This is a genomic window from Streptomyces sp. NPDC005574, assembly GCF_040605435.1.
In the GTDB taxonomy this organism is placed as follows: domain Bacteria; phylum Actinomycetota; class Actinomycetes; order Streptomycetales; family Streptomycetaceae; genus Streptomyces.
This window is the reverse complement of the sequence record NZ_JBEXCW010000020.1, coordinates 1-54,671: the sequence shown is the minus strand read 5'-3', so window position 1 is coordinate 54,671 and position 54,671 is coordinate 1. Positions and strand designations below refer to the sequence as shown.

At 73.0% G+C, this 54,671-nt stretch carries 55 protein-coding genes and 3 pseudogenes (1 of these 58 running past the window's edge); 32 read left to right on the top strand and 26 right to left on the bottom strand.

The annotated features are described in order from the left end of the window. The 3 genes from ABZT03_RS16135 to ABZT03_RS16125 form a co-directional block, all read right to left on the bottom strand. A protein-coding gene (locus ABZT03_RS16135; RefSeq protein WP_356039272.1) for a Gfo/Idh/MocA family oxidoreductase crosses the window boundary here: on the bottom strand, positions 1–565 show its 5' portion. Its footprint begins 464 nt before the window's first position; the window shows 565 of its 1,029 coding nt (coding positions 1–565); its start codon is at positions 563–565; its stop codon lies beyond the left edge, outside the window. A 61-nt stretch (positions 566–626) separates the two neighbouring features. Further along, complete coding sequence (locus tag ABZT03_RS16130) at positions 627–1,724, bottom strand: chemotaxis protein (protein ID WP_356039269.1); 1,098 nt, start codon at positions 1,722–1,724, stop codon at positions 627–629. A 209-nt stretch (positions 1,725–1,933) separates the two neighbouring features. Continuing rightward, positions 1,934–2,377: a PaaI family thioesterase gene (locus ABZT03_RS16125; protein WP_356039267.1), complete on the bottom strand. Its 444-nt coding sequence runs from the start codon at positions 2,375–2,377 to the stop codon at positions 1,934–1,936. 67 nt (positions 2,378–2,444) lie between these two features. Between ABZT03_RS16125 and ABZT03_RS16120 the strand changes: the two genes are divergently transcribed. Continuing rightward, on the top strand, positions 2,445–2,870 hold the full coding sequence (locus ABZT03_RS16120) for a MarR family winged helix-turn-helix transcriptional regulator (RefSeq protein WP_356039264.1): 426 nt from the start codon (positions 2,445–2,447) through the stop codon (positions 2,868–2,870). 124 nt (positions 2,871–2,994) lie between these two features. Here ABZT03_RS16120 and ABZT03_RS16115 read toward each other — a convergent pair whose 3' ends face one another. Next, a complete protein-coding gene (locus tag ABZT03_RS16115) occupies positions 2,995–4,626 on the bottom strand; it encodes an alpha/beta hydrolase (protein ID WP_356039262.1) in 1,632 nt (543 codons plus the stop codon). A gap of 295 nt (positions 4,627–4,921) precedes the next feature. Between ABZT03_RS16115 and ABZT03_RS16110 the strand changes: the two genes are divergently transcribed. The 3 genes from ABZT03_RS16110 to ABZT03_RS16100 all read left to right on the top strand — a co-directional run bounded on the left by ABZT03_RS16110 (position 4,922) and on the right by ABZT03_RS16100 (position 8,244). Next, on the top strand, positions 4,922–5,797 hold the full coding sequence (locus ABZT03_RS16110) for a chaplin (RefSeq protein ID WP_356039259.1): 876 nt from the start codon (positions 4,922–4,924) through the stop codon (positions 5,795–5,797). Positions 5,798–6,320: 523 nt separating this feature from the next. Further along, a complete protein-coding gene (locus ABZT03_RS16105; RefSeq protein WP_356039256.1) occupies positions 6,321–7,175 on the top strand; it encodes a GNAT family N-acetyltransferase in 855 nt (284 codons plus the stop codon). 292 nt (positions 7,176–7,467) lie between these two features. Beyond that, on the top strand, positions 7,468–8,244 hold the full coding sequence (locus ABZT03_RS16100) for a GNAT family N-acetyltransferase (protein WP_356039253.1): 777 nt from the start codon (positions 7,468–7,470) through the stop codon (positions 8,242–8,244). A 36-nt stretch (positions 8,245–8,280) separates the two neighbouring features. Here ABZT03_RS16100 and ABZT03_RS16095 read toward each other — a convergent pair whose 3' ends face one another. Further along, complete coding sequence (locus tag ABZT03_RS16095) at positions 8,281–9,162, bottom strand: GNAT family N-acetyltransferase (protein WP_356039250.1); 882 nt, start codon at positions 9,160–9,162, stop codon at positions 8,281–8,283. A gap of 514 nt (positions 9,163–9,676) precedes the next feature. Between ABZT03_RS16095 and ABZT03_RS16090 the strand changes: the two genes are divergently transcribed. Next, entirely contained in the window at positions 9,677–11,116 is a 1,440-nt protein-coding gene (locus tag ABZT03_RS16090; protein ID WP_356039247.1) for a hydrolase, read from the top strand. Between the two features lie 14 nt (positions 11,117–11,130). On the opposite strand, the gene ABZT03_RS16085 is transcribed toward ABZT03_RS16090, so the two are convergent. The 4 genes from ABZT03_RS16085 to sigK form a co-directional block, all read right to left on the bottom strand. Next, on the bottom strand, positions 11,131–11,778 hold the full coding sequence (locus ABZT03_RS16085; RefSeq protein ID WP_356039245.1) for a GNAT family N-acetyltransferase: 648 nt from the start codon (positions 11,776–11,778) through the stop codon (positions 11,131–11,133). 114 nt (positions 11,779–11,892) lie between these two features. Beyond that, positions 11,893–12,333 (bottom strand): SPW repeat protein, encoded by a 441-nt coding sequence (locus ABZT03_RS16080; protein ID WP_356039242.1) that lies wholly within the window; start codon positions 12,331–12,333, stop codon positions 11,893–11,895. Positions 12,334–12,476: 143 nt separating this feature from the next. Further along, positions 12,477–13,229, bottom strand: coding sequence for an anti-sigma factor (locus tag ABZT03_RS16075; protein ID WP_356039240.1), 753 nt, complete (start codon positions 13,227–13,229; stop codon positions 12,477–12,479). Further along, on the bottom strand, positions 13,226–13,810 hold the full coding sequence (sigK, locus tag ABZT03_RS16070; RefSeq protein WP_356039237.1) for an ECF RNA polymerase sigma factor SigK: 585 nt from the start codon (positions 13,808–13,810) through the stop codon (positions 13,226–13,228). The genes ABZT03_RS16075 and sigK overlap by 4 nt, the downstream gene beginning before the upstream one ends. Positions 13,811–14,084: 274 nt before the next feature. On the opposite strand from sigK, the gene ABZT03_RS16065 reads away from it, so the two are divergent. Together ABZT03_RS16065 and ABZT03_RS16060 are read left to right on the top strand one after the other, a co-directional pair. After that, positions 14,085–15,281 (top strand): MerR family transcriptional regulator, encoded by a 1,197-nt coding sequence (locus ABZT03_RS16065; RefSeq protein WP_356039234.1) that lies wholly within the window; start codon positions 14,085–14,087, stop codon positions 15,279–15,281. Positions 15,282–15,562: 281 nt separating this feature from the next. Further along, positions 15,563–16,798 (top strand): NAD(P)/FAD-dependent oxidoreductase, encoded by a 1,236-nt coding sequence (locus ABZT03_RS16060; protein WP_356039431.1) that lies wholly within the window; start codon positions 15,563–15,565, stop codon positions 16,796–16,798. Between the two features lie 200 nt (positions 16,799–16,998). Here ABZT03_RS16060 and ABZT03_RS16055 read toward each other — a convergent pair whose 3' ends face one another. Both ABZT03_RS16055 and ABZT03_RS16050 read right to left on the bottom strand, forming a co-directional pair. Further along, positions 16,999–18,372 carry a deoxyribodipyrimidine photo-lyase gene (locus tag ABZT03_RS16055; protein WP_356039231.1) on the bottom strand — a complete coding sequence of 458 codons (1,374 nt, stop codon included), beginning with the start codon at positions 18,370–18,372 and terminating at the stop codon, positions 16,999–17,001. Positions 18,373–18,447: 75 nt separating this feature from the next. Next, positions 18,448–19,986: an SDR family oxidoreductase gene (locus ABZT03_RS16050; protein WP_356039228.1), complete on the bottom strand. Its 1,539-nt coding sequence runs from the start codon at positions 19,984–19,986 to the stop codon at positions 18,448–18,450. A 91-nt stretch (positions 19,987–20,077) separates the two neighbouring features. On the opposite strand from ABZT03_RS16050, the gene ABZT03_RS16045 reads away from it, so the two are divergent. The 7 genes and pseudogenes from ABZT03_RS16045 (at position 20,078) to ABZT03_RS16015 (ending at position 26,260) form a co-directional block, all read left to right on the top strand. Further along, on the top strand, positions 20,078–20,581 hold the full coding sequence (locus ABZT03_RS16045) for a MarR family winged helix-turn-helix transcriptional regulator (protein ID WP_356039226.1): 504 nt from the start codon (positions 20,078–20,080) through the stop codon (positions 20,579–20,581). 252 nt (positions 20,582–20,833) lie between these two features. Further along, positions 20,834–22,966 carry an MMPL family transporter gene (locus ABZT03_RS16040; protein WP_356039223.1) on the top strand — a complete coding sequence of 711 codons (2,133 nt, stop codon included), beginning with the start codon at positions 20,834–20,836 and terminating at the stop codon, positions 22,964–22,966. Positions 22,967–23,122: 156 nt separating this feature from the next. After that, positions 23,123–23,290: a hypothetical protein gene (locus ABZT03_RS16035; RefSeq protein WP_356039220.1), complete on the top strand. Its 168-nt coding sequence runs from the start codon at positions 23,123–23,125 to the stop codon at positions 23,288–23,290. A 439-nt stretch (positions 23,291–23,729) separates the two neighbouring features. After that, positions 23,730–23,813 carry a putative leader peptide gene (locus ABZT03_RS16030; protein WP_356039428.1) on the top strand — a complete coding sequence of 28 codons (84 nt, stop codon included), beginning with the start codon at positions 23,730–23,732 and terminating at the stop codon, positions 23,811–23,813. Between the two features lie 135 nt (positions 23,814–23,948). Then, positions 23,949–24,074, top strand: a pseudogene (locus ABZT03_RS16025) (monooxygenase); the annotation flags it as partial. 62 nt (positions 24,075–24,136) lie between these two features. Continuing rightward, entirely contained in the window at positions 24,137–24,691 is a 555-nt protein-coding gene (ssuE, locus tag ABZT03_RS16020; protein WP_356039217.1) for an NADPH-dependent FMN reductase, read from the top strand. A 423-nt stretch (positions 24,692–25,114) separates the two neighbouring features. After that, complete coding sequence (locus ABZT03_RS16015; protein WP_356039215.1) at positions 25,115–26,260, top strand: LLM class flavin-dependent oxidoreductase; 1,146 nt, start codon at positions 25,115–25,117, stop codon at positions 26,258–26,260. 35 nt (positions 26,261–26,295) lie between these two features. On the opposite strand, the gene ABZT03_RS16010 is transcribed toward ABZT03_RS16015, so the two are convergent. Then, positions 26,296–27,342, bottom strand: a complete 1,047-nt coding sequence (locus ABZT03_RS16010; protein ID WP_356039212.1) for an acyl-CoA dehydrogenase family protein — start codon at positions 27,340–27,342, stop codon at positions 26,296–26,298. Positions 27,343–27,443: 101 nt separating this feature from the next. Between ABZT03_RS16010 and ABZT03_RS16005 the strand changes: the two genes are divergently transcribed. The 6 genes and pseudogenes from ABZT03_RS16005 (at position 27,444) to ABZT03_RS15980 (ending at position 33,301) form a co-directional block, all read left to right on the top strand. Continuing rightward, a complete protein-coding gene (locus tag ABZT03_RS16005; protein WP_356039209.1) occupies positions 27,444–27,794 on the top strand; it encodes a YciI family protein in 351 nt (116 codons plus the stop codon). Continuing rightward, positions 27,794–28,979: pseudogene (locus tag ABZT03_RS16000) on the top strand (RNA polymerase sigma factor). The gene ABZT03_RS16005 and the pseudogene ABZT03_RS16000 overlap by 1 nt, the downstream one beginning before the upstream one ends. Before the next feature lie 7 nt (positions 28,980–28,986). Beyond that, positions 28,987–30,561: an aldehyde dehydrogenase family protein gene (locus tag ABZT03_RS15995; protein ID WP_356039207.1), complete on the top strand. Its 1,575-nt coding sequence runs from the start codon at positions 28,987–28,989 to the stop codon at positions 30,559–30,561. Between the two features lie 206 nt (positions 30,562–30,767). Beyond that, the gene (locus ABZT03_RS15990) at positions 30,768–31,658 is read left to right on the top strand and encodes a glycoside hydrolase family 19 protein (RefSeq protein WP_356039204.1); all 891 of its coding nucleotides are present in this window, start codon (positions 30,768–30,770) and stop codon (positions 31,656–31,658) included. Positions 31,659–31,809: 151 nt separating this feature from the next. Beyond that, positions 31,810–32,205, top strand: a complete 396-nt coding sequence (locus tag ABZT03_RS15985) for a VOC family protein (protein ID WP_356039202.1) — start codon at positions 31,810–31,812, stop codon at positions 32,203–32,205. 25 nt (positions 32,206–32,230) lie between these two features. Continuing rightward, complete coding sequence (locus ABZT03_RS15980) at positions 32,231–33,301, top strand: adenosine deaminase (RefSeq protein WP_356039200.1); 1,071 nt, start codon at positions 32,231–32,233, stop codon at positions 33,299–33,301. Here the strand turns inward: ABZT03_RS15980 and ABZT03_RS15975 are convergent. Then, positions 33,283–33,798: a DinB family protein gene (locus tag ABZT03_RS15975; RefSeq protein WP_356039198.1), complete on the bottom strand. Its 516-nt coding sequence runs from the start codon at positions 33,796–33,798 to the stop codon at positions 33,283–33,285. The genes ABZT03_RS15980 and ABZT03_RS15975 overlap by 19 nt on opposite strands. An 82-nt stretch (positions 33,799–33,880) precedes the next feature. Then, on the bottom strand, positions 33,881–34,795 hold the full coding sequence (locus ABZT03_RS15970; RefSeq protein ID WP_356039196.1) for a LysR substrate-binding domain-containing protein: 915 nt from the start codon (positions 34,793–34,795) through the stop codon (positions 33,881–33,883). 131 nt (positions 34,796–34,926) lie between these two features. Here ABZT03_RS15970 and mgrA point away from each other — a divergent pair, with 131 nt between their 5' ends. Beyond that, a complete protein-coding gene (gene mgrA / locus ABZT03_RS15965) occupies positions 34,927–35,916 on the top strand; it encodes an L-glyceraldehyde 3-phosphate reductase (protein ID WP_356039194.1) in 990 nt (329 codons plus the stop codon). A gap of 233 nt (positions 35,917–36,149) precedes the next feature. Here the strand turns inward: mgrA and ABZT03_RS15960 are convergent, their stop codons facing one another. Next, a complete protein-coding gene (locus ABZT03_RS15960) occupies positions 36,150–36,437 on the bottom strand; it encodes a DUF1905 domain-containing protein (RefSeq protein ID WP_356039192.1) in 288 nt (95 codons plus the stop codon). Positions 36,438–36,515: 78 nt separating this feature from the next. Beyond that, the gene (locus ABZT03_RS15955) at positions 36,516–36,902 is read right to left on the bottom strand and encodes a nuclear transport factor 2 family protein (protein ID WP_356039190.1); all 387 of its coding nucleotides are present in this window, start codon (positions 36,900–36,902) and stop codon (positions 36,516–36,518) included. A 372-nt stretch (positions 36,903–37,274) separates the two neighbouring features. Between ABZT03_RS15955 and ABZT03_RS15950 the strand changes: the two genes are divergently transcribed. Both ABZT03_RS15950 and ABZT03_RS15945 read left to right on the top strand, forming a co-directional pair. After that, positions 37,275–37,685, top strand: coding sequence for a hypothetical protein (locus ABZT03_RS15950; protein ID WP_356039188.1), 411 nt, complete (start codon positions 37,275–37,277; stop codon positions 37,683–37,685). A 208-nt stretch (positions 37,686–37,893) separates the two neighbouring features. Beyond that, positions 37,894–38,352, top strand: a complete 459-nt coding sequence (locus tag ABZT03_RS15945; RefSeq protein WP_356039186.1) for an ATP-binding protein — start codon at positions 37,894–37,896, stop codon at positions 38,350–38,352. A gap of 108 nt (positions 38,353–38,460) precedes the next feature. Here ABZT03_RS15945 and ABZT03_RS15940 read toward each other — a convergent pair whose 3' ends face one another. Beyond that, positions 38,461–39,360, bottom strand: coding sequence for an RNA polymerase sigma factor SigF (locus tag ABZT03_RS15940; protein WP_356039185.1), 900 nt, complete (start codon positions 39,358–39,360; stop codon positions 38,461–38,463). A 490-nt stretch (positions 39,361–39,850) separates the two neighbouring features. On the opposite strand from ABZT03_RS15940, the gene ABZT03_RS15935 reads away from it, so the two are divergent. Then, complete coding sequence (locus ABZT03_RS15935) at positions 39,851–40,252, top strand: helix-turn-helix transcriptional regulator (RefSeq protein WP_356039184.1); 402 nt, start codon at positions 39,851–39,853, stop codon at positions 40,250–40,252. A gap of 81 nt (positions 40,253–40,333) precedes the next feature. Here the strand turns inward: ABZT03_RS15935 and ABZT03_RS15930 are convergent, their stop codons facing one another. The 3 genes and pseudogenes from ABZT03_RS15930 to ABZT03_RS15920 form a co-directional block, all read right to left on the bottom strand. Further along, positions 40,334–40,936 carry an ATP-dependent Clp protease proteolytic subunit gene (locus ABZT03_RS15930; RefSeq protein WP_356039181.1) on the bottom strand — a complete coding sequence of 201 codons (603 nt, stop codon included), beginning with the start codon at positions 40,934–40,936 and terminating at the stop codon, positions 40,334–40,336. A 1-nt stretch (position 40,937) separates the two neighbouring features. Beyond that, entirely contained in the window at positions 40,938–41,591 is a 654-nt protein-coding gene (locus tag ABZT03_RS15925) for an ATP-dependent Clp protease proteolytic subunit (RefSeq protein ID WP_356039178.1), read from the bottom strand. Positions 41,592–41,719: 128 nt separating this feature from the next. Beyond that, positions 41,720–42,920 (bottom strand): annotated as a pseudogene (locus tag ABZT03_RS15920) (epoxide hydrolase family protein). 125 nt (positions 42,921–43,045) lie between these two features. Between ABZT03_RS15920 and ABZT03_RS15915 the strand changes: the two are divergent. Then, on the top strand, positions 43,046–43,528 hold the full coding sequence (locus ABZT03_RS15915; RefSeq protein ID WP_356039175.1) for a VOC family protein: 483 nt from the start codon (positions 43,046–43,048) through the stop codon (positions 43,526–43,528). 30 nt (positions 43,529–43,558) lie between these two features. Here ABZT03_RS15915 and ABZT03_RS15910 read toward each other — a convergent pair whose 3' ends face one another. Beyond that, positions 43,559–44,458, bottom strand: coding sequence for an aminoglycoside phosphotransferase family protein (locus ABZT03_RS15910; RefSeq protein WP_356039172.1), 900 nt, complete (start codon positions 44,456–44,458; stop codon positions 43,559–43,561). Between the two features lie 201 nt (positions 44,459–44,659). Between ABZT03_RS15910 and ABZT03_RS15905 the strand changes: the two genes are divergently transcribed. Beyond that, entirely contained in the window at positions 44,660–45,457 is a 798-nt protein-coding gene (locus tag ABZT03_RS15905) for a VOC family protein (RefSeq protein ID WP_356039169.1), read from the top strand. A 50-nt stretch (positions 45,458–45,507) separates the two neighbouring features. Then, the gene (locus ABZT03_RS15900; RefSeq protein WP_356039166.1) at positions 45,508–46,221 is read left to right on the top strand and encodes a ribonuclease H; all 714 of its coding nucleotides are present in this window, start codon (positions 45,508–45,510) and stop codon (positions 46,219–46,221) included. Positions 46,222–46,237: 16 nt separating this feature from the next. Here ABZT03_RS15900 and ABZT03_RS15895 read toward each other — a convergent pair whose 3' ends face one another. The 3 genes from ABZT03_RS15895 to ABZT03_RS15885 all read right to left on the bottom strand — a co-directional run bounded on the left by ABZT03_RS15895 (position 46,238) and on the right by ABZT03_RS15885 (position 48,117). Next, positions 46,238–46,690, bottom strand: a complete 453-nt coding sequence (locus tag ABZT03_RS15895) for an SRPBCC family protein (protein WP_356039163.1) — start codon at positions 46,688–46,690, stop codon at positions 46,238–46,240. A gap of 85 nt (positions 46,691–46,775) precedes the next feature. Next, entirely contained in the window at positions 46,776–47,600 is an 825-nt protein-coding gene (locus ABZT03_RS15890; RefSeq protein ID WP_356039160.1) for a tyrosinase family protein, read from the bottom strand. 130 nt (positions 47,601–47,730) lie between these two features. Then, positions 47,731–48,117 carry a tyrosinase cofactor gene (locus tag ABZT03_RS15885; protein ID WP_356039157.1) on the bottom strand — a complete coding sequence of 129 codons (387 nt, stop codon included), beginning with the start codon at positions 48,115–48,117 and terminating at the stop codon, positions 47,731–47,733. 346 nt (positions 48,118–48,463) lie between these two features. Between ABZT03_RS15885 and ABZT03_RS15880 the strand changes: the two genes are divergently transcribed. The 4 genes from ABZT03_RS15880 (at position 48,464) to ABZT03_RS15865 (ending at position 53,008) form a co-directional block, all read left to right on the top strand. Further along, positions 48,464–49,675: an FAD-dependent monooxygenase gene (locus ABZT03_RS15880; protein WP_356039154.1), complete on the top strand. Its 1,212-nt coding sequence runs from the start codon at positions 48,464–48,466 to the stop codon at positions 49,673–49,675. Positions 49,676–49,768: 93 nt separating this feature from the next. Next, on the top strand, positions 49,769–51,247 hold the full coding sequence (locus tag ABZT03_RS15875; protein ID WP_356039151.1) for an MFS transporter: 1,479 nt from the start codon (positions 49,769–49,771) through the stop codon (positions 51,245–51,247). Next, positions 51,244–51,960 (top strand): TetR family transcriptional regulator, encoded by a 717-nt coding sequence (locus ABZT03_RS15870; RefSeq protein ID WP_356039149.1) that lies wholly within the window; start codon positions 51,244–51,246, stop codon positions 51,958–51,960. Before ABZT03_RS15875 ends, ABZT03_RS15870 begins: the two co-directional genes overlap by 4 nt. A gap of 64 nt (positions 51,961–52,024) precedes the next feature. Next, complete coding sequence (locus ABZT03_RS15865; protein WP_356039146.1) at positions 52,025–53,008, top strand: aldo/keto reductase; 984 nt, start codon at positions 52,025–52,027, stop codon at positions 53,006–53,008. A 31-nt stretch (positions 53,009–53,039) separates the two neighbouring features. Here the strand turns inward: ABZT03_RS15865 and ABZT03_RS15860 are convergent, their stop codons facing one another. Together ABZT03_RS15860 and ABZT03_RS15855 are read right to left on the bottom strand one after the other, a co-directional pair. Next, positions 53,040–53,393 carry a hypothetical protein gene (locus ABZT03_RS15860; protein ID WP_356039143.1) on the bottom strand — a complete coding sequence of 118 codons (354 nt, stop codon included), beginning with the start codon at positions 53,391–53,393 and terminating at the stop codon, positions 53,040–53,042. Between the two features lie 120 nt (positions 53,394–53,513). Next, on the bottom strand, positions 53,514–53,939 hold the full coding sequence (locus tag ABZT03_RS15855; protein WP_356039141.1) for a hypothetical protein: 426 nt from the start codon (positions 53,937–53,939) through the stop codon (positions 53,514–53,516). 143 nt (positions 53,940–54,082) lie between these two features. Between ABZT03_RS15855 and ABZT03_RS15850 the strand changes: the two genes are divergently transcribed. Beyond that, the gene (locus ABZT03_RS15850; protein ID WP_356039138.1) at positions 54,083–54,583 is read left to right on the top strand and encodes a DUF6328 family protein; all 501 of its coding nucleotides are present in this window, start codon (positions 54,083–54,085) and stop codon (positions 54,581–54,583) included. The last annotated feature ends 88 nt before the right edge of the window (positions 54,584–54,671 follow it).

Here is a 54,671-nt window from a genome sequence, read left to right as displayed (position 1 = left end):
CCTGGCCCAGCAGCCAGCGCGCCGCGTCGATCTCGTGCGAGACGGAGCTGTCGATCAGCATCGCGGAGGTGAAGCCCGGGGGTGAGGAGACGTTGCGATGCGTGCAGTGCAGCATCAGCGGCTGCCCCAACCGGCCGCTGTCCAGCAGGGACTTGAGACGGCGGTACCCGGCGTCGTAGCGCCGCATGAAGCCGATCTGGGCCAGCCGCCGGCCGAGCCGGGCCTCCGCCTCCACCACCCGCAGCGCTCCTGTGGAGTCGGGCACCATGGGTTTCTCGCACAGCACCGGCAGCCCGCGGGTGAACGCCGCGAGCAGGGCCTCCTCGTGCGCGGGACCGGGGGAGGCGATGAGGACCGCCTCGACACCGGGGGCGTCGAGCGCGGCCTCGAACTCCGTGTGCACGGCCACCCCGGCCAGCCCGGCCACCGCTTCCTTCGCCCGCTCGGCGTCAGGGTCGGCCACGGCAGCCACCCTGGCTCCGCTCACCACCTGATCCAGGCGACGTATGTGGTCGGCTCCCATGTGTCCCGCACCCAGTACGGCCACGCCCAGCAGGTCACCCACGTGTGCACTCCCTCTCCGGCGATCGTTCCGGCGTAGCGTAGACCGGCGGAGAAGGGGACGGTCAGTAGCGCAGCACCCCCGCGATGCCACCAACCTCGCCGAGCATGCCGTCCGGTACGAAACGGATGTCCGCGCCGGTCTCCAGGCACTGTTCGACGATCTCGTCCACGATGTCCTCACGGGCGTCGAGGTCGCCGCTCAGAGCGGGAACGAGATGGTTGCCGCCGTCGTCGCGGACCGTCACCCGGTAGTTCTCCTCGACGGCCAGCATCCGGACGCGGCCCTCACGGGCGGTGCGCCAGAGCTCGTCCACTCCGGCCGCGTACGCCTTGCGCCCACGGGCCGACTCGAGTTCGCGCGCCACCGCGTCGGTGTTCCTGCGGGCCTCGGTGGCGACCATCGGCCCCACGGCCTGCCACACGGCCTCGTGGGAGGCGTGGGCGAGCCCGCCGTGCGGGACGTGCACCGCGTGCCGGGTGACGCCGCCGAACTCGTCGAGCGCCGACAGCGCGGCGGTCTCGCCGGTGACGTACGTCGGGCGCGGGCTGTGGCGCAGGACGGCGCCCAGCGCGAGGTCGGCCTCGCGCAGGAAGTGCCGGGTGTCCTCGTCGCGGAAGGTGCTCGGCAGGTCGCCGATCCGTTCCTGGCGCTCCGCGTCGAAGTTCTGCCGCTCCCTGAGCAGGGGGAAGCCGTCGGTGTCGTGCTCGGTGACCCGGTCCACGCCGCCGTTCCACAGGGTGACACGCTCCGCGGACACCGACAGCACCCAGAAGGGCCGCTCGGCGGCCTGGGCGGAGACGAGGTTGCGGGTGAGGAAAGTGTCCGAGAGCACCACACGTTCCGGCACGGTCCTGGCGAGGGACCACACCTGGTGCTCTCCCGGAGCGGCGAAGATCACCAGGCCGTCCTCGGAGTGCGCGAGGTCGACCTCGGCGAGGGCCGCGTCGAGTTGGCGGGTGACGTCCAGGCGCCGTTCCCGGGGGACCGCCGGATCGGACTCGAGTTGCTTCTTCGCCTCGGCCACCAGGTTGCGCAGCCGGACCGGGTCCTGGGCGTTGTCCGGCTCGCGTCGGTGGGTCGGCGTCAGGACGGACACCGCGGGATAGGGGCGCGGGCGGCGCAGCTCGGTGAGGGTCGCGTGACTGAGTGCGTGCTCCATAAGAGCACCATAGGACCGATTCACCGATCGGGCACTTGGGGCAATTGGGGCGGAGATCAAGGGCACTTGTTTGCCGATCTTACGGACCGGAGCGGGAGGTTCGTGGCAGGGGCCCGACGGAGGCGCTCCGGCCCCGTCTCGAAGCCGGTGCCGGTGCCGGTGGCTGTCTCGTCGCGGTTGCCGGTACCGGTCCGGGTGCCGGCGTCGGCTCAGGCGGCGGGGCCCGCCGCTTCCCCGGGTGCGGACACGGCGATCGAGCCCTGGGCCGCGGCGCACAGGGACCGGTTCCCCTCGTCGTCCACGGCGTACAGGTCGCAGCGGCAGACGACCCGGGTGCGGCCGGCCCGGACGACGCGGGCCTCGGCGCGCAGGAGCGTTCCCGTGGCGGGGCGCAGGTAGTCGATGGTGAAGCCGGCGGTGACCGGGCGGGCGCCGCCGGCGGATCCCGCGGCGAAGGTCAGCGCGTTGTCCGCGGCGTAGGCGAGGACCCCGCCGTGCACGTAGCCGTACTGCTGGAGCAACTCCTCGCGGATGTCGAGCTCCAGGGTCGCCGCGCCGTCTCCGAACGCCGTCAGGCGGGTGCCGAGGAGCGCGCTGAAGGGCTGAGCGGCGAGGGTCGCGCGGGCGAGCGCCAAGCCGGGTGTGTCGTTCACGTTCCCACCTCACTTCACTGGTGAAGTGAGACTGGCGCGGACAGGTCCGCTCTGTCAAGATCGGGCCATGTCCGAGCCCGACGAGCGCCTGTTCTTCCTGCTCCAGCGGGCTGCGCACCGGCTGCGCACCGCCGCGGACCGGCGCTGTCTGGCCGCCGCCGGGATCACCACGGCCCAACTCGGCGCCCTGTTCGCCGTGCACGACCGGCCCGGAACCACCCAGCAGGAACTCGCCCGCGCTCTCGGGCTGCGCGAGTCGGCGGTCACCGCGCTGGTCGGACGGCTCACCACGGCCGGTGTCCTCGCCAAGCGGGCCCATCCGCGGGAACACCGCGCCGTCGTACTGGAGTTGACGGAGGCCGGGGCAGCCGCCCTGGAGGCCGCCCGGCCCGAGATCGACCGCTTCAACGCGGAGGTGCGCGAGCTGCTCGGTCCGGACGGGTTCGCCGGCACGGCGGCCGCCATGGACCTGCTCGCGCGCTGGGAACCCTGAAGTACCGCGCTGGGAACCCTGAAGCGCCGCCCGCCGACGGGTCCGGGCCGTTCCCGACGTGCCCCGGCTTTCCCTGCGGCGGCCCGCGCGTCCCGGATCCGTCGTCATCCGTCGTCATCTGTCGTCATCTGTCGTCGTTCTCCTGCCCGCAGGAACTGCCGTCCGCCGGCAGGGAGCCGTAGAGCAGGAAGTCGTCGGCCTTGCGGTGCACGCAGGGGGAGGAGGCGTAACCGGTGTGGCCCTCGCTCCTGTTGTCGAGCACCACGGCCGCGTCGCCGAGTCGCCGTGCCGTCTCCACGGTCCAGCGGTACGGCGTCGCCGGGTCGCCGCGGGTCCCCACGAGAAGCATCTTCGGGCCGGGCAGGTCCTTCACCTCGGCGCGGATGAAGTCGGTGCCCCTGGGCCGGCCGTAGCACATGAGCACCTCGGTGAGCCGGTAGCGGCCGAACACCGGGGAGGCCTGCTCGTACGCGGCGCGCAGCCGGCCGAGGTTCCGGGTGATGCTGTCGGCGCTGGGACGGTCCGGGTCGTCCGCGCAGTTGATCGCCATCAGTGCCGCCGGAACGTTGTCGAGCGGGATGTCCTCGTCGTCGGCCAGCCCCCCGTCTCCGTCGCCGTTCCCGCCGTCACGGCCGGTGCGGGCGCCGCTGCCGTTGCGGGTGTCGTCGGTGGTGTGCGGGGCCGCGCCGCCGCCGGAGAACGCGAGGATGCGCTGCGTGTCACCGTCCTCGACGAGGTCGGCGAGCGCCCGCTCCAGCGCGGGCCACAGCTCGGCGCTGTAGAGAGCCTGGCTGAGGGAGCCCACCAGGTCCTGGCCGGTGAACTCCTGGCCGAAGTCCGTCGGTACGGGATCCTGGTCGAGGGAGTCGATCAGCCGTACGACCTGCTCGCGGCCCGTGCGCGCATCCTGGCCGAGCGGACAGGCGATGTCCTTCACACACCAGTCGACGAAGTCCTCCAGCGCCGTCTGCTGCCCCGCGGCGCCCACCAGTCCCTGCTCGGACAGCGGCTCGGTGAGCGTGTCGACGCCGTCCAGCACCATCCGGCCGGTCTTCTTCGGGAACCGGGCCGCGTACACGGCGCCGAGCCGCGTTCCGTAGGAGAAGCCGAGGTAGTTGAGCTTCCCGTCGCCCAGGGCCTGGCGTATCACGTCCAGGTCGCGTGCCGCGTCGACCGTGCCGATGTGCGGGAGCACCGGCCCCGAGTGCCTGACGCACTGGGCGGCCGCCTTCTCCAGTTTCCTCAGCACGGCCCGCGGATCGGTGTCGAGGTCCGCGCTGTCGTCCGTGGCGTCCGCTGCCTCCTGGGAGCCGTCGCCGCAGCTGACCGGTGAGGACCTGCCGACTCCGCGGGGGTCGAAGGTCACCACGTCGTAGCCCTTCGTCAGGTCCATGAACTCGTTCCCGCTGGAGGCGAGTTCCTTGACGCCCGCGCCGCCGGGCCCGCCGAAGTTCAGCACCACCGAACCTCTCGGTTTCCCGGTCGCCCGATAGCGGGCGAGCGCCAGGTCGAGGGTGCCCGCGCGGGGCTTCGCGTAGTCGACGGGGACGGTGATCCTGCCGCACTGGAGGTCGTCGGGCGTCTCCGCGCCCGCGCAGGCCGACCACTTCACCTTCTGGTCGTAGAACCGGGACAGGTCGGGTCCGGAGCCGTCGGCGACGGCCGTCGGCAGTCCCGCGCCGAGCAGCGTCAGCCCGATCGCACCGGTGAGCGCGCAGCGCCTGACCGAGGGCCGCGCCGACAGCTTGGCCTGCATCAGTGCCTCCAGAGGCGCCCGCCGTGGACCGGTGGACCGGCGCCCTCGATCACGATAGGCGGCCTCCGGGGGCGCCGCCTCTGGGCGAGCGTGATCGCACCGGGCGCCCTACACTGCGCCACCCCCTTCTCCTGACCTTCCGCTTCCTCCGGGCGTACAACGGCTTTGCCGTAGGTTCGAAAAGCATGCAGCTCGAAGGGGTGAAAGGCCGATAAGCCATAACTCGGATGGTTCTCCGACCGTTTCTTCCGGTGCGGGTGAGTGCCCGCGAACCAGTCTGGAAGGCAGGGAACCCATGAGACGGACCACTCGGAACGGTGTGATCGCCGTCGTCGCCGCCTCCGGCGCGATGGCGGTGGCGATGCCGGCGTCCGCCGCGTTCGCGGCGGACGGCGGAGCCGCGGCGGGCGGTGTCGCGGCCGGTTCACCCGGACTGGCCTCCGGCAACGCCGTACAGCTCCCGGTGCACGTCCCGGTCAACGTGTGCGGCAACACCGTCAACGTGGTGGGGCTCCTCAACCCCGCCATGGGCAACACATGCGCGAACGGAGGGGCGGCGGGTGACCGGTCCGCGGGCGGAAGCCACCGGGCCGGGAGAGGCGAGAGCCACCGCACCGGAGGGTCCGGGAACCACCGGGCCGAAGGGGCCGGGAGCCACCGGGCAGGAGGAGCCGGAGCCAGCCGCTCGGAGGCGGGCGGCGGGAACGGTCGGAGCGAGCGGCCCGGAGACGGAAACGGCCGCTCCGGGCAGTCCGGAAGCGGCTGGAGCGGAGCGCTGGGATCCGCCCTGGCCGAGGGCGGAACCGCCGACTCCCCGGGCGTGCTCGCGGGCAACGGCCTGGAGCTTCCCGTCCAGCTCCCGGTGAACCTCAGCGGCAACTCGGTGAGCGTGGTCGGCGTCGGCAATCCCGCCTTCGGCAACGAGTCGACGAACACCGCCGGGGACCGCCCCGACCACCCGGTGGCCCCGGGGGGCCCGACCACGACGCCGATCGCACCGCACCGGACCGTGCCGGCGCCGCGACCCGCGCCGCACGCCCCGGCCCCGTACACGGCGTCGCTCGCCCACACCGGGGCCGACCAGGCCGTACCCGCCGCAGTCGGGGGCGCCGCGCTGCTGCTGACCGGAGCGGTCCTGTACCGGCGCTTCCGGCCGGGCTCGGTGAGCTGAGGCCGAAGGGGCGGCCGGAGGCCGGAGGTCGGAGGCCGGAAGCCGATGCCGGAGGCCGGGCGCCGATGCCGGAGGCCGGAAGCCGATGCCGGAGGCCGGGCGCTGAAGCCGGAGGCCGGCAGTGCGCGGCCTGCCGCACGCAACACGCGGCACACACACCCGGCACGCAACACGCGGCACACAACACCCGGCAGGCAACACGCGCCGCCCCGCGCCGCACGCGGTGAACCCCACCGGAGTACTTCCGCCCCCGGACGATCCGGTGGGGCCGCTGCCGTGCCACCCGCCCCTGCCACCCGCTCCCCGCCCCTGCCACCCGTTCCCTCGGCCATGGCGGCCGTGCAGCACAGGCTTCGAACCGCGAGCCGCGAACCACGCCCGCCCTTCGCCGGCAGCCTGATCGCGCCGTGACAGGCCCGGGGGTGAGCGGCGAGGATGCTGCGGAGGCACCCGAACACCGCCTCGCTGCCCCCGGGCGGCCTCGACCAGCACTCACCTGCCCTCAACGAAACGGAGCGCACGGATGACCTCACCGGCCACGGAGAGTCTCGTCGTCACGCAGGCCGGCCCGGACGACTGGCCGGTCATCAGCGGATGGGCCGCGGCCGAGGGCTGGAACCCGGGGCTGTCCGACGGGCCGGCGTTCTTCGCGCAGGACCCCGAGGGATTCTTCCTCGGCCGGGTCGACGGCGAGCCCGTCTCTGCGATCTCGGTCGTCAACTACGGCCCCGAGTACGCCTTCCTCGGCTGCTACCTCGTCCGGCCCGACCGGCGGGGCCGCGGCCACGGACTCACCACGTGGAAGACCGCGCTGGCCCACGCGGGCGACCGTACGGTCGGACTCGACGGCGTGGTCGCGCAGCAGGACAACTACCGCCGCTCGGGCTTCGAACTCGCCCACCGCACGGCGCGGTACACCGGTGTTCCCCCGCGCTCCGAGCCCCCGGCGGACGTGCGTGCCGTGCGGCCGGCCGACCTGGCGGACCTCGTCGCCTACGACGCCGAGTGCTGCCCCGCCGACCGCCCGCGGTTCCTGGCCCACTGGTTGACCGGCGCCGGACACCGCGCCGTCGTACGTCACGGCGGTGGCCGCGTCACCGGGTACGGCGTGATCCGGCCCGGCCGCGACGCCCTGCGCATCGGTCCCTTGTTCGCCGACACCCCACAGGACGCGCGCGCCCTCTTCTCCGCCCTGACCGCCGAAACGGCGGGCCGGGAGATCGCCGTCGACGTCCCCGGAACGAACGCGGCGGCCGTCGCCCTCGCCCGACAGGCGGGCCTGCGACCTTCGTTCGAGACGGCCCGGATGTACACGGGCCCGGTACGCCCGCACGCCCACGACCGGGTCTACGGCATCACGACCCTGGAACTCGGGTAACGGCGGGGCTCCGGCAGCCGCGCCACCCGCGTGAGCGGCACCGCGCGATCCTGCCGTACCTGCCGTACCTGTCGGATCCGGAGGAGGTCGTGCCGCCCTCGGCCTGTCCCACCGCGGCACGGCTGCCCCGTCGCAGGCCCACTTCGACCGGATCCAGGCCCGCGTCGAGTGCCTGGTCCGGGACCGGGGCCGGCTGCGGACCCGGCCGACGGCGGAGCGGACGGAGCCGACGAAGGTGCCGTAACGGTGTGAAACCCTTGCCGCGGACGCGGCCTGATGCTGGAGTGAGCACATGGATCATGACGCGATACTCGCCCTCTTCGACCGGGACATGCGCGAAGGCGCCCAGCCGGACAGCCCCAGCGCCCGAATCGAGCGGACCGGACGCGTGGTGCGCCAGGTCTCCTCCGAACACGGCTGGAACGGCGTGGTCTGGTCCGACCTGGACGAGGCGAGCGCGGACGCGGCGATCGCCGAGCAGATCGCCCACTACCGCGGACTCGGCCTGGAGTTCGAGTGGAAGCTGTACGGGCACGACCTGCCGGTGGACCTCGGCGCACGGCTGAGAGCCACCGGGTTCGAGCCCCGGCCCGAGGAGACGCTGATGGTCGGCGAGGTGGCCGACGTGATCCTGGACGCCGAGCCGCCGGAGGGCATCCGCATCCTGCCCGTCACCGACCAGGACGGTGTCGACCTGGTGGCGGACGTCCACGAGAAGGCGTTCGGCACGGGCAGCTCCCGGCTTCGGCACCAGCTTCTCGCGCACCTCAAGGCCGACCCGGAGACCGTGGTCGCCGTGGTGGCCCTGGCCGGTGACGTGGCGGTGAGCGCGGCGCGGATGGAACTCGTGCCCGGCACCCGGTTCGCCGGTCTGTGGGGCGGCGGCACCGTCGAGGAATGGCGTGGCCGGGGCATCTACCGCGCCCTGGTTGCCCACCGCGCCCGCGCCGCCGCCGAGCGCGGCTACCGCTACCTCCAGGTCGACGCCCTGAACGAGAGCCGCCGCGTCCTCGAACGCATCGGCTTCCAGCCCCTGACCACGACGACGCCGTACGTGTACGTGTCGTAGCCCGCGGCTGGACAGGCGCAACCGCAGGACCCCGGTTCACAGGTCGAGTTGGTACTCCACCGACCGGTGCGTCGGTACGTAGCCGAGCGCGTCGTTGACGGCCAGCATGGGCGCGTTGCCCGCCGCGGTGTCGGTGCGGAGCCCGGCGAGCTCGGGGTGCCGTTCCCGCGCCCGGCGAATGGCGTGGGCCTTCATCCAGCGGGCGAGGCCGTGGCCGCGGTGTTCGGGGAGCACGGCCGTGCCGTAGTGCAGGCCGTCGCCCCGCCCGTCGCCGGGCACGACGAGCTCGGAGAACCCGACCACCGACCCGTCGGCCACGCTCACCGAGGCCACGGTGTGCAGCAGTTCGCCGCGTCCGGCGACCGCGTCCGCCGCGGCGAGCACCCGTTCCACGTCCCAGACGACCGTGCCGTAGTCGGTGCCCTCCATGGGCATGTCGTCCATGGCGCGACGCGAGTCCGCGTACGTCCGCGCCAGTTCGGGCGGTACGCCGCCGTCCCACTCCGTCAACCGGTAGCCCGGGTGCGGGCGTTGCGCGAGTTCGCCGATCGCGTCGAGATCGGCGTCGGCGAGCGGCAGCCTGGCGTACGTCAGCGCCAGCACCCGGCGGAATCCGCGCGCCGCCAGGAACAGGTCGGCGGGGGAGCCCTGTTCGGCCTGCGCGATCACCGAGCGGCGCCGCGCCGCACGCGCCGCCGCGAGGGCTGCGTCCAGCAGCTCGGTGCCGACACCTCGCCGCCGCTCCGCCTGGTGCACGGCGAGCTCCAGCTCGGCCAGGTGCTGTTGGCCCTCCCTGGTGAACAGTCGCAGGTAGGCGGTGCCGACCGGAGCGCCGTCGGCGCCCGAGGCCACCCAGGCGAGACGGCGGCTCGCCCCGCCGGAGCGGGGATCGGTGAGCGGGGTGAGGTGCGGGGACAAGCGGTTCTCCGTCACATGGCGAGGGGGGGAGCGTCCGGAGGTCGTTGCAGAGGCTCGTCGGTGAGCCCGTCCGGCGGCGCCAGAAGCCTGCCGCCGCGCTCCGTCGCACGCAACGGGATTTCCCACCGACCGCTGTGCCGCCGATGCCCGCACCAGCGGCACCGACGCCGCGGACGCCCCCCGCCCGCGTCATCGGTGCCTCGATACCGGGATCAGCGCCACCGATGAGGCCGGTGCCCGCACCGGAGCTCCCGGATCGAACTCGGGCAGCAGCCGACGACGGCGTTGCCCGCTCCTCCTTCCGCCCCGTTTCAACCACTGGTCAACGCCGGGTCAATCTCCGTCCGTCCGTCCGGCCCCGCCTGTTCAGCCCCTGTTCTGCCATGTACCGTTCAATCGATCGGTCGCACGGGGTTCGTGCGACCGACGCTCTACGCGCGGAGATGCCCCATGTCTACGCGCGTAGGTCCGCCGCGCCGCTCCTTCTCCCACCCCACTCACGGAGGTACGCCGGATGCTCGGACTCGCCACACCCCGCCACAGACTCACCACCGCCCTCGCCGCGCTCGGCCTGCTCGCCGCCGGTGCGGCCGTCCAGACCACCGTCAGCGCGACGCCCGCCCACGCGGCCACCCCCCACCGCGTCCTGTTCGACGACGGTCACGCCGAGGAAGCCGGCAACGCCGACTGGATCGTCTCCACCAGCAAGCCCGACCCGCTCTCCCAGGACTCCTCGCCGTCCTCGGAGACGGACTGGACCGGAGCGCTCTCCTCGTGGGGCGTCGCCCTGCAGAAGACCGGCGACTACAGCGTCAAGACCGCAACCAGTGCTCTCACCTACGGCGGTTCCTCGACCACCGACCTGTCGAACTTCGACACCCTGGTCCTGCCGGAGCCCAACACGCTGTTCACCACCGCCGAGAAGACGGCGATCATGAACTTCGTGAAGAACGGCGGAGGTCTGTTCATGATCTCCGACCACACCGGCGCCGACCGCAACAGCGACGGCGAGGACGCGGTCGAGATCCTCAACGACCTGATGACCAACAACAGTGTCGACTCCACCGACCCCTTCGGCTTCTCCATCGACAGCCTCTCCATAAGCTCCGGCTACCCGGCGGCCATCAGTGACAGCACCGACCCGGTGCTGCACGGCTCCTTCGGGACCGTCACCAAGAGCCTCATCGCCAGCGGCACGACCGCGACGCTCAAGCCGGCCGACAACTCCGCCGTCAAGGGCCTGCTGTACCGCAGCGGTTACTCCGGCAACACCGGCGCCTTCTTCGCCACCAGCACCTTCGGCAGCGGCCGGGTCGCCTTCTGGGGCGACAGTTCACCCATCGACGACGGCACCGGCCAGTCCGGCAACACGCTCTACGACGGCTGGAACGACACCGGCGCCACCAACGCCGCGCTCGCCCTCAACGCCACCGAGTGGCTCGCCGGGGCGAGCGGCAGCGGTGACGGCGGTGGCTCCACCTCCTGCACCGACGCCCAGCTCCTCGGCAACACCGGCTTCGAGTCCGGCGCCGCCACCTGGACGGCCACCAGCGGCGTCATCACCAACTCCTCAGGGGAGTCCGCCCGTTCGGGCTCGTACTACGCCTGGCTCGACGGGAACGCCGTCGCCACCACGGACACCCTCGCTCAGTCGGTGACGATCCCCTCCGGCTGCTCCGCGACCTTGAGTTTCTACCTGCACGTCGACACCGCGGAGACGACCACGAGCACCGCCTACGACACGTTGAAGGCACAGGTGCTCAACAGCTCCGGCACCGTGTTGAGCACGCTGGCGACGTACTCGAACCTGAACGCGGCCACCGGCTACACCCAGCGCAGCTTCAGCCTGAGCGGCTACGCGGGGCAGACGGTCACCGTCAAGTTCACCGGCACGGAGGGCTCCAAGCTCCAGACGTCGTTCGTCGTCGACGACACCGCGCTCAACGTGACCTGATCTCGTCCCGCCCGTCAGGCACCGGCGGCGGACCCGGCCGAGAGACCGGGTCCGCCGCCTTCGCGCTCGCGGGTGACGTGACCGTTCGCGGCCGACCGGCCAAAATCGCCGGTCCGGGTTCGGGCCCAGGTGCGGAGGGACACCTCACGGCCCCGTGAGACGCGCAGTACCGGGGGATCCGCCGTCAGGGCGAAACCGCAGGAGCGGGCGACGCCCTCGCTCGCCGCGTTGCCGGGATCGATGCGCAACACCACGCGCCGCGGACGCAGTTCACGGGCCGCGTGAGCGGCGATCAGCCGTACCGCGCGGCCGGCGAGCCCCTGCCCGCGGTGCTCGGCCCCGATGCCGTAGGCGAGTTCCACGTCCCGCGCGTCGGCCTCACTGCGGAAGAGCAGGACCTCCCCGAGGGGCCGGACGCCGTCCGTGGTGACGGCCAGCTGCATCTTGTGCTCGCGGGCCTTCCCGGTCCGGGCCTCGAACAGGTACGCCAGGGCCGCTCCGGTGTCGAAGGGGGAGGCGACCGGGGTCCAGCGGGCCATCTCGGGGTCGTCGTACAGCGCGACGAGTTCGGTGACGTCGTCGTCCGACCATTCGCGCAACTCGATCCCGTGCCCCGAGATCCGGACCGAAGGGGGAAAGACGGAACTCCACTTGACGTCCATGAGCTGATCCTGCCCCGGCCCCCGCGCCGGGTCCAGGTACGCATCAGGCCGGAGCGGGCGCGGCCGGTCCGGGAGGAGCCCGGGCCGGCCGCGCCGCGTGTCACCCGGCAGGAGTCACGGCCTCGGTGCGCTCCTCGCCGCGGTGGCGGTGCACATCAGCCCGAGGACCAGGGCCAGGGCGCCGATGACGATGTTGTTCACCACGACCCCGGCGTCCGGGCTCTCGCCGACGATCCAGGGCGCGACGATCATCCACACGCCGAGTGCGCACATGGCCCAGCTGAGGCCGTACATGCGGGCCGGAGCGGCCGTGAACCCGAGGGCCAGCAGGCCGATGGCGATGCCGACGATCAGGTTGTGGGTCATCAGGGCGGGCTGGCTCGCCGTGTAATGGAGGATCCACGGGGACACCGCGCAGTACAGACCGAGCAGGAACACCGGTCCGTCCACGAGTGCCACATCGCGGCCGCCGAGCATGCGGGCGTAGCGCTCCCGCATTTCCGATGCGTCGGGGTGAGTGGTGATGTCCCCTCTGGTGGGCGAGACGTTGGCCATGGCGGGTCTCCTTCTGCTGCGGGCCCCGACCGCGTCCGGTGCGGTGTGCGGTGGGCCCCGCGCAGTCCCATTCTGCTCTTATTTCTCCTTTATGTGTAGATGTGTATGTCCGGCGGGGGCCGCCCCTCCGGTGCGGGCACGGCTCAGGCCGGGAAGTCCATCAACGCGAGCGGAGCCGACGTGGGCTCGGCCGATCCGCCCGCGGGTTCCACGGTGATGCCCATCCCGGTGGCCCGGCCGACCGGCCCGTCCAGCAGCACGCTGCGGCCGCCGGGGCGTGGGTCCATCAAGCCCGCGGACCGCATGGTGCCCCCGTCGTCGAACCACAGCTGGTAGACCTTGCCGCGCGGCGGTTCGGCCAGCCCCGACGACACGAACACGGCCGCGTCACGGCTCGCGGACACCACGACCGTCCCGCGCGCGCCGCCCGGCAGCCCCGCGCTCCGGGTCCGGACGTCGGGTGCGGCGAGCACGGCGGCCAGGTCGTCGGCGCCGCGCTGCGCCAGGCCGGCCACGTCACGGGCGTCCTGGGCACGCTCGTACTGCCACACGGAGGTGCCGCCGAACACGGCCGCCGCGGCCAGACAGGCGGCGAGCATCCACCGGGGGAGCGGCCGCGTCGGCCCGGTCGCGCGCCCGGCGCGGACGGAGAACCCCGTGCCGGGCGACTCCTGCCGTACGGCGACGATCCGGCGCAGCACGTCCGCCCGGACCGCCGGCCGGGGCGGTTCGGATGCCGCCAGGCCGAGCCGGGCCGCGGTCGCGGTGAACTCGGCGACCTCCTGTGCGCAGGCCGGGCAGCCGGCTAGGTGCCGCTCGAACGCGGCGCACTCCGCGTGGGCCAGGGCGTGCAGGGCGTAGGCACCCGACAGCGTGTGCAGGTCCGCGGTGATCACGCGTTCACCCCCAGGCAGTCGCGCATCCGGACCAGACCGTCGCGCAGTCGTGTCTGGACCGTTCCCAGTGGCAGGGTGAGCGACTCGGCCACCTCCCGGCAGGTCAGCCCCCGGTAGGGGGCGAGGGTGACCGACTGGCGCCGGAGCTCGGTGAGCGTCCGCAGGCAGCGGCGGACCTGCTCCCGCTCCAGCCGGGTCTCGACCTGCTCGGTGGCGTGGTCGTAGTCGGGCGTGCGGTCCAGCAGGGCGGCGCGGCGGTCCCGGGCGGCGGCCGCCTCCACCGAGCGCACCCGGTCGACGGCCCGCCGGTGGGCCAGGGTGGGGATCCAGTTGACGGCCGTGTCCCGGTCCTCGCGGTACCGGGGAGCGGTGCGCCGCACCTCCACCAGTACCTCCTGGGCGACCTCCTCCGACTGCGCCTGGTCGCGCAGCACGCTGCGCACGACACCGGACACGGGGTTCACGACGATGTCGTAGAGCGCGGCGAACGCCGTCTGGTCGCCGAGCGCCACGCCGCTCAGCAACTCCTGCGGGTCGGGTTCCGAGGACGGGTTGGTGCCGATGTACACGGCTTCTTTCACGAGGGGGATCCTCCGGGTGGTGCGACAGGTCCGGGCTTAATCCGGTGCGCGAGGGCCGGCGGATTGGTCAGGTCCCCCGGAAGGGCGACCTTCTCGCGCGGCGGCGCCGGTCGGCCGGCCTCCGTGTCCTGCCTTCCGGCGGCGCGAAAGTACGGATGCGGGGGCTGTGGGGGGTCAGCCGTGCGGTGCGCTCCGGCCGGGGCGCGTCCGGTCGTACGGCGGTCGGCGCCCGCGTCCGTCAACTCGCATCGATTCTGCGTCGTAGAGTCGACGCATGGGTGAGTCCGCAGCACAGCACGACCCGCCGGGCGGGTTCCCCGAGGGGACGGACGCCGAGAGTGCCGAGGCCGGGCTCACGACGGGCGGGCTGGCGCGCCGGCTCGGGGTGTCGCCCACCACGCTGCGCTCCTGGGACCGCAGGTACGGCATCGGGCCGGCCGTCCGCGCCGAGGGCAGACACCGCCGCTGGACACCGCAGGACGTGGTGGTGCTGGAGACGATGTGCCGGCTCACCTCGTCCGGAGTGCCGCCCGCGGAGGCGGCCCGCGCCGCCCGGGAGGGAGGACGGCGACCCGCTTCCCGCGCGCAGGGACCGGCGCGGGGTGGGCCGTCCGGCACCGGCGGGGCCACGGGGCGTGCGGGGGCCGGGCGTTCCGGGCCGGGTGTGTCCTCCGGGTCCGGGCGGTCCGGGCGCTCCGGCGCTGAGGCGGACGAGGGGTTCGACGGGTCCGGGACCGGGGCGCCCGCGACGGTCGAGCCGTCCCGTGGACCCTCCCGCTCCCGCGCGGCGGGAGGGCTGCCCCTGGGTGACGTGCGCCAGGAGTGCCGGGGTCTCGCCCGCGCCGCCGTCCGGCTCGACGCCCCGGCGGTCGAGGACCACCTGGCCGCGGTCGTCGGGGAACACGGGCTCACCGTCGCCTGGCAGGAGGTGATGATGCCCACCCTGCACGCCGTGGGACGCAAGTGGGCCTCCTCCGGCGACCGGTACGTCGAGGTCGAGCACCTGCTGTCCTGGCACGTGTCCACCACCCTGCGCCGGCACACCCGTGCCCCCGGCCCGCAGGCGGCCGCCTCCGCCGAGCCCGTGGTGCTGGCCTGCGTCCCCGGCGAACAGCACACCCTGCCGCTGGAGGCCCTGAACGCCGGGCTCGGCGAACTCGGCGTGCCCGCGCGGATGTTCGGTGCCGCCGTACCCGCCGAGGCGCTCACCGCGGCGGTTCAGCGTCTCGGCCCGCGCGCGGTGGTCCTGTGGGCACAGTCCCGCTCCACGGCCAGCGTGCCGTTGGCCCGGCACGTCGCCGCCACCCAGTGGGGGGTGAAGGGGGCCCGCAGACAACCCCTGGTCCTGCTGGCCGGACCCGGCTGGGGCGGCCGCCCAGTGCCGGGGATGCCGAGGCCGGCGACGCTGGGTGACGCGCTCGATCTGCTGGGAGCGGCCTACGGTGCGGAGCGGTCGGCTGCGTCGCGCTGATCCGGCGTGCGGCACGGAGACCCGGCTGGGGTGGCCGCCCCGGCCGGGGATGCCGAGGCCGGCGACGCTGGGTGACGCCCTCCATCTGCTGGGAGTGGCAGGGCGCACCGCGCTGGTCATGCGTGCGGCCTCGCGGGTCGTACCGGCGAACTCGCGGCCGGATCGCATCCATGGGACCGTCGGGACGGGAAGCGGGGGTGAGAGGCCGGTGCCGAGGGGCCCGGCCGTCGCCGTCCGGTCCCGCCGGACGGCCCGAGACCACGAGGACGGTCGCCGTGCCCATGACCCGCGACACCCCCGACGTCCTGGTGATCGGAGCGGGAGTGGCCGGACTGGCCTGCGCCCGGGACCTGTGCGCGGCCGGCCTCGGCGTGCGCGTCCTGGAGGCCTCCGACGAGGTCGGCGGCCGGATGCGCGCGGACCGCGTCGACGGGTTCGTGGTGGACCGCGGCTTCCAGGTCTTCAACACCGCCTACCCGCAGGTCCGCCGCCGGCTCCCGCTGCGCGCACTGCGGCTGCGGCCCTTCACCCCGGGCGTCCTCATCCACACCGAGAAGGGGACACTGCGCTTCACCGATCCCAGCCGCCGCCCCAGGACGCTGCCCGACCTGCTGCCGGGCCGGCTCGCGGGGCCGCGCGACCTGCTGGCCCTCGGTGCCCTGTCGGCCCGGGACATGCTGGCACCGGCCCGGCTCGTCAAGCGCTCCGAGGACCGTACGACGCGGACGGCACTGGCCGCCGCCGGCTTCTCCGACGACTTCGTGGAGCGCTTCTTCAGGCCCTTCCTGTCCGGGGTCTTCCTGGAGGACGAGCTGGAGACGTCGAGCCGGTTCTTCCACCTGGTGTGGCGCACCATGCTGCGCGGCACCCTGTGCCTGCCCGACACGGGCATCGGCGCCGTCCCCCGCGCCCTCGCGGCCGGGCTGCCCGCGGACGCCGTGCGGCTGGAGACTCCGGTCGAGACCCTCACCGACGCCGGCGCGCTGACCGCCGGGGGCGGCGAACTGCCCGCCCGGGCCGTGGTGGTGGCCACCGGGCCCGGCCCGGCGGCCGCGCTGCTGCCCGGCCTCGAACTGCCGCCCTACCGAGTCGTGACGACGTACTACCACGTCGCGCCGCGCTCCCCGCTCGGTGAGCCGACCCTGCTGGTGGAGCCCCGGCGCCGCTTCCTCAACACCTGTGTCGTCAGCGACGTCGCCCCCGGATACGCGCCGCCCGGCTCCGCGCTCGTCGCCACGTCCGTCCTGGGCGAGGACACCGCGGGTCGGGAGACCGGCGTGCGAACGGCGCTCGGCGAGGTGTACGGCACCGACACCGGCGGCTGGGACCTGCTGACCGTCCGGACGATCGACGCGGCCCTGCCGGCGATGGCGCCGCCCCAACCCCTCAGCCGCACCGGCCGGTTCGGCCCCGGCCGCTACGTGTGCGGCGACCACCGGGCCACCGGGTCGGTCCAGGGAGCGCTCGCCTCCGGAGCCCGCGCCGCGCGCGAGATCCTCCGGGACCTGGGGCACTGATTCCCGCGGCCGGCCTGCTGACCACCGTCACCCATCGGCCGCACCGGAGCCGACCCGGCCGCACCGGAGCCGACCCAGCCGCACCGGAGCCGACCCGGCCGCACCGGAGCCGACCCAGCCGCACCGGAGCCGAACCGGCCGCACGGAGCCGACCCGGTCCGGAGCCGCTCCAGGCCGGAGCCGATCCTCCGCCGGTCGCCTCAGTCGCGATCGCGGCCCCGGCGGAAGCGGGCGAGACCTTCCGAGAGTTCCACGATCGGGTCCGGGTAGTCGATCGCAGCCCGGTCCAGTCCCGTCAGCTTCCACGGCTCGTGGATCAACGGAGCGCTCAGCGAGTCGAGTTCGGGAATCCACCGGCGCACGTACGCCCCGTCGGGGTCGTAACGCTTGGCCTGCGTCACGGGGTTGAGGACGCGGTTGGGGCGGCTGTCCGTGCCGGTGCCGGCCATCCACTGCCAGTTCAGCTGGTTGTTCGCGACGTCACCGTCCACCAGCAGGCTGAGGAAGTGCCGCGCGCCCACGCGCCAGTCGACGTAGAGCGTCTTGGCGAGGAAGCTCGCGGTCAGCAGCCGGCCGCGGTTGTGCATCCAGCCCTCGTGACGCAACTGGCGCATCGCCGCGTCGACGATCGGATATCCCGTACGGCCCTCCTTCCACGCCTCGATGTCCTCGCGCGCGGCGCGCTCGGAGCGCCAGCGGTCGTGCTTGGTGCGGTAGTCGGCGGTGGCCGCCTGCGTGCGCGCGGCCAGGACCTGCCGGTTGAAGTCGCGCCACGCGAGCTGCCGGACGAACGCCTCGGCGCCCGGGCCGCCCACCCCGCGCGCCCGGTGGACGAGTTCGACCGAGGAGAGGGTTCCGAAGTGCAGGTGCGGCGACAGATGCGAGGTGGCGTCGCCGGCCAGGTCGTCGTGCCGGTCCTCGTACGCGGCGATGCCGCTGCGCAGCCACCCCGTCAGCCGTTTGCGGCCCGCGACCTCACCGCCCGCGGCCAGCCCCGGCGACAGCTCCGGGAGCCCGTCCCGGGACGAAAGCTGACCGGAAACCACGCCCTCCGGCACCCGCACGGTACGCGGCGCGGCGAGGACGTCGCGGAGCCTCTGCTGGGACCACTGGCGGTAGTAGGGGGTGAAGACGGCGAAGTGGTCCGAGGAGGCCGGGGTGAGGGCTCCCGGCGTCACCGCCGTGGTCACCGTCTCGTGGACGTGCAGCCGCCGCCCCTCCCGCTCCAGGGCGAGTCGCAGCCGTGCCTCGCGGCGGTGGGCGTGGCCGCTGACGTCGGCCGCCATGTGGACCTCGTCGGCGTCTGCCTCGGCGGCCACCTTGCACACCTGCTCGACCACGTCGCCGGAGCGCACGACGAGCCGGCCGCCCCGGTCACGCAGGCCCGCGTCGAGGTCGCGCAGACAGTCGGCGAGGAAGGCCAGCCGGTTGGGCGCGGCGAAGCCGGCGCCGTCCACAGCGGGGTCGCGCACGAAGAGCGGCACCACCTGGCGGGAGCCGTCGCTCGCCGCCCGTAGCGGTGGATGGTCGTTCAGCCGCAGGTCGGCGGTGAACAGGACGACCGAGACGTTCATGGCGCGGGCTCCGGGGAGAGGAGGCGGGTGGGCTGTGTCTGGTTCCGGCTCCGGCGGGTGCGCGGATGCGCGGAGTCAGCGGATGGGCGCGCGTTCCCTCCGTCGGGTGACGGGCGCCTTTCCGGCGGCTTTCGCGATGTTGCGGGCCATGCCGCCGAACACCGCCGCGTGGAAGGGGGAGACGCTCCGCCAGTAGGCGTGGCCCAGCAGTCCGTGCGGGTGGAAGAGGGCGCGCTGCCGGTAGCGGGTGCGGCCGTCCTCGTCCGTGTCGGCACGCATCTCCAGCCAGCCCAGGCCGGGCAGCCGCATCTCCGCCCGCAGCCGCAGCAGACGGCCGGGCTCGATCTCCTCCACCCGCCAGAAGTCCAGCGAGTCGCCGACGCGCAGGTGGGCCGCGTCCCGGCGGCCGCGCCGCAGGCCGACCCCGCCGACCAGCCGGTCCAGCCAGCCGCGCACCGCCCAGGCGAGCGGGAAGGAGTACCAGCCGTTCTCTCCGCCGATGCCCTCGATCACCCGCCACAGCGCGTCGCGGGGGGCGTCCACGACGAGTTCGCGGGAGTCCGTGTAGAGGCTGCCGCCCGCCCAGTCGGGGTCGGTGGGCAGCGGGTCGCTCGGCGCGCCCGGCACCGAGGCGGACGACCAGCGGGTGGTCACCCCGGCCTCGCGCACCCGCTGCAGGGCCAGCCGGACCGCCTCGTCGAAGGCGATGGGGTGTCCGGGCGGATCGGGGAGATGGCGGGTGATGTCGTGCTCGTGGCAGACCACTTCGTGGCGCAGGGACTCGGTGAGCGGCCGGGCGATGGACGCCGGTACGGGAGTCACCAGGCCGACCCAGTGGCTGGACAGGCCGGGGCTGAGTACCGGGACGGGCAGGATGACGCGGCGGGGCAGGCCGGCGACCGCCGCGTAGCGGACCATCATCTCCCGGTAGGTCAGGATGTCCGGCCCGCCGATGTCGAAGGCGCGGCTGACGTCGTCGGGCAGCAGGGCACTGCCCAGCAGCAGCCGCAGCACGTCCCGTACGGCGATGGGCTGGATCCGGGTGTGCACCCAGCTGGGGGTGACCATCACGGGGAGGCGCTCGGTGAGGTAGCGCAGCATCTCGAAGGAGACGGAGCCCGACCCGATGATGACGGCCGCCCGCAGTACGGCGGTGGGCACGCCGGAGTCCAGCAGGATGCGGCCGACCTCGGCCCGGGACCGCAGATGCGGTGAGAGTTCGTGCTCGGGGACGCCCGCGGGGGTGAGGCCGCCGAGGTAGACGATCCGCCGTACGCCGGCCGCCCGGGCCTGCTCGCCGAAGACGCGTGCCGCCCTGCGGTCGGTCTCCTCGAAGTCCGTGCCGGTGCCGAGGGCGTGCACCAGGTAGTAGGCGACGTCGATGTCCCGCATGGCCTCGGCCACCGAAGCGGCGTCGGTGACGTCGCCGCGCACCACCTCCGCCTCGCCCGCCCAGGGATGGTCGCGCAGCCGGCCGGGGGAGCGGGCCAGGCAGCGCACCCGGTGGCCCGCGGCGAGGAGTTCCGGCACCAGCCGGCCCCCGATGTATCCCGTCGCGCCGGTGACCAGGCAGCGCCGGGCGGTCTCGGCCGGCGCGGAGTCGTGCGTGTCCATGGGGCTTCGGCTCCTCGCTCGGTGGGTTCCTCCATGATTCCTTCCGCGGTGCGGGCCGAACCGGATGCGGCGCCTTCTATAGGCTGATCGCGTGGCGACAGCAGACGAGCGGGAGCAGCCGGGGGGAGAGCGGGCGGCCGCGACGGCCGGGGCGGGTGACCTGCACGCCTTCGCCGTCGAGCTGCGGCGGATGAACATCGGGATCAACCGCCTGATCCAGGGGTTCGCCGGCGACCACGGTCTGCACCCCACCGACGTGCAGGCGCTGGCGGCGATCCTCGACGCGAAGGAGCCGATGACCCCGGGGCGGCTGCGGGAGCACCTGGGGCTCACCTCGGGGGCGGTGACCGCGTGCGTGGACCGCCTCGAACGCAAGGGGCACATCCGCCGGGTCCGGGAGAGCGCCGACCGCCGGGTGGTCCATCTGCACTACGCGGCCGGCGGCCGTTCGGCTGCCCGGACGTACTTCCGGCCGCTCGCCGAGGCGACCGAGTCGGCCCGTTCCCGCTTCACCGAGGCCGAACTGGCCGTCGCCCTGCGCTTCCTCGCCGTCCTGAACGACGAGCTCGCCGAGGTCAGGTCGGCCGGCTCCTGACGGTCGGCGGGCTCCTGAAGGTCGGGCCAGCTGGTTCCCGGGGCCGGGGGCCGGGTGCATCCGGCGACCGCGCGACCGGGGAAGAGCGGGTGTCGGTTACGATCGCGGCTCCGTACTATCTCAATGATTGAGATTGTTTTTCATCGAGATGGTTACCCGGCGTCGCGCGCACCCCCCACCCCTGTTCCCCGCGCCTTCCAGCATCTCCCTTGTCGCGCCTCCACCATGCTCCCTCGTCACGCCAGGAGAACGATGTCCACCACCCCACGACGGGCCCGGCGGCTCCTGCCCGTCCTGCTGCTCCTCGCCTGGCTCGTCATCGGCGGAGCGCTCGGCCCCTACGCCGGCCGGCTCGGCGAGGTCGCGAGCAACGACCAGGCCGCCTTCCTGCCGCGCAGCGCCGAGTCCACCGAGGTCATCGCCCAACAGCGCGCCTTCCGGCAGCGGGAGACGCTGCCCGCCGTCGTCGTTTGGACCGGCGACGACCGCGGCGGCGGCCGGATGACCGACCGGCAGGCCGCCGCGACCCGGGCGCTGGCCTCCCTGGCCGGCGTACCCGGCACGGTCGGGGAGGTCTCGCCCGCGCTGCTCTCCCGCGACGGCGCCGCCCTCCAGGGCGTGGTGCAGCTGCGACCCGACCTGGGCGACCGGCTCGCCGACACCCTCGACCGCGTCCGGTCCACGGCCGAACGCGTCCCCGGCACCACCGTGCGCATCGCCGGTCCCGCCGCCGCCCAGGCCGACCTGGCCGACGCCTTCGCCGGCATCGACGGACTGCTGCTCGCCGTCGCCCTGGTGACCGTCCTGGTGATCCTGCTGGTCGTCTACCGCAGTCTGCTGCTGCCGCTGATGATCATCCTCGGCGCGGTGTTCGCGCTCGCGCTGGCCTGCGCGGTCGTCTACGTGCTCGCCGACCACGACGTGGTGCGCGTCGACGGACAGGTGCAGGGCATCCTCTCCATCCTCGTCATCGGCGCCGCCACCGACTACGCCCTGCTGCTGACCGCGCGGTTCCGGGAGGAACTGGCCCGCCACACCGACCGGTTCACCGCCGTACGGGCGGCGCTGCGCCAGTCCTGGAGCGCGGTGGTGGCGAGTGCGGCGACCGTCGCCCTCGGCCTGCTGGCCCTCCTGATCAGCGACCTCACCAACAACCGCGCGCTCGGACCGGTCGGCGCCATCGGCATCGCCTGCGCCGTCCTGAGCTCCCTCACCTTCCTGCCCGCCGTCCTCGTGCTGCTCGGCCGGGCGGCCTACTGGCCCGCCAAGCCCCGCACCGCCGAGGACCGCAGCGCGGGCGACGGGGTGTGGCGGCGCGTCGCCGCCCTGGTCGACCGGGCGCCGCGCCGGGTCTGGGCTCTCGCGCTGGCTGCCCTGCTGGCCTGCGCCGCCTTCGCCCCGGCCCTCAGCTCGCACGGCGTACCGCTGGACGAGACCTTCGTCGACGACGCCCCGTCCGTCTCCGCGCAGCGGACCCTGGCCGAGCACTTCCCGGGCGGCTCGGGCAACCCGACCGTCGTCATCGCCGACGCCGACCGCCTGGACCGGGTCGTGGCCACGGCGCGGTCCACGAAGGGGGTTGCCGCGGCCGCCCCCGTGACCGGCTCCGGGCGTCCGGGCGGCGCACCCCTCGTCGTCGGCGGGCGGGCGCGCGTCGACGTCACCCTCCGCTCCGCCGCCGACAGCGACGCGGCCAAGGACACCGTGGCCCGGCTGCGGACCGCGCTGCACGCGGTGCCCGACGCGGACGCCCTCGTCGGCGGATACACGGCGCAGCAGTACGACACGCTGCGCACGGCCGAACGGGACCGCGGCCTGATCGTGCCCGTGGTCCTCGCCATCATCTTCGTCATCCTGGCCGCGCTGCTGCGCTCGCTGCTCATGCCGGCGCTGCTGGTGGCCACCGTGGCCCTCAACTTCCTGACCACGCTGGGAGTTTCGGCCCTGGTCTTCCGGCACGTCTTCGGTTTCACCGGCACCGATCCGTCCGTACCGCTGTACGGGTTCGTGTTCCTGGTGGCCCTCGGCGTCGACTACAACATCTTCCTGATGTCCCGGGTCCGCGAGGAGTCCCTGCGCCACGGTGTGCGCGAGGGCGTGCTGCGCGGTCTGGTCACCACCGGCGGAGTCATCACCTCGGCAGGGGTGGTGCTGGCCGCGACGTTCGCGGCGCTCGGCGTGATCCCGCTGGCCTTCCTGGCGCAGATCGCCTTCATCGTCGCCTTCGGTGTCCTGCTCGACACCCTCGTGGTCCGCTCGCTGCTGGTGCCCGCCCTGGCGCGGGACATCGGGCCCCGGGCTTGGTGGCCGGGGCGGCTCAGCCGGACACCGGAGCCGCCGCAGGACCACGACCGGAGCCGCGTCGCCACCTCCACGTCGTCCTGACCCGCCCGCAGCGACCGGCCGCCGGACACGGTCTGACGGCCGGTCGGAGCGGGCGTACCCGAGTTCGGCGGGTCCGGGCATGCCGCTGTCGATCCGGGGCAAGCGGAACGCACGGGAGTTGAAGGTTGAGGGCTGTTCCTGGAGGTGTGTGACGTTATGGGCGCGAAGGTGTTGGAGCGCTTTCCTGCTGGAAGTCCCCGCGGATCGTGGCCCGCGGAGGAGTGCGCGGCGCAGCACCGTGCGGAGGGTGAGCCCGCCACGGTCGTGATGGATCTGAAGTCGGACGCCTTCCTCGTGGTGGTCCCGGCGCGCGAGGACGACTGACCGCGACGACGCGCGAGGACGACCGACCGCGACCGTTCAGTCGGCCGGCGCGCCCGCCGTCAGGGTGTCCCCCCGGTACCGCGCCCGCCGTCCGTACGAACGCCTCGTGCGGGTCCGCCGCCCGCTCGGGGCCCGGACCCGCCCCCGCGCCGCCGGAGCGTCAGCGGCAGCCGGGCCGGGTCCCCGCCGGCCGTTCCAGGCGTCGGGACGGTGAACGTGGCGGCCGTGCCGCTCCTCGCCCCGAATCGGGCCGAGCCCAGCCGGGTGACCGCTGCTGTGCGTTCCGGCCTTCGCCGGCCGCACGGCTGCGGAGCCGCTTCCCGATCACGCCCGTTCCGGGGTTTTCCTTGTCGCCTCCAGGCGAATCCCATGGTCCGCGATACGAGACCGGTCGGGTTTTCCTTGACTGCCCGGACGGGCGACTGCCACGATCATCGACATGAAGACACGACTGGACCTCACGCGGCGACGCCATGTCGACCTCGCGCGCGTCTCCAGCTCCTTCTGTTGCCCCGCGGCCTGATCCCGCCGATCCGCCGCACCTCCACGCCGCACCGCGCTGTCACCGGACGGCCCCGCGCGTCACGTTTCCCCGGCAGCCTCACCACGTGAACTCCCGGACGCCTCGCGCCCATTGAACGCGGCGTTCCCGAAATTCGCCGAGGGCCCCGACCGGTCGTGGCGCGCCGTCCGCACGAACGCGCCGCGCGACCTGGTCGCCCGTCAGCGCCGCGAGGTCGGCCGCCGGGACCCGGAGGGCGAACTGCCCGAACCCACCTGGTACTTCAGACCGACTTCCGGGGCGCCCGTCGCGCGCGGGCGCCCCCTCCTCCCGAAAGAGGACCCATGGCCACCGTCCTGTCCGTCTCCGGCAGCCCCTCCGCCTCCTCCCGCACCAACCGTCTGCTGCGCCACCTGGACCGGCGCCTGAGCGCCCAGGGCCACGAGGTGATCCCGCTCGACGTGCGCACCATCCCCGCCGAGGCGCTGCTCGGCGCGGACTTCCGGCACCCGGCGATCGTCGAGGCCACCGAACTGTTCGCGCGGGCCGACGGAGTGGTCGTGGGGACACCCGTGTACAAGGCGTCGTACTCCGGTGTCCTGAAGGCACTCCTGGACCTGCTCCCGCAGTACGCCCTCACCGGCAAGACCGTGCTGCCACTCGCCACCGGCGGGTCCACGGCCCATGTCCTGGCCATCGACTACGCGCTCCGGCCGGTCCTCAGCTCCATGGGCGCGGCCCACATCGTGCAGGGCTGGTTCACCCTCGACAAGGACATCACCGTGCACCCCGACGGCACCCTCACCGTCGCCGCCGGCGCGGGCGATGCCCTCGGCCAGGTGGTCGACCAGTTCTCGGCCGCCCTCGGCCGCACGCCGGTGCTGGCCGCGGCCGGCTGACCGCCGTGTCCGCGCGAGAGATCGCCTACGACGCGGACGACCTCACGCCCGACCGCCGACCGCCGACCGCCGACCGCTCCGCGCCGGAGCCGGAGCCGGCGTACGCCGCCTGCCCGCGGGGCGACGGACCGGCTCACCGCGTCCGGGCCGCTCGCGGTCCCACCGCCACGGCCGGGGGAGTCCTCACCGACGGCGCCCAACGCGTCCGCACGGAGGTCCGGCCCGGTTCGCGAACCGGGCCGAGACCGCCGCCGGGGATCCGCCGCTGATCCGGCGCTTCGGTGAACCCGGCGTCCGGGCACAGGCGTCCGAGGCCCCGGGCGGGATGCCGCCCGCACGGCGGTCGCGTCCGACACCGCCCAGGACCACCCCGCCACGGCCGCCTCCACAACCTTTCGCGGCCACCCCGATCGGAGACCCCCGTTGTCCCTCACCTTCCACTGGTTCCTGCCCACCAACGGCGACAGCCGTCATGTCGTCGGTGGCGGCCACGGCACGCCGGCCACGGCCTCCGGACGGGACCGGCCGCCGACGGTCGCCTATCTGAGCCAGATCGCCCGCGCGGCCGAGGACCTCGGCTTCGTGGGCGCGCTCACGCCGACCGGCGCCTGGTGCGAGGACGCCTGGCTGACCACCGCGATGGTCAGCCAGCACACCGAGCGCCTGAAGTTCCTGGTGGCCTTCCGCCCCGGCTTCGTCTCGCCGACGCTCGCCGCGCAGATGGCCGCCACCTTCCAGCGGCAGACCGGTGGCCGGCTCCTGCTCAACGTCGTCACCGGCGGCGAGAGCCACGAACAGCGCGCCTACGGCGACTTCCTGGACAAGGACGCCCGCTACCGCCGGACCGGCGAGTTCCTCGAGGTCGTCAGGTCGCTGTGGGAGGGCGGGACCGTCGATTTCAAGGGCGAGCACCTCCAGGTCGAGGACGCGAAACTGGCCCGGGTGCCCGACCCGGTGCCCGAGGTGTACTTCGGGGGCTCCTCCCCGATCGCCGGAGAGGTCGCGGCGCGGTACGCCGACGTGTACCTCACCTGGGGCGAACCGCCCGCGCAGGTCGCCGAGAAGATCGCCTGGGTGCGGGAACTCGCGGCGCGGCGGGGGCGCACCCCGCGGTTCGGCATCCGGCTGCACGTCATCACCCGAGACACGTCCGAGGAGGCGTGGGCCGAGGCGAACCGGCTGCTGGCGGGCTTCGACCCGCAGACCGTACGGTCCGTACAGGCCGGGCTGGCCCGCAGCGAGTCCGAGGGCCAGCGGCGGATGCTCGCCCTGCACGGCGGCGGCAGCCGCGACGGCCTGGAGATCCACCCCAACCTCTGGGCCGGCATCGGCCTGGTGCGCGGCGGGGCCGGCACCGCGCTGGTCGGCAGCCACGACGAGGTCGCCGAACGGATCAGGGAGTACGCCGCCCTCGGCATCGAGGAGTTCGTCCTGTCCGGCTATCCGCACCTGGAGGAGGCGTACTGGTTCGGAGAGGGCGTGCTGCCCCGCCTGGCCGCCCGGGGAGTCTGGCGGCACCCGTTCCACGCGGAGCCGGCGTCCGCGATCCAGACCCCGTTCGCGAGCTGAGCGCCGGGCACCGGCCCCCTGAATACCGGGCCCGCTCAGCGAAACCGGGAGGCCAGTGCGTCGAGGTGGGCTCGGCGGGATTCCGGGGTCTGGCCCTGGACCAGGAGGAACAGGGCCTCCCGCGCCAGGCGTTGAGGGGTGCTCGTGAGGGCGAGGGAGCGGCCGCCGCCGGTCACCACCGCCGCGCCGGTGGCCGCGCGCATCAGCTCGAACGCCCGCGTCCGCAGAGCGAGCCGGTCCGCCGTGCGCTCGTTCGGGGCCGGCAGGTCGGCCAGGTCGTAGGCCCGCCCGCGGATCTCCGCGAGCCGTTCGCGCAGCGGAGCCGCCGTGTCCTGCTCCACCAGGGCGAGCGCCGCCTCGGTGATCCCGAACACCGCCGGGCTCGCGTTCACCGTCCTGGCGCGGTCCGTCGCCGCCCAGTCGTCGTACGGCGTCCGGAGCACCACCGCCTCCTCGGGCAGCCACAGGCCGTCCAGTTCGAGGGACACCGTGCGGGCGGCGCCGAGCGCGGCCAGCCGCATCGGCTCCGACGCGCGCAGGCCCGGCTGCTCCCGCGCTTCCGTGAAGGCGAACAACACCTCGTCCGACTCGGTGACGCCGGCCAGCAGCATCACGTCGTTGAGCCCCCACCCGGTGTACCAGGGCACCGTTCCGTCGAAGCGCCGGCCGCCGCGCTCCCGGGTGACCCGGACCGGCGTCCGCGGATACGCCCGGAGGTGGGCGTAGGCCACGCCGGCCAGCAGTTCGCCGCGGGCCAGCGGGCCCAGCAGCCGCTCACGTGCCGGACTCTCGCTCTTCGCCAGGGTCGCCACGGGCGTGTGGTGCTGGGTCTGCACGAACCAGGTGGAGCAGCAGGCGCCGGCCAGGATCTCCGCCGTCTCGCGCGCCACCGCGGCCGGCGCCGCCGACCCGCCGTACTCCTTCGGCGCGCTCAACCCGAGCAGGCCCGACCGCCTGATCTCGGCGAGATGGCTCGCCCGCACCTCCGTGCGGTCGACCTGTTCGGCGTGCGGGGCGAGCAGGTCGTCCGCGAGGCGGCGGGCTCGGACGACGAGCGGGTGCGGGGCGTGCGGTGCGGTCATGCGGGAGATTCTTCCGGTGTCGCGCGGGCCGGTGTCGATCCGGGGCTGTGCCGTTCGTGTAGGAGGTGAGAGAACGGGATCGCGACACCACGGAGGACGTCATGAAGCACTACCTGCTCAGCGTGATCACCCCGAGCGACGGCGAGCCGCCCTCGCCCGAGGGCCTCGCGGAGATCAACCGCAACCTCCAGACCTTCCACCAGGAACTCCAGGAGGCCGGGGCCTGGGTCTTCGCCGGCGGACTGCACGGACCGGAGACGGCCACCGTGCTGCGCCCCGGGAACGCCGAGGTCCTCGTCACCGACGGGCCCTACGCGGAGGGCAAGGAGTACCTCGGCGGGATCTGCCTGATCAAGGCCCCCGACCTGGACGCGGCACTGGCCTGGGGCCGCAGGGCGACGTGGGCGACGACCCTGCCCATCGAGGTGCGCCCGTTCATGGGCGAGGCCTGATGCCCCTGGACGTCGAGGCCGTCTTCCGCGCGGAGTACGGCCGCGCGGTCGCCGTCCTCGTCCGCTTCCTCGGCGACATCGACCTCGCCGAGGAGGCCGTCCAGGACGCGTTCACCACGGCCGTACGGCGCTGGCCCGAGACCGGGCCGCCCCCGAGCCCGGCGGGCTGGATCATCAGCACCGCCCGGAACCGGGCGATCGACCGGCTGCGCCGCGAGTCCTCCCGGGACGCCCGGCACGCCGAGGCCGCCCGCCTGTACGCTCCCGCCCCGCCCGCGGAGGAGGGCCCCGTGCGCGACGACCGGCTCCGGCTCCTGTTCACCTGCTGCCATCCCGCGCTCGCCGAGCAGGCGCGGATCGCCCTGACCCTGCGGCTGCTCGGCGGCCTGAGCACGCAGCGGATCGCCCGCGCCTTCCTGGTGCCCGAGCCGACCATGGCGCAGCGCCTGGTCCGCGCCAAGGCGAAGATCCGCGACGCGCGCATCCCGTACCGGGTGCCCCGCGACGCCGACCTGCCCGACCGGCTCACGGGGGTCCTCGCCGTCGTCTACCTGATCTTCAACGAGGGGTACACCGGTGACGCCGCCCTGTGCGCCGAGGCGGTGCGCCTGGGCCGCCTGATCACGGAGCTGATGCCGGACGAGCCCGAGGCCACCGGCCTGCTGGCGCTGATGCTGCTCGTCGAGTCGCGCAGGGCGGCCCGGCTCGACGGGCGGGACGAGCTGGTCCCGCTGCCCGAGCAGGACCGTGACCGCTGGGACCGGGACCTGATCGCCGAGGGGCAGGACCTGGTCCGCCGCTGTCTGCGCCGCAACCGACCGGGGCCGTACCAGATCCAGGCGGCGATCCAGGCCGTGCACAGCGACGCGCCGACCGGCGCGGCCACCGACTGGGGACAGATCCTGCGCCTGTACGACCAGCTGACGGCGATCGCCCCGACCCCGGTCGTCGCCCTGAACCGGGCGGTGGCCGTCGCGGAGGTGGACGGTCCGAGCCGGGCCCTCGCACTCCGACGCGCTGGACCTCGACGGCTACCACGTCTTCCACGCGGTCCGCGCCGACCTGCTGCGCCGGCTCGGCCGCGACACCGAGGCCGTCAGGGCGTACGACCGGGCCCTCGCGCTCACCGAGAGCCCCGCCGAACGGGCCTGGCTGGACCGGCGGGCCCGGCGCCTCGAACCCTGACCGCCGTGTGACGGACCGGACACCCAAAGTCGTCTGCCTGCCGCAGGAATTACTTGGGCAGGTGAAAGGTTGGCATATACATCCGCCGAACGGACGAACGGACGAACGGACGAACGGATGGCCGGGCGGACGGACGGACGGCCTTCGAGCCGCCCGCCCGCCCGGCAGACCAACCGACCGACCAGCAGAAAAGCCGACCGACCCCCACCGCGCCGCGTCCCCCAGGCACGCGCATCACCAGCGAGGCACCGTGAACCAGCCCACCCCCGAGCAGCCCGCCGCCACCGTCGCCCGGCTGCGCGCCACCTTCCGTACCGGCCGCACCAAGCCCCTGGAGTGGCGCACGGCCCAGCTGCGCCGCCTGCGCGAGATGCTCACCGAGCACGGTCCCGACCTCGCCGCGGCCCTCCACGCCGACCTGGGCAAGAGCTCCACCGAGGCGCACCGCACCGAGATCGACTTCACGGTCCGCGAGATCGACCACACCCTCGACCACCTCACCGGCTGGCTGCGCCCCGAGCCGGCCCCCGTGCCCGCCCATCTGGGTGCGGACGCCTCGGCCTGGACGCAGTACGACCCGCTCGGTGTCGTTCTCGTCATCGCGCCCTGGAACTACCCGGCGCAGCTCCTGCTGGCACCCGTGGTGGGCGCGCTGGCAGCCGGCAACGCGGTGGTCGCCAAGCCCAGCGAGCTGGCCCCCGCCACGTCCGCCGCCCTGGCGCGGCTGCTGCCCGCCTACCTCGACACCGACGCGGTCGCCGTCGTGGAGGGCGGCATCCCGGAGACCACCGCCCTGCTCGCCGAGCGCTTCGACCACATCTTCTACACCGGCAACGGCACGGTCGGCCGGATCGTCATGCGGGCCGCCGCGGAGCACCTCACGCCGGTCACCCTCGAACTGGGCGGCAAGTCACCGGCGTTCGTCGACCGCGGCACCGACCTGGAGGTCGTCGCGGCCCGGCTCGCGAGCGGCAAGTTCCTCAACGCGGGGCAGACCTGCGTCGCCCCCGACTACGTCCTGACCGACCCGGAGACCGCCGCCGCCCTGGAGTCCGCGCTGACCCGCGCCGTCGAGGCGCTGTACGGCGCCGACCCGTCGGCCTCCGCCGAGTACGGCCGGATCGTCAACGAACGGCACTTCGACCGCCTTTCGGGCCTGCTCGACTCGGGCCGTGTCGTCGTGGGCGGCACCGGCGACCGCGCGTCCAAGTACCTCGCCCCCACCGTCCTGGCCGACGTCGATCCCACCTCGCCGGTCATGCGGGAGGAGATCTTCGGTCCCGTCCTGCCGATCGTCACGGTGCCGGGCCTGGACGAGGCGATCGACTTCATCAACGACCGCGACAAGCCGCTCGCCCTGTACGTCTTCAGCGAATCCGCCGACACCCGCGCGCGCATCGCCGCCGAGACGTCCTCGGGCGGACTCGGCCACGGCCTCCCGCTCGCCCATCTCACCGTGTCCGACCTGCCGTTCGGCGGCGTGGGCGAGAGCGGCACCGGCAGCTACCACGGGCGCTACTCGATCGAGACGTTCAGCCACCGCAAGGCGGTTCTGGAGAAGCCGCTGACCCCGGCCCGGTGACGTACGCACCGATATGTGCGGTGGCGAACGGGAGTTGATTGGTCTGGACCCTTGACTGGTACAGACCAAAGCGGTTGAGTATGGCTCCCACCCCCCACCACGGCCGCGCCCACGCCGTGCCGGGTCGCACCGGCACGCGCGTTCGGGGTCCGGCTCCGCCCTGCCCTCGTCCGGGTGCGGCCGTGTTCCGCAAAGGAGTTGTTCCTGTGTCGAGGCGCCGCATCTCCGCCGTGGTCACCGCACTCGTCCTCGGCAGCGCCGTGCCCGTGCTGCTGCCCGCCACACCCGCTTCCGCCGCCGCGTGTTCGAGCTATCCCGCCTGGACGGCCGGCCGGTCCTACGCGACCGGTGACATCGTGCGCTACACCGACGGCAAGGCCTACATCGCCGAGCACGACAACCCGGGCTACGACCCGACCATCAGCACCTGGTACTGGGACCCCTACGCCTGCGACACCGGCTCGGGAAACCCGTCCGGCAGCTTCGTGGTGAGCGAGGCCCAGTTCAACCAGATGTTCCCGAACCGGAACTCCTTCTACTCCTACAGCGGTCTCACCGCCGCCCTCAGTGCCTACCCGGGCTTCGCCAGGACCGGCAGCGACACGGTGAAGCGGCAGGAGGCCGCGGCCTTCCTCGCCAACGTCAACCACGAGACCGGCGGCCTGGTGTACGTCGTCGAGCAGAACACCGCCAACTACCCCCACTACTGCGACTGGAGCCAGTCGTACGGCTGCCCGGCCGGCCAGTCCGCCTACTACGGGCGCGGGCCCATCCAGCTCAGCTGGAACTTCAACTACAAGGCCGCGGGTGACGCGCTCGGCATCGACCTGCTCAACAACCCCTGGCTCGTGCAGAACGACTCCGCCGTGGCCTGGAAGACCGCGCTCTGGTACTGGAACACGCAGACCGGGCCCGGCAGCATGACCCCGCACAACGCGATGGTCAACGGCGCCGGCTTCGGGCAGACCATCCGCTCCATCAACGGCTCCCTGGAGTGCGACGGCAAGAACCCGGCGCAGGTGCAGAGCCGTGTGGACGCCTACCAGCGGTTCACGCAGATCCTCGCCACCGCACCGGGCGGCAACCTCTACTGCTGAGCCCGCCCGACACCCCGCCCGTCCACCGCCCGGGCTCCGGCCGGCCGCGGTGGACGGGCGCCGCCGTTCCCGTCTCCCGGCGAGGGCGACTGGCGACCCGGGGGTTTTACGTATAACGTCTCCGGTCGATCCCCACTCCGGAGAGGCCCCGATGAGACGTATCGCCCTGGTCACCCTCGTCGTCGACGACTACGACGAGGCGATCCGCTTCTACACCGAGGCCCTCGGTTTCCGGCTCGCCGAGGACACCGCCCGCCCCGACGGCTCCCGCTGGGTGGTCGTCCGGCCGGGCGCCGGGGACCAGGGCACCGACCTGCTGCTCGCCCGCGCCAAGGACGAGGCCCAGCGCGGCCGCGTCGGCGACCAGACGGGCGGCCGCGTCGGGTTCTTCCTGCACACCGACGACTTCGCCCGCGACCACGCCCGGATGCTCGCCGCGGGCGTGACCTTCCTGGAGGAGCCCCGCCACGAGCCGTACGGCTCGGTGGCCGTCTTCCGGGACCTGTACGGAAACCGCTGGGACCTGCTCCAGCCCGCCACCGACTGAGACCCACCTGCCGAGGAACACGCACATGACCGCGCCCCGCGTCGACACCGAGACCCTTCGCCGGCTGCCCAAGGCCGTCCTGCACGACCACCTCGACGGCGGCCTGCGCCCCGCCACGGTGGTGGAACTCGCCGAATCGGCCGGCCACCCCCTGCCGACGACCGACCCCGAAGCCCTGGCCGCCTGGTACGTCGAGGCCGCCGGCTCCGGTGACCTGGTGCGCTACATAGCCACCTTCGAGCACACCCTCGCCGTCATGCAGTCCCGCGAGGGCCTGCTGCGCACGGCCGAGGAGTACGTGCTCGACCTCGCCGCCGACGGCGTGGTCTACGGCGAGGTGCGCTACGCCCCCGAGCTGATGCTGAAGGGCGGGCTGGCCCTCCCCGAGGTCGTCGAGACCGTCCAGGAGGGCCTCGCCGCGGGCATGGCCCGGGCGGCCGCCGCCGGCACCCCGGTGCGTGTGGGGACCCTGCTGTGCGGGATGCGGATGTTCGACCGCACCCGCGAGATCGCGGACCTCGCCGTGGCCTTCCGGGACGGCGGGGTCGTCGGGTTCGACATCGCGGGTGCCGAGGACGGCTTCCCGCCCGCGGACCACCTCGCCGCCTTCGAGCACCTGCGGCGCGAGAGCGTCCCGTTCACCATCCACGCGGGCGAGGCGCACGGCCTGCCCAGCATCCACCAGGCGCTCCAGGTGTGCGGCGCCCAGCGCATCGGGCACGGCGTGCGCATCGCCGACGACATCGTGGACGGCAAGCTCGGCCGCCTCGCCGGCTGGGTCCGCGACCGCCGGATCGCCCTGGAGATGTGCCCGACCTCCAACCTCCAGACCGGCGCGGCCGACTCGATCGCCGGGCATCCCATCACCGCCCTGAAGGACCTGGGCTTCCGGGTCACCCTGAACACCGACAACCGGCTGGTGTCGGGCACGACGATGACCCGCGAGATGTCGCTGCTGGTGCAGGAGGCGGGCTGGACGGTCGAGGACCTGCGCACGGTCACGGTGAACGCGCTGAAGAGCGCCTTCGTCCCGTTCGACGAGCGCGAGGCCCTCATCCGAGACGTCGTCCTGCCGGCCTACGAGGCGGCGCTCTGAAGCAGTCCCCGCAGATAGGCGGCCTGTCCGATGTGCTGGAGATCGTCGGACAGGACGCTGACCAGCCGGACGCCGAGGGTGACCGGCGGGTCCCAGCGCTCGTCCACGACCCGCTCGAAGTCCTCGCTGCTCAGCCCGCGCAGGAACGTCACGCTCTGTTCGTGCACGGCGTCGTGGTAGCCGGTCAGCAGGTCCCCGGAGTCGACCCGTACCTTCGCGACCTGCCCGGCGCTGTGCCCGTAGCCGGTGACCTTGCGCGGCAGGTCGAGCCCGAAACGCTTCTCCCAGTCCTGTGACAGCCACACCTGGTCGAGTCCGGCGGCGTCCGCGACATGGTCGTCCTGGACCCGGGTGAGGTGCCAGACCAGCCAGGCCATGGAGTTGGCGTCCGGCGCGGGCCGCGCGTTGAGCACCTCCGCGGGCAGGCCGTCGACGGCGGCGTGGACTTCTTCCCTGATGCGGTTGTATCCGTCGATGAGGATGTCCTTTGCATGCATACCGTCCACCATCGCGCATCCCGCTCCGTCATGCGCCCGGAACCCCGCTCCCGCGGGCAACCCGGCCGTACCCGGCCCGGGATCAGGAGGGGTGGGCCCCTTCCCGGGGCGCCGTCGGGCCACCGGTCTCCAGCAGTTCCATCAGGGCCCGGGCGGCCGGGCTGGTCGTCTGCGGGGGCGGCAGCAGCGCCACCGTCTCGTAGGCCGCGTCGCCGGTCCCCTCGAGCGGGATCGCCGCGAGGGACGCGCGCTTGTGCCGGAAGTGGGCCGGCACGACGGCGATGCCGAGGTCCTCGTCCACCAGGTCGAGCAGCCCGTGCACGTCGTTGACCTCCAGCGTGACCGTGCGCCGCACGCCCGCCGCGGCGAACGCGGCGTCGGTCGTGCGGCGCGGCCCCCAGTCGTGGTGGAAGTCGACGAACACCTCGTCGCCCAGGTCCTGCGGGGTCACGGCCGCACCCGCGGTCGCCAGCCGGTGGGAGGGATGGCACAGCACGGTCATCGGTTCACTGGTCAGCCGTACGGAACACAGCTGGTCGCCGTCCGAGGGGGTGCGCACCGCGAACGCCAGGTCCAGGCGGCCGGCCGCGACCTCCTCCGCCAGCGCGCCCGAGCCCGCCTGCCGCAGCCGGATCTCCACCGCCGGATGGCGGCGCCGGAACGCGGCCAGCAGCTTCGCCACGGGGACGCCCGCGATGCACTGCTCGGTGCCCAGCGCGAGGGTGCCGCGCAGCACACCCTGCACCGCGGCGACGGCCTCGTGGGCCGCCCGCACCTGTGCCAGGATGCGTTCCGCCTCGCCCAGCAGCGCCCGCCCGGCTTCCGTGAGCGTCACCCTGCGTGTGGTGCGCACGAACAGCGGGGTCCGCAGTTCCCGCTCCAGGGCCCGGACCGAGGCCGACAGACCGGACTGTGACACCCTGAGCCGTTCGGCGGCCCGGGTGAAGTGCCGGTCCTCGGCGACCGCGACGAAGTGCTGGAGGTGGCGCAGTTCCATGATTGAGAAGCCTATCCGCTGAATTCCATCGGATTCTCCTGTTGGACCGCTGCCTCCGGGTCGCGAAGGATGGGAGCGGCGTCCTGGGTCTCCCGGGCACCCGCACCCGTGCCAACCCCTCTGGAGTCGCGTTGTACACCGCACACCCCGACCGTTACGCGGACATGCCCTACCGGCGCACCGGACGCAGCGGCCTGAAGCTCCCCGCGCTGTCGCTCGGCCTGTGGCACAACTTCGGCCCGGACCGCCCGGTCGAGACGCAGCGCGCCATCCTGCGCCGCGCGTTCGACCTCGGTGTCACCCACTTCGACCTGGCCAACAACTACGGCCCGCCGCCCGGTGCCGCCGAGTCCGCGCTGGGCGAGGCCCTCAGGGCCGACTTCGCGTCGTACCGCGACGAGCTGGTCATCTCCACCAAGGCCGGCTACCTGATGTGGCCCGGCCCGTACGGCGAGTGGGGTTCGCGCAAGTACCTGCTGTCCTCGCTGGACCAGAGCCTGACCCGGATGGGCCTGGAGTACGTCGACATCTTCTACTCGCACCGCCCGGACCCGGAGACTCCCCTGGAGGAGACGATGGGCGCCCTGCACACGGCGGTCCAGCAGGGCAAGGCGCTGTACGCCGGTGTCTCCAACTACTCGCCGGAGCAGACCCGCGAGGCCGCCCGCATCCTCGGCGAGCTGGGCACTCCGCTGCTCATCCACCAGCCCCGCTACTCGATGCTGGACCGGCGCCCCGAGGACGGTCTGCTGGACGCCCTCGACGAGCTCCAGGTCGGCTCCATCGCCTACTCGCCGCTGGAGCAGGGCCTCCTCACCGGCCGCTACCTCGACGGCATCCCCGAGGGCTCGCGGGCGGCGAGCGACAGCCCGTTCCTGAACTCCGACGCCGTCACCGAGGAGCTCGTAGGACGGCTGCGTGCCCTGGACGACCTGGCGAGGTCCCGGGGGCAGTCCCTGGCCCAGATGGCGCTGGCCTGGGTGCTGCGCGGCGGCCGGGTCACCTCGGCCCTGGTCGGCGCGAGCAGCCCGCAGCAGCTGGCGGACAGCGTCGAGGCCATCCGCAACCTCGACTTCGACGCGGACGAACTGGCCCGGATCGACGCGCTCGTCAAGGGCTGACGCGTCCGGGGCACGGCGTGCCGAGAGGTCCCGGAGGCGATCGTCCGCCTCCGGGACCTCCGTCACGGTCCCAAGGGCTGTCCCGCAATTCCCGGCGGGCGCGCGGCGACAGCTACGGCGCCTCGCCGCGTTGTCGGGTCGCCCGGATACGCCCAGTATGAGGACGACCCTCCGCCTTCCGATGCACCGCATCTGACCCCGCGCGCCGGTCCACGGGAATTGCGGGACGGCCCTCAGCCGTTCAGCCGCTCCTCCAGCCGTACGGTCACCGTGTCGCCCTCGCCCTTGCCGAGCACCTTGCGCAGCTCGGCCTTCACGGGCAGCTTGTGGGTGCCGTCGCCCAGGGCCATGAAGGAGCTGCGGAACGGGTGCCCGTCCATCGTGCCGCGCACCTTCACGAGGCCGCGGGTGCCGAAGAACTCGGCGGACCCGGGCCACACGAGGTAGGTCCAGCCGCCGTCGCTCGGGCTGGTGCGCAGTACGGCGGTGAACTCCTCGTCCAGCCGTGTGGTCGTAGCCATGTCGTCCTCCGCTCGCCGGTCCCCGTGTTCATGAGACCGCCGGGAGCGGCGGAACTCATCGCGGACGGGGGCACCGGCTCAGGCGGCTCCCTCGGGCAGCCGGTCCAGGAAGCCCAGCACGGCGCGGATCCGGCCGTCGGGGTCGAGGGTGATCACGTCGGAGCCGGCCACCGGGGCGGCGCCGTCGGTCTCGCTCACCAGTTCCCAGGAGAAGCGGGCCGTGTCGTGGTGGCCGTCGACGGCGCCGATGGGCCGGAAGGCGAAGCCGGGGAACTGCCCCTGGGCCGCCGCGATCACGGCCGCGATGTCCTCGTGGCCGCTGACGTCGGCCAGCGGGTCGGTGTAGCCGCCGTCCGCGGTCCAGGCGGCGGCCACCGCCTTGGCGCGCGCCTGGGGCTCGCGGGCGTTCCAGGCCTCGAAGTAACGGGCGACGGCGTGCGCGTGACGGTCGGTGTGTGCGGACATGGGCGATCGACCTCCAGGAGATGTCTGTGCTGGTGGGAGCGGGGGAGTGGTGGTCGTTCCCCCGTACCGCAACCATGCCCGCGGCGCCGACGCCGGTCGATTACTCCCCAGGTAATGACGACCCCTCACGCCCATCCGTCAGCTTTCGGCCAGGAAGTGGGGTGAATATGCCAGGAGAGTGGCCAAAAAGTCGTGGTGACAGTGTTTCGGCAGTGAACATACTCAACAGTTGAAGGACTTCACGTCGAGCGAAGCAACGATCACACACCGCAACACGAGTCACGCGAGTCACACAAGTCACACGAGCCGCACGAGCCGCACCCGAAAGAGAGGCCCTGCCGAGAGGCGAGCGACGCTACGGGGGAGTGAAACGTGCACGACGAATTCCTGTGCCACGTCACGGCGTACGGCACCTGCGCCGGCCGGCGTATCGGCGTACCCCTGGGCACGTACCGGGCGCCGACCCTCGCCCTCGCCCTGTGGTGGCTGCGCGACCGTGCCTCCTGGATGGCCGACCGGCTCGACCCCCGGCCCGAGGCGGCACACTTCCCGCCGAGCGCGCTCGTCCCGGTCTCCGACACCGTGCTCGACGTGCCCGCCGTGCTGCGGGCCTGGTGCGGCGACGCGGCCCGGCAGGAACTGGTCGCGGACGGGCTGGCGGCCGGACGGCTGGTGCGGATCGCCGTCAGCGACGACACCACCGAGTACGAGCTGATGGCCGAGTCCGTCGACGCCCTCCGCATGCAGCGCACCACCCCCGGCCTGGTCGTACCCGTCGCCTGACCGCTCCCGTCCCCGGGGCGGACGGTTCAGCGACGCGGGCGGCGTGCCGTCAGCACCACCGCGTCGACCGCCACCAGCCTCCACACCCTGGGCGGAGGTACGGCACCGTAAGCGGCGTCACGGGATCTCGTGGAGTGCGCGGCGCGAGTCGGGGTACCAGGACTGGTGCAGAAGCGTCCGGCCAGTCCGGCCTCCTAGAGAGAAACGTATGACCGACCATCTGGACGGGGCAGTGATACCGACTGGTTTCGACGTGCCCGTGGAACCCCTGCGCCGGGCGGCGCACTACACCGGTGAACCGGGGTCCATCGCCGACGCCCGGCGCTTCGCCGCGCTCTTCATGGAACAGCTCACGACCGAGTGGTGCGCCGAGATCGACCGGCAGGCCCACGACGAGGTGCTTCTGGTGGTGAGTGAGCTGGTCACCAACGCCGACCGGCACAGCGGCGGGCCCTACATCCTGGAGCTGGAGGGGACCAGCGCCTCGGTCCTGGTGGCCGTCTGCGACAGCAGCGCCGTCCTGCCCCGGCGTTTCCCGCGTGATCCCCAGCGGATCGGCCGGCACGGCCTGGAGATCGTGCACGCGCTCGCGGCCGAGATCGCCGTGGAACGGGTGCCGGTCGGCAAGCGGGTCACCGCCGCCGTACGTCTGGCCCCGCCTGCCTGAGCCGCTCCCGACCGCCCGCCGTCCAAACCCGCACACGAAGCCCCACCGAACGCGAGTGCCGCCCCACACCTGAAGGTGGGGCGGCACCCGCTTGTGCGGTCTCTTCGCTCAGGCGCAGCCGAGCTCGCCCAGCATGCCCTCGCGCAGCCGGGTGATGATCCGCTTGATCAGCCGCGAGACGTGCATCTGCGAGCAGCCGAGCAGCTCGCCGATCTCCGCCTGGGTGGCCTCCTCCACGAACCGCATGTGGATGATCTGCCGGTCGCGCTCGCTCAGCTCCGCCATCAGCGGGGCCAGCGACTGGAAGTCCTCGACGAGGCGCAGCCCCTCCTCCTCCACGCCGATGAAGTCGGCGAGCACGGCCTCGCCGCCCTCGGCACCGTCACCGGTGAGCGCGGCGTCCAGGGACGAGGAGTTGTAGCCGTTGGAAGCGATCTGGGCCTCGACCACCTCCTTCTCGGAGATGTTCATCAGCGTGGCCAGCTCGGCGACGGTCGGGTCGCGGTCCAGGCGGCTGGCGAGTTCCTCGCGCGCCTTGGCCAGCTCGACCCGCAGCTCCTGCAGCCGCCGCGGCACGTGCACCGCCCAGGTGGTGTCCCGGAAGAACCGCTTTATCTCACCCACGATGTAGGGCAGCGCGAACGACGTGAACTCGACCTCGCGCGCCAGCTCGAAACGGTCGATCGCCTTGATCAGACCGATCATGCCGGTCTGGACGATGTCCTCCATGTCGTCGCCGCGACCGCGGAAGCGGCCGGCCGCGAACCGCACCAGGGACATGTTCATCTCGATGAGGGTGTTGCGCGCGTACTGGTACTCGTGCGTTCCCTCCTCGAGTTCCGTCAGGCGCCTGAAGAACTGGCGGGACAGCTCGCGCGCGTCCCGCGGAGCCACGGTCCTCGGGTTGGCGATTCCCGGCAGCGGACCGTCACTCGTCGTCCTGGTGCTGGTGAACTCGGCTGTCTCCTCGACGACCTGTGCCTCCGGCCGGATCACGGCGGTGTCCATTACCTCTCCCCAAGTCACGGCATCTGCCTCTACGGCCTCAGTTGTGCTGGTCCCTGTCCGGGTCGCGCGGCTTGCCGTGTACCCGGTCCACGGCGACGTATGCACACATCGGCCGCAGGGGGCGGCGGACCGCCCGTAAGACCTTCTCTCCAGCGGTTACCCGGGTTGCGGCGGACCATGCCCGCCGATCGCCCGCGTGTCGGAGAATTCACGGCGCGGCCGTTCCCGACGCCGGTTCCGGCGCGGTGACCGGCGTCGCTGAGGCGGAGACCGCGCCGCCCGGCGGGCCGTCGGCCGGGTCGGACACGTCCGTCCGGCCCGGGGAGAGCCCGTCAGGGGAGCAGGTTCCCGACCTCCAATCTGTCACTCCCCGGCCGGGCGCGCCACCCGGTCCGGACGGGCCCGAGCATTGGCCGCACGACCGGTGGATTCCCCCCAGGGCGGAACGCCGCTCCCTTCCGCCACGGCCGGGAATACCTAGGCTGAGAGGGTGAGCAACCAAGCGCCCCACGAAGCCCGCGTCATCCCGCTGCGCGCACCGACCGCGCGCCCGGCCGCCGCACCGGCGCCACCGGTCCCCGCCGCCAGGGAGCCGCTGTGGCGTGACCTGGTGGGCGACGTCCTGCGGCGTGAACGCCTCGCGCAGGAACGCACGCTCAAGGACGTCGCCGACGCGGCCCGGATCTCCATGCCGTACCTCTCGGAGGTGGAGCGCGGCCGCAAGGAAGCCTCGTCGGAGGTCCTCGCGGCCGCCGCCCGGGCGCTCGGCCTCGGCCTCGGCGACCTGCTGTCGCTGGCCCAGGGCGAGCTCACCCGGCACTCCGCCCGCCGCCACGGCAGGAGCCGGACGGCGACCACTCCGTCGTACGACGGACTGTGCCTGGCCGCCTGACGGCGCCGCCGCCCTGCCGACGGCGTACGCGCCCGGCGCCCCCCGAAGCCACCGGGCGCCGGGCACACACCCGGCCGTGTCTCAGGCCGGTACCAGGCGCCGGCTGAGCACCTCGTCCGCCAGGCCGTAGGCCACGGCCTCCTGCGCGGTGAAGACCTTGTCGCGGTCCATGTCGGCGCGCAGGGTCGCGATGTCGTGGTGGGTGTGCCGCGCCAGCACCTCCTCGACCTGCGAGCGGATCCGGGTCATCTCCTTGGCCTGGAGGGCGAGGTCGGTGACCGTGCCCTGCTGTCCACCGCTGGCCGGCTGCCCGAGCAGCACGCGCGCGTGCTCCAGGACGAACCGCCGTCCGGGGTCCCCGCCGGCCAGGAGCACCGCGGCCGTGGACGCCGCCTGGCCGACGCAGAAGGTCGAGACGGGCGCCTGGATGAACGTCATCGTGTCGTAGATCGCCATCAGCGAGGTGAACGAGCCGCCGGGCGAGTTGAGGTAGACGGAGAGCTCCTGGTCCGGGGCCGCCGACTCCAGATGGAGGAGTTGCGCGATGACGACGTTGGCGACGCCGTCGTCGATCTCGGTGCCGAGGAAGATGATCCGCTCGGACAGCAGCCGGCTGAACACGTCGTAGGACCGCTCGCCCTGCGGGGTCCGCTCGACGACGTTCGGGATCGTGTAGCTGCCCATGTCACAGTCCCATCCGTCGTCGTGCGGCGGCCGGGCGGACGTCCGTGAGGGACTCCACGACCCGGTCCACCATGCCGTACTCCCTGGCCTCCTCGGCCGTGAACCAGCGGTCGCGGTCACCGTCGCGGGAGATGGTCTCGGCGCTCTGGCCGGTGTGCTCGGCGGTGATCCGCTCGATGGTCCGCTTGGTGAACTCCAGGTTCTCCGCCTGGATCTCGATGTCCGCGGTGGTGCCGCCGATGCCCGCCGACGGCTGGTGCATCATCACCCGGGCGTTGGGCAGCGCGTAGCGCTTGCCGGGCGCACCGACGCTGAGCAGGAACTGCCCCATGCTCGCGGCGAAGCCCATGGCGAGGGTGGAGACGTCGTTGGGGATCAGCCGCATCGTGTCGTAGATCGCGAGGCCGGCGTGCACCGAGCCGCCGGGGCTGTTGATGTACAGGCCGATGTCGGTGCGCGGGTCCTGCGCGGACAGGATGAGCAGTTGCGCGCAGACCCGGTTCGCGGAGACCTCGTCGACCTGGGTGCCCAGCAGGACGATGCGCTGGTCGAGCAGTTGGGCGGCCAGGTGGTCGTCGAACCGGGTCGCGGGGGTGTCGCCGTCCTCGGCCCGCGGCATCCGGGCCGGGGCGGGAGGGGTGGTGAGTGGGGACATCGGCGCTCCTCGTCGAGTCGTCGGAGGGATCGGACGCGGCGGTGGTCGCCGCGGTCTCCACTCTCGGGGGCACTCCGCCGCCGCGGCCGGTTTCTCGGCCCGCGGCAGATTCGCCGACGGCAGAGCGCTCAGACCGTGCCCTTCTCCCGCAGCCCGCGGAAGAACGTGCGTACGTCGCCGACCAGCAGGTCCGTCTCCTCCATCGCCGTGAAGTGGCCGCCGCGGTCGAACTCGGTCCAGCGCACCAGGTTCTCGGTGCGCTCGGCCTTGTGCCGCGGGGGAAGCTGCGGCTCGGCCGGGAAGAGGGCGAGTGCGGTCGGGACCGCGGACGGCTCGGTGGGGGCGGCCGCGCGGCCGGTGGCGTGCGCCCGCTCGTAGTAGACGCGGGCCGACGAACCGGCCGTCCCGGTCAGCCAGTACGGCATCGCGTCGGTCAGCAGCCGGTCCCGGTCCACGGCCTCCTCGGGCAGCTCCCGCGAGTCGGCCCACTCCCTGAACTTCTCGATGATCCAGGGCAGTTGGCCCACGGGCGAGTCGGTGAGGCCGTATGTCAGAGTCTGCGGCCGGGTGGACTGCTGGACGGCGTAGCCCGTGCCCTCGCGCGACCACGCGCTCCACCGGTGCCAGCAGGTGAGCGTGTTCTCCCGCTCCTCGGGGCCGAGCGCGGCCGGTTCCCCGGGGGTCGGCTCGGTGGTGGCCTGCGCGCCGGGCGGCAGGTCGAGGTGGACGCCGATGACCCGCTCGGAGTGCGCGCGGCCCCGCTCGCGGGAGATCGCCGCGCCCCGGTCGCCGCCCTGCGCGCCGAAGCGCGGGTAGCCGAGCCGCCGCATCAGCTCCGCCCACGCGTCGGCGATCCGCCCGGCCTCCCAGCCGGTGTCCGGCGTGGGCCCCGACAGGCCCGGGATGCTCGCTGCGACGACGTGGAACGCGTCGGCCGGGTCGCCGCCGTGGGCGGCCGGGTCGGCGAGCGGCCCCACCACGTCGAGGAACTCCACGACCGACCCCGGCCGGCCGTGCGTGACGATCAACGGGGGTGGCGCCGGGCTCGGGGGAGTGGACGGGTACGAAGTGGACGTTCGCCCTGTCGATGGTGGTGGTGAACCGCGGCCACGCGTTGAGCTGTTCCTCGGCCGCCCGCCGGTCGTAGGAGTGCCGTCAGTGCCGCACCAGTTCCCGCAGGTGGTCCGCGGGCACACCGCAGGACCGGCCGACCCCGGGCAGCGCGTCCGGCCGGCGGGTGCGGTCGAGCCGGTCGAACAGGTCGCCGAGGTCGCGCTGGGGTACGGCGAGGCGGAACGGGTTGATGCTGTCTGCGGGCGTGGACGTCATGCCGGCGATGCCGTTTCGCAACCGGGTGGGGCCATCTGGAGGAGTCGTCCGTCCGACCGATGAGTTATGGGGCGACGATCGGTCGACACATCAGACGACCGCGTTCCACGCACCAGGAGGTACTCATGGCCACCGACGGATTCACCACCTGTCTCTGGTTCGACGGGCAGGCCGAGAAAGCCGCCCACTACTACGTCTCGGTTTTCAAGAACTCCGGCATCGGGCGGATCGGCCGCTACACGGACGGCGGTCCGGGGGAGCCCGGCTCGGTGATGGCGGTGGAGTTCACGGCGAACGGCCAGAAGTTCGTCGGTCTCAACGGCGGACCGCAGTTCACGTTCAGCGAGGCGATCTCCTTCCAGATCTTCTGCGAGGACCAGGAGGAGATCGACCACTACTGGGACAGGCTCACCGAGAACGGCGGCGAGCCCGGCCCCTGCGGCTGGCTCAAGGACCGCTACGGCGTGTCCTGGCAGATCGTCCCCGACCGGCTGATCGGCATGATCAGCGATCCCGACCAGGAGAAGGCGTCCCGCACCACCAAGGCCATGATGGCGATGGGCAAGCTCGACATCGCCGCCCTGGACAAGGCGTACGCGGGGGAGTGAACCCACCGGCCGCGGCGGCCGCCCCGCCCGTCAGGGCGCGGCCGGCCGCTCGGCCAGGATCTCCCTGATCACGTGCCGGGAGTTCGCGGCCAGGGGCGGGTTGGTGTCCCGGTAGTAGGGGAGCTGGATCAGCGACACCGACAGAGCCCAGCCGCGGCCGCGCGCCCACTCGGCGTCACCGGCGCCGACCGCCCGCCGGAAGGTGTCCCGCGCCGGCCCCGGCAACAGGTTCCAGGCGATCATCAGATCGACGGCGGGATCGCCCACGCCGACGGTGCCGAAGTCGATGACGGCGCTCAGCCGCCCCCGCGTCACCAGCACGTTCCCGGGCATCAGGTCGCCGTGCGCCCAGCGGCCGGGGCCGTCGTGCTCCGGGGCGCCCAGCGCCTCCTGCCAGCGGGCCGACACGGCGACGGTGTCGATGCACCCCGCCAGCAGGCCGATGGCCTCACGGGTGGAGGTGTCCCGGGCGGCGAGCGGCACGCCGCGGCTGTTCGGCGGGCCCTCGCGCGGGTCGGTCCGGCGCAGCGCGAGGACGAACCCGGCGAGGTCCCGGGCGAGGGTGTGCGGCTCCCGCACCGCGCCGGCGACCGGGTTGCCGCCCTCCAGCCAGCGGTAGACCGACCAGGGCCAGGGGAAACCCGGGCCCGGTCCGCCGTGGCCGAGGGGCTCGGGCACGGGCACGGGCAGCGAGGGCGCCAGCCGCGGCAGCCAGCGCTGTTCGTGCGCCACGCTCCGCACGGCTCCGGGGTGCCGGGGCAGCCGCACCACCTTGTCCGTGCCCAGCCGGAACATGGCGTTCTCGGTCCCGGAGGAGGCCAGGCGCTCGACGGGCAGTCCCGCCCACCCGGGGAACCGCCCGGCGACCAGGCGGCCCACCAGGCCGGCGTCGAGGTCCACTTCGTCGGGGTGCATCTTCATGGCACACATGCCCGCCATCCCAGCGCCCGGCCGCCGGGAAGTCGAACGATTTGACGGCCGCGGCGCACGGTCACCGATCCCCGCCGGCCCGCCTGCACCGGCTCCATGACCCGCTCCCGGCCGCGGGCCCGTCGCTTCGCCGCGCGGGTGGGCGAACCGCTCGCTAGCGTGAGGAACCGGACCATCCACCGATTCGGAGAGGCCGCTGCCATGGCCGTACAACCTGAGGGAACGCCCTGTTGGGCCGACGCGATGTTCGGCGACGTCGAGGGAGCCAAGAGCTTCTACGGCGACGTCCTCGGCTGGACCTTCGGCGAGTCGTCGTCGGAGTACGGCAACTACACCCAGGCCTACGCCGACGGGAAGGCGGTCGCCGCCGTCGTACCGCCGATGTCGGGTCAGGAGGGCCATTCGCAGTGGTGCCTGTACTTCGCGTCCCAGGACGCGGCCGCCACCGCCGGCCGGATCCGCGAACACGGCGGCGAGGTGCTGATGGAGCCGATGCAGGTCGGCGACTTCGGCACGATGTGCCTGGCGCGCGATCCGAGCGGCGTCGTGTTCGGCCTGTGGCAGGGCGGCACCCACGAGGGCTTCGAGGCACCGCCCGAGCAGACCGGCGCGTACTGCTGGGCCGAGGTCTTCACCCGTGAACCGGAGAAGTCGGACACGTTCCTCACCGCCGTCTTCCCCTACACGGCGAAGCAGATCGACGACGCGGCGGTCGACTTCCGCATGTTCGACCTCGGGGACCGGACCGTCCTCGGCCGGATGCGGATGACCGAGGACTTCCCGCCCGAGGTGCCGCCCTACATCAACGTCTACTTCTCGGTCGACAACTGCGACGACGCCGTCGCCCGGGCCACCAAGCTCGGCGGCATCCTGCGGTTCGGCCCGATGGACAGCCCCTTCGGCCGGTTCGCCGCGCTCAGCGACCCGCAGGGCGCGTCGTTCTCGGTCATCGACCTCCGCAGGACCGAGGGCGACCTGCCGAGGACGACCGACGTCTGAGGACCCGCGGGTGAGACCCCTCGCGATCAGCGGCCCGGCCCGCCCGTGGCATGATCGGTCCCATGCGTGAACGTGTGGTGGCCGCGTGCGACGGGGCTTCGAAGGGAAACCCGGGACCGGCGGGCTGGGCCTGGGTGGTGGCGGACGAGACGGAGACACCGGCCCGCTGGGAGGCCGGACCGCTCGGCAAGGCCACCAACAACGTCGCCGAACTCACGGCGCTGGAGCGCCTGTTGACGGCCACCGCGCCGGACGTACCGCTGGAGATCCGGATGGACTCGCAGTACGCCATGAAGGCCGTCACCACCTGGCTGCCCGGCTGGAAGCGCAACGGCTGGAAGACCTCCGGCGGCAAGCCGGTTGCCAACCAGGAGCTGGTCGTCCGCATCGACGAACTGCTCGGCGGGCGCTCCGTGGAGTTCCGTTACGTGCCCGCCCACCAGGTCGACGGCGACCCGCTCAACGACTTCGCCGACCGGGCCGCCAGCCTGGCGGCGATCGTCCAGGAACCGGCGGGCAGCGCCCTCGGCTCGCCGGAACCACCGCCCTCACCGGACACCCCGCCCTCCGCCGCCCCGCGCCGTGGATCCGGCAAGGGCAAGGCGTCGGGCGGGGCGAAGGCGTCGGGCACTCCCGCGCGGACCATCAAGGCGAAGTTCCCCGGCCGCTGCGTCTGCGGACGCTCCTACGCGGCCGGGGAACCCATCACCAAGAACGCTCAGGGCTGGGGCCACCCGGACTGCCGTACCGAGGCGGCCGGGTAGCGCTCGCAGGGGACGGTCAGACGACCGTGCCGCGCCAAATGCCGGTCTCCCGGCCGCGCTCCTCGATGAACTTCTTGAAGCGCTCCAGGTCACCCTTGGTCTGGCGCTTCACGAACCCGAGCTTGTCGCCGACGGTCTCGGCGATGCCGTCCGGGTGGAAGTCCAGCTGGAGCATGACCTTGGTGTGCTCCTCGCCCAGCCGGTGGAACGTCACCACACCGGCCTGGGTGGCTTCACCGGAGACCGTGGTCCAGGCGACGCGCTCGTCCGGGATCTGCTCCGTGATCTCCGCGTCGAACTCCCTGTGCACGCCGTTCACGCTGGTCACCCAGTGAGTGAGCGTGTCGGAACGCTGCTCGATGCGATCCACGCCGCTCATGAACTCGGGGAAGGTCTCGAACTGCGTCCACTGGTTGTAGGCGGTGTGGACGGGGACGTCGACCTCGATGGATTCCTCGACCTGCGACACGCGTGAGTCACTCCTTCGTCTTCTCGGCGGTTGGGTGCCGGTCGGGTACCCGCGAGGTGCGGGGCAAACCGCCGTGCGCCGCCCGTCAGTCGGTGTCGAAGGTGTAGTGGACGGTGTGGTCGAGCAGGTCGGCCGGACGCACGTCGTTCCACGGCTTCATCGTCTCGTCCAGGTCAACGACGTCCGGTGTGCCGCCGGTCGGGACGTAACCGGCCCCGGGATGCCGACGCTGCCACTGCGCCCAGAGCTTGTCGATGTAGGCGTGATGCAGCCAGAACACAGGGTCGTTGGGGGAGACGCCGGTCGCCATCTGCCCGCCGACCCACACGTGCACCCGGTTGTGCAGGTTGACCCCGCGCCACCCCTCCAGGTGGTTGCGGAAGCCGTCCGAGCCGCTGTTCCAGGGCGCCATGTCGTACGCCGCCATGGACAACACCGACTCCACCTCGGACCGGGTGGGCAGTTCGCGCACGCCGGTGCCGAGGGAACGCCGCAGATACGTACGGCCGTCCACCCGCACGGTGAGCGGCCAGTTGCCGGCGGACGCGGCGAACGGCCCGTCCATCACCCGGCCGTCCAGACTGCGCCCGCTCCCACCGAGGAAGTCCGGCGCCCACAGCGAGGAACGCGGCGAGCGGTCGGTGCTCCAGTCCCAGTACGGCAGCGCCACGGACGGGTCCACCGACTGCAGGGCCCCCTCGAAGTCGAGCAGGAATCTGCGGTGCCAGGGCAGGAAGGAGGGCGAACGGTGCCCGGTGCGCTCGCCGTTGTCGGTGTCACCGACGATGAAGGCGTTGTGCGTGGTGACGAACCGGTCGTAGCGGCCACTGCGTTTGAGTTCGAGTACGGCGTCGACGAGGCGCCGCTTCTCGTCGGTGGTCAGACTCGCCTGGTTCTTGCGGACGGTCATGCGCGGATGCTCCCAAGGTGCGGGTCGTGCGGGGTGGTTGAGCGAACACGGTCGCGGCCGGAGCGACAGGCGGACAGGCCGGGTCCCGGGCGTCCGGGGCCCGGTGCCGCTGTCTCCCTTGGTGGGCCGGTCAGTTGGCGGGGAAGGGCAGGAGCGCGGCGCCCTGCAGCTCGTCGACCGCGGCGCGGGCGGCGGCGCGAGGCGTGGCCACCGGGGCGTAGTGGCTGACCACGCTGATCCAGCTGCCGTCGGCGTTGCTCATCACGTGCAGCTCGACCCCGTCGACGAACACGGCGTAACCACCGCCGTGATGGTGGCCGCCCCCGGCCGCCGCGCGGCCCTGTATGCGTCGGCCCCGGTAGACCTCGTCGAACTCCTCGGGGGCGGGGTGGCGATGGGGGGAGGGAGACGCGGGGGAAGCCGGGGTGGCGGCGCGGGCGGTGCCTGCCGGGACGCCGGTCGCGGCGGCGAGGGCGGCCGTCGCGGTCAGCGCGCGGCGCCTGCTGAGGTCGGGCATACGGATCTCCGGACGTGGGTTCGGTTGACGACTCCGTATGCCTATAGGGCTGCTGGAGAGCGGGAGAAATCACCCGGGAGTGGTTGGCCCGGATCACGACAATTGCTCACAAGTCGTGCAGCGTTGAACGAAGTTGATCTTGCTGTGGGTCGGGTCCGCCTCCCCCGGAAGAGGGAATTCCTCCTGCCCGGAGCGGCCTTTTCGATGATCTTTCTCGGGCGGGCGCACCCCGAGTGGCCTGCCTCACGCGGGGAAAGTGGCGCGAACGCGAAGGTGCGGCGAGCCGTTTCAGGGCTGCTACCCTGCGCTGTCAATTGACCACAGTGTGTGACTTCTAGGGGTGTGCGTGAAGGTCGCCTGCGTCGGCGGCGGGCCCGCCGGCCTGTATCTCTCGATCCTGCTGAAGAAGCAGGACCCGTCCCACGACATCACCGTCTACGAGCGCGACCCGGAGGGCTCGACCTACGGGTGGGGTGTGACCTACTGGCGCGGGCTGCTCGACAGGCTCCACGACCACGACCCCGAATCGGCCCGCGCCCTCGACGAGCACTCGGTCCGCTGGAACGAGGGTGTCGCCCGGGTCCGGGACGCGGCGACGCGGCATCCCGGTGACGAGGGATTCGGCATCGGCCGGCACCGCCTGCTGGAGATCCTCGCCGACCGGGCCCGCTCGCTCGGCGTACGCCTGGAGTTCGAGCACGAGGTCACCGACCGCGACCTGCCCGACGCCGACCTCGTGGTGGCGGGCGACGGAGTCCACAGCGCCCTGCGCACCCGGCACGCCGACCACTTCGGCACCGAGACCCGGGCCGGCCGCAACCAGTACGTCTGGCTCGGCACCAGCAAGGTCTTCGACTCCTTCACCTTCGCCTTCGTGGAGACCGGCCACGGCTGGATCTGGTGCTACGGCTACCCCTTCGACCCCGAGCGCAGCACCTGCGTCGTCGAGTGCGCCCCCGAGACCTGGACGGGGCTCGGCCTGGACGTGGCGAACGAGGCCGACGGACTGGCCCTGCTGGAGAAACTCTTCTCCGGTGTGCTGGACGGCCACCCCCTCATCGGCCGGTCCTCCGGCGGCGGTGGCGCCCAGTGGCTCACCTTCCGCACCCTCACCAACCGCACCTGGTGGCGCGGCAACCTCGTCCTGATGGGCGACGCCGCCCACACCACGCACTACTCCATCGGCGCCGGCACCACACTCGCCCTGGAGGACGCCGTCGCCCTGGCGGGAGCGCTGGGCCGGCACGCGGAGCTGCCCCGCGCGCTCACCGCCTACGAACAGGAACGCAGGTCGGCCCTGCTGTCCATCCAGAGCGCGGCCCGCTACAGCGCCCAGTGGTACGAGAACCTGCCGCGCTACATCCACCTGCCCCCCGAGCAGATGTTCGCCCTGCTCGGCCAGCGGCACTCGCCCCTGCTGCCGTACGTACCGCCGCAGCTCTACTACCGCGTCGACCGGGCCGCGGGGCGGCTGGAGACGCTGCGCCGGTTCAAGCGCTGGCTCGGACCGAAGGTCGCCCGGACCGTGCACGCCCGGGCGCTCGCCTCCCGCGAGTAGGCCGCACACCGTCCTCCCGTCTTGGGTGAATGGCGATTCACCGATAAGGTGAATCGCCATTCACCCATTTTTTCGTGCCGCCGCGGAGTGCCGATGGACCAGCCCGCCCCGATACCCGTGCCGACCGGCGGAAGCGTGCGCAAGCGGCTCACCGTGCCGGTCCTGGCGTTCGGCGGCATCCTCATGGCCGTCAACCAGACCGTGGTGGTGCCGCTGCTCCCGGACCTGCCGAAACTCACCGGAGCCTCTCCCGGCGCCGTCTCCTGGACGGTCACGGCGACCCTGCTGGCCGGGGCCGTCCTCACCCCGGTCCTCGGGCGGGCAGGCGACATGTACGGCAAACGCCGGGTGCTGCTGGCGGCCCTCGCCCTGATGGTCGTCGGGTCGGTGATGTGCGCCCTGTCCTCCGACATCCGCGTGCTCATCGCCGCCCGCGCGCTCTCGGGCGCCGCCTCCGCCGTCGTACCGCTGTCCATCAGCATCCTGCGCGACGAACTCCCGCCGGAGCGCCGGGGCGGCGCGGTGGCGCTGATGAGCTCGACGGTCGGGATCGGGGCCGCGCTGGGGCTGCCGCTGGCCGCGCTGATCGTGCAGTACGCCGACTGGCACACCATGTTCTGGGTGACCGCCGGACTCGGCGCCCTGGGCGTGACATCGGTGTGGTGGGCGGTGCGGGAGTCGCCCGTACGCGAACCCGGCCGCTTCGACGTGGTGGGGGCGCTGGGCCTGGCGGCCGGGCTGGTGTGCCTGCTGCTCGGCGTGTCCCAGGGCGGGCAGTGGGGGTGGACCAGCGCCCGCGTCCTCGCCCTGTTCCTGGGCGCCGTCCTCACGCTGGCCCTGTGGTGGTGGCACCAGCTGCGCACCGAACGCCCCCTGGTGGACCTGCGGCTGGTCTCACGCCCCAGCGTCGGGCTGTCCCATGTCGCCGCGCTGCTGACCGGGTTCGCCTTCTACGCCAACTCCCTGGTCACCGCCCAGCTGGTGCAGGCGCCCGAGGCCACCGGGTACGGGCTCGGGCTGTCCATCGTGGCCACCGGCCTGGTGCTGCTGCCGGGCGGCCTGATCATGCTGTTGTTCTCACCGGTCTCGGCCCGCATCTCGGCCTCCCGCGGCCCACGCGTCACCCTGGCCCTCGGGGCGCTGGTCATCGGACTCGGCTACGCGGTGCGCATCATGGACAGCCGCGACCTGTGGATGATCATCCTCGGGGCGGCGGTCGTGGGCACCGGCACCACCCTCGCGTACTCCGCGCTGCCCACCCTGATCCTGCACGCCGTCCCGGCCGGCCAGACAGCGTCCGCGAACGGCGTCAACGTCCTGATGCGGACGATCGGCCAGGCCACCTCCAGCGCCGTCGTCGCCGCGGTGCTGGTGCATCACACCAGCCTGCTCGACGGCACCCCGGTGCCCACCCTGCACGGCTATCTGCTGGCCTTCGGCATCGCCGGCGCGGTCGCCCTGCTGGCCTCCGCGACGGCGCTGACCATCCCGGGGGAGCATCCCGCACCGCGCGGCACCCGGCGGGCCGGCGGCACCCGCGGTGCGCGGGACGAGGCGCTGGAGGGAGCATGAGTGCCGTGAGCACCCGACCCACCGCACCCGGCCCGGCATCCGCGCCCGCCGCCTCGCCCTCCGCCGCTTCAGGCGACTGTGCCGCCCGCGACACCGCGGCTCCGGCCCCCGCCGCTTCTCACGCCACCGCCACCGCCACCGACACCGCACCCTCCGTCTCCGTGTCCGCACGCCGGGACGCCGAGGCGACCCGGGCGGCCATCCAGAAGGCGGCCCGCTACCTGCTGGCCCGGCACGCCCACAACGAGGTGACGCTCAAGGCGATCGCCGACCGTGCCGGTGTGAGCCCGCCGCTGATCCTGAAGTACTTCGGCAACAAGGACGCCCTCGTCGCCCGCGTCATGTCCTTCGACACCGACGCCGACGCGCTGCTGGACGCGCCGCTCGCCGAACTCGGCCGGCACATGGTCCGGCATGTGCTGCTCAGCCAGCGCGAGCGGGGCGCGGACCCGCTGCTGCGCATCGCCTTCGCCCCGCTGCACGGCGAGCACGGCGACGTCCTGCGGGTCAACTTCCGCACCCAGGTGGTCGAGCGCCTGGCCGGGCGGCTCGCCGGACCCGACGCCGGGCTGCGTGCCGAACTGGCCGTGGCGACCCTGGTCGGCCTGGGCGTGATGTACGGCGTGGCCCGCGGTGTCCATGTGCGCGAGGGCGCGATCGAGGACATGGTGGACCGGTACGCGCCCGGGGTCCAGACCCACCTGACGCCCTGAGCGCGCCGCCCGGCCCGGGTCCCTCGGTGCCGCGTACGGCGGGCCCGGATGACACACTGACGGCATGGACGAGCGCACTTTCGGTAGGTCCCAGCAGCACGCATCCGTCATCGGCCTCGGCACCTGGCAACTGGGCGCCGACTGGGGAGACGTCGACGACAAGGAAGCGCTGTCGGTGCTGGAGACGGCGGCCGAGTCGGGGGTGACCTTCTTCGACACGGCCGACGTGTACGGCGACGGGCGCAGCGAGCAGACCATCGCCGCCTTCCTGAGCGGCCGGCCCGACCTGCACGTACTGGTCGCGTCCAAGATGGGCCGACGGGTCGACCAGATCCCGCAGAACTACGTGCTGGACAACTTCCGCGCCTGGAACGACAGGTCCCGGCGCAACCTCGGCGTCGACCGGGTCGACCTGGTGCAACTGCACTGCCCGCCGACGCCCGTGTACTCGACGGACGAGGTGTTCGACGCCCTCGACACCCTGGTCGAGGAGGAGCGGATCGCCGCCTACGGAGTCAGTGTCGAGACCTGCGCCGAGGCCCTGACCGCGATCGCCCGGCCGAACGTGGCCAGCGTGCAGATCATCCTCAACCCGTTCCGCATGAAGCCGCTGCGCGAGGTGCTGCCGGCCGCGCGGGAGGCGGGCGTCGGCGTCATCGCCCGGGTGCCGCTGGCCTCGGGCCTGCTGTCCGGCAAGTACACCAAGGACACGGTGTTCGCCGACAACGACCACCGCACCTACAACCGGCACGGGGAGTCCTTCGACCAGGGCGAGACCTTCTCCGGCGTGGACTTCGCCACCGGCGTGGAGGCGGCCGCCGAGTTCGCCGCGCTCGCCCCCGAGGGATACACCCCGGCCCAGCTCGCGCTGCGCTGGATCGTGCAGCAGCCCGGTGTCACGACGGTGATCCCGGGGGCCCGCTCGCCGGAGCAGGCCCGCGCCAACGCGGCGGCCGCCAGGCTGCCGGAGCTGGAGCGGGACACGCTCGACGCGATCCGCGACCTCTACGACCGGCGGATCAAGGACCAGGTGGAGAACCGCTGGTAGGGAACCCGCCGTAGGGTTCAGCGCCGTTCGCTCACGGCTCCAGGACCAGCTCGCGTTCCTGCTCCTGGTCGCCCGAGGCGGCCCCCCGGTCCCGCGTCGTGAAGGTGCGGGACAGGGTGGTGCTCGCCTTCTCGACGGCTTCCGGCGTGCCCTGGACGGTGACGGTCACGGGCGCGGACAGCCGGCCGGCGTCCCCCGAGGTGCCCTCGGGGGACGCGTCCGCGTCGCCGGACTCGTGCGCGAAGGTGGCCGTGTGGACCGTGGCGCCGTCGTCGGAGGGCCGCTCGTCCGGGGCCCCGAAGGCGGGCTCCAGGGCCTGGACGACCGTCCGTGCGTCGGCGGCGCTGCCGCCGCTGAGGGTGACTGTGAGCTGGGTGGCGGACATGGTCAACGGAACTCCTCCGTGATCGGCGTGGGGGGCGCGGCACCCCCTGCCGGGGAGCCGGGGCCATGGGTCATGGCCTCCGTGTAACCGCCCGGTGATCGCTGAAACAGCGACCGGTCCTCAGAACCGTCCGCCGGTGAGCCGGGTGAGGGGTCCGTGGGTGTGGCGCTCGGTGCGCCGGCCCGCCGCGAAGGACGCGGCGCTCAGCACCGTCAGGCCCGCTCCGACGCCCGCCGCGACCAGCTTGCGGTTCGCCAGCAGCGTCCAGGCGGTCTTCGCGCCGGCGGCGACCTGACCCGAGGCCGAGACGATCGCCTGGCGACCGGCCTCGACACTCCTGGCCGCGGTGTTCGCGGCCCGGCTCGCCGCGTCGGCGGTACGCTCCGCGCCCGCCTTGGCGGCTGACGCGGCGTCATCCGCCTTGCCCGCGGCGGTCTTCGCCGCGCGCGAGGCGGGAGCCGTGGCCCGGTCCGTGGTCCGCTGCGCCTTGGCCGACACCCGCGTGGTGGTGGCCTTCTCGTTCGTCGTGTTCTCCGTTTCCTTCATGGGAACCGCTTTGCCGTTCGACCCGGCGGCAAACACGATCCGCCGTCCCGGACCAACGTCGGACGACGAGCAGGCAAAGCACGCGTAAATCGGGGAACACGGGTGGCGGAAGAACACGGAAACGCATCACAGCGGGAGGAACCTTGTCAGCCGGGGCGAGCGCTACGAGCGCCAAGGACACGGGGCGCGACGAGACCGAGGAGGAGAGAGCCGACCGCAAGTGGGTCGAGCTGATCCAGGAGATACGGGTCGCCCAGACCGGCGTGCAGATCCTGTTCGGCTTTCTGCTCACCGTCGTCTTCACCCCGCGCTACACGCAGCTGGCGCACACGGACAAGACGATCTACCTGGTGACGGTCGTGCTGGGAGCGTGCGCCACCGGTGCCCTCATCGGCCCGGTCTCCCTGCACCGCCTGGTGTCGGGGCGGCGGGTCAAACCGCAGGCGGTCCAGTGGGCGTCGCGGATGACGTTCGTCGGGCTGGTGCTGCTGCTCGCCACCATGACGTCCTCGCTGCTGCTGATCCTCCGTGTGGCGACCCACGACGGCTACGTGCCCTACCTGGTCAGCGCGGTGGTGGCCTGGTACCTGGTGTGCTGGTTCGGGGTGCCGCTGTGGACGCGGCGCCGGCACACGACGGACTGACCGGGAGCGGAACGACACTGAAGATGACAACCTACGCGCAGTACACGACGGGCGAGCCGGTCGTCGACGGCAAGGCTCCCGCCGGACC

Bases quoted from the DNA above. Each gene is read 5' to 3' on its own strand.
- ABZT03_RS15905 (WP_356039169.1), top strand. From the start codon at position 44,660: ATGGCCGTACAACCTGAGGGAACGCCCTGTTGGGCCGACGCGATGTTC.
- ABZT03_RS16090 (WP_356039247.1), top strand. From the start codon at position 9,677: ATGCTCGGACTCGCCACACCCCGCCACAGACTCACCACCGCCCTCGCC.
- ABZT03_RS16050 (WP_356039228.1), bottom strand. From the start codon at position 19,986: ATGGACACGCACGACTCCGCGCCGGCCGAGACCGCCCGGCGCTGCCTG.
- ABZT03_RS16040 (WP_356039223.1), top strand. From the start codon at position 20,834: ATGTCCACCACCCCACGACGGGCCCGGCGGCTCCTGCCCGTCCTGCTG.
- ABZT03_RS16085 (WP_356039245.1), bottom strand. From the start codon at position 11,778: ATGGACGTCAAGTGGAGTTCCGTCTTTCCCCCTTCGGTCCGGATCTCG.
- ABZT03_RS16035 (WP_356039220.1), top strand. From the start codon at position 23,123: ATGGGCGCGAAGGTGTTGGAGCGCTTTCCTGCTGGAAGTCCCCGCGGA.
- ABZT03_RS15910 (WP_356039172.1), bottom strand. From the start codon at position 44,458: ATGTGTGCCATGAAGATGCACCCCGACGAAGTGGACCTCGACGCCGGC.
- ABZT03_RS15870 (WP_356039149.1), top strand. From the start codon at position 51,244: ATGAGTGCCGTGAGCACCCGACCCACCGCACCCGGCCCGGCATCCGCG.
- ABZT03_RS15940 (WP_356039185.1), bottom strand. From the start codon at position 39,360: ATGGACACCGCCGTGATCCGGCCGGAGGCACAGGTCGTCGAGGAGACA.
- ABZT03_RS16110 (WP_356039259.1), top strand. From the start codon at position 4,922: ATGAGACGGACCACTCGGAACGGTGTGATCGCCGTCGTCGCCGCCTCC.
- ABZT03_RS15945 (WP_356039186.1), top strand. From the start codon at position 37,894: ATGACCGACCATCTGGACGGGGCAGTGATACCGACTGGTTTCGACGTG.
- ABZT03_RS16105 (WP_356039256.1), top strand. From the start codon at position 6,321: ATGACCTCACCGGCCACGGAGAGTCTCGTCGTCACGCAGGCCGGCCCG.
- ABZT03_RS16055 (WP_356039231.1), bottom strand. From the start codon at position 18,372: ATGAACGTCTCGGTCGTCCTGTTCACCGCCGACCTGCGGCTGAACGAC.
- ABZT03_RS15885 (WP_356039157.1), bottom strand. From the start codon at position 48,117: ATGCCCGACCTCAGCAGGCGCCGCGCGCTGACCGCGACGGCCGCCCTC.
- ABZT03_RS15915 (WP_356039175.1), top strand. From the start codon at position 43,046: ATGGCCACCGACGGATTCACCACCTGTCTCTGGTTCGACGGGCAGGCC.
- ABZT03_RS15860 (WP_356039143.1), bottom strand. From the start codon at position 53,393: ATGTCCGCCACCCAGCTCACAGTCACCCTCAGCGGCGGCAGCGCCGCC.
- ABZT03_RS16065 (WP_356039234.1), top strand. From the start codon at position 14,085: ATGGGTGAGTCCGCAGCACAGCACGACCCGCCGGGCGGGTTCCCCGAG.
- ABZT03_RS16005 (WP_356039209.1), top strand. From the start codon at position 27,444: ATGAAGCACTACCTGCTCAGCGTGATCACCCCGAGCGACGGCGAGCCG.
- ABZT03_RS15985 (WP_356039202.1), top strand. From the start codon at position 31,810: ATGAGACGTATCGCCCTGGTCACCCTCGTCGTCGACGACTACGACGAG.
- ABZT03_RS15875 (WP_356039151.1), top strand. From the start codon at position 49,769: ATGGACCAGCCCGCCCCGATACCCGTGCCGACCGGCGGAAGCGTGCGC.
- ABZT03_RS15955 (WP_356039190.1), bottom strand. From the start codon at position 36,902: ATGTCCGCACACACCGACCGTCACGCGCACGCCGTCGCCCGTTACTTC.
- ABZT03_RS16080 (WP_356039242.1), bottom strand. From the start codon at position 12,333: ATGGCCAACGTCTCGCCCACCAGAGGGGACATCACCACTCACCCCGAC.
- ABZT03_RS16130 (WP_356039269.1), bottom strand. From the start codon at position 1,724: ATGGAGCACGCACTCAGTCACGCGACCCTCACCGAGCTGCGCCGCCCG.
- ABZT03_RS16030 (WP_356039428.1), top strand. From the start codon at position 23,730: ATGAAGACACGACTGGACCTCACGCGGCGACGCCATGTCGACCTCGCG.
- ABZT03_RS16060 (WP_356039431.1), top strand. From the start codon at position 15,563: ATGACCCGCGACACCCCCGACGTCCTGGTGATCGGAGCGGGAGTGGCC.
- ABZT03_RS15930 (WP_356039181.1), bottom strand. From the start codon at position 40,936: ATGGGCAGCTACACGATCCCGAACGTCGTCGAGCGGACCCCGCAGGGC.
- ABZT03_RS15960 (WP_356039192.1), bottom strand. From the start codon at position 36,437: ATGGCTACGACCACACGGCTGGACGAGGAGTTCACCGCCGTACTGCGC.
- ABZT03_RS16115 (WP_356039262.1), bottom strand. From the start codon at position 4,626: ATGCAGGCCAAGCTGTCGGCGCGGCCCTCGGTCAGGCGCTGCGCGCTC.
- ABZT03_RS16120 (WP_356039264.1), top strand. From the start codon at position 2,445: ATGTCCGAGCCCGACGAGCGCCTGTTCTTCCTGCTCCAGCGGGCTGCG.
- ABZT03_RS15900 (WP_356039166.1), top strand. From the start codon at position 45,508: ATGATCGGTCCCATGCGTGAACGTGTGGTGGCCGCGTGCGACGGGGCT.
- ABZT03_RS15980 (WP_356039200.1), top strand. From the start codon at position 32,231: ATGACCGCGCCCCGCGTCGACACCGAGACCCTTCGCCGGCTGCCCAAG.
- ABZT03_RS16100 (WP_356039253.1), top strand. From the start codon at position 7,468: ATGGATCATGACGCGATACTCGCCCTCTTCGACCGGGACATGCGCGAA.
- ABZT03_RS15925 (WP_356039178.1), bottom strand. From the start codon at position 41,591: ATGTCCCCACTCACCACCCCTCCCGCCCCGGCCCGGATGCCGCGGGCC.
- ABZT03_RS16010 (WP_356039212.1), bottom strand. From the start codon at position 27,342: ATGACCGCACCGCACGCCCCGCACCCGCTCGTCGTCCGAGCCCGCCGC.
- ABZT03_RS15975 (WP_356039198.1), bottom strand. From the start codon at position 33,798: ATGCATGCAAAGGACATCCTCATCGACGGATACAACCGCATCAGGGAA.
- ssuE (WP_356039217.1), top strand. From the start codon at position 24,137: ATGGCCACCGTCCTGTCCGTCTCCGGCAGCCCCTCCGCCTCCTCCCGC.
- ABZT03_RS15865 (WP_356039146.1), top strand. From the start codon at position 52,025: ATGGACGAGCGCACTTTCGGTAGGTCCCAGCAGCACGCATCCGTCATC.
- ABZT03_RS15855 (WP_356039141.1), bottom strand. From the start codon at position 53,939: ATGAAGGAAACGGAGAACACGACGAACGAGAAGGCCACCACCACGCGG.
- ABZT03_RS15890 (WP_356039160.1), bottom strand. From the start codon at position 47,600: ATGACCGTCCGCAAGAACCAGGCGAGTCTGACCACCGACGAGAAGCGG.
- ABZT03_RS15970 (WP_356039196.1), bottom strand. From the start codon at position 34,795: ATGGAACTGCGCCACCTCCAGCACTTCGTCGCGGTCGCCGAGGACCGG.